Raw genomic sequence first — 57,671 nt, 5'->3', positions numbered from 1 at the left:
TTAGGGTATAGCCATACCTGTATACCTTATGAAAATCGGATACCCCTGCATCAACCAGACGCTTGACTGTTCCTCCTCCCGGACTTTTCGGTTAGCCTCTTACTCCGAGGAGCGCCTGATACAAACAGTAGAGCAGAACCTGAGCTGCTTGCGCCGCATACTGGAGTTTAACGTGGAGAATGGTTTGCACTTCTTCCGACTCACGTCCGATCTGGTGCCTTTCGCATCGCATCCTATCAACACCTATAACTGGCAGGAGCATTTTAAACTGACCCTGCGCCGTCTCGGCGATTACATCAAGCGCCACGATCTGCGCATTTCCATGCACCCCGACCAGTTTGTGGTACTCAACTCCCCAAACCCCCAAACAGTGCAGAACAGTATTGCCGAACTGGTTTACCAAGGCAGCATCCTCGACCTAATGGGGCTTGACGCCACAGCCAAACTGCAGATACACGGTGGTGGTGCCTATGGCGATAAGGAATCCGCGCTCAATCGCTTTGCTGAGGTATACCACACCATGCTACCCGAGGAAGTAAAAGCCCGCCTTTGTGTTGAGAATGACGACCGCACCTACAGTCTCACCGACTGCCTGGTGCTGCACGAGCTCACGGGAATGCCCATCATTTTCGACAACCTGCACCATGAGTGTGTGAACAACGGGGAGCCTATGCGGGAGGCGGTGATGCTGGCGGCCCAAACTTGGCAACCTGCACGCGATGGCATCCTGATGGTGGACTACAGCGCCCAGTCTCCGGGGGAACGGAAAGGCAAGCATGTGCAAAGCATCGGAGAACAGGCTTTTCACGATTTCCTTGTAGAAACCGAAGGCATCGACATGGATATTATGCTGGAAATAAAGGACAAGGAAGCCAGTGCGCACAAGGCAGTGGCTGTGGCAAAGGAACTTGGCAGAATATAGCCCAATTTAGAGCCAGCCTTGCACCAGTTGAAATGCAAAGGCCAGCAACTCCCATAGGGCCCAAAGCAGCAGAATGCCTATTACGATGATTCCAACAATGACGCCCATAATAATTTTTTTGCCACTTCCCTGGTATTTACCCTCCTCATAGTGCGCCCTCAGCATGCGTACATTGCGTTCGTTCGCTTTAAAGGCAAAGTCAAAGATATTGCCGAGGATGGGAATACTCCCGAACAGGGCATCCAGTGCTACGTTGAGTAGCATCAGGGTCACCATTTTGCCACTCGCCCCATGGCGGGCCATGGTCAGAATCAGCATAGCGGACACACTAAATGAAGCCAGGTCACCCACCACCGGGAATAGCCCAAGAATAGGATCGAGCCCGAACCGCCAGTTAGTACCCGGCATGCGGAACTGGTTATCCATTAAGTGGGTCATCCGGTCTACCCATTTCAGGCTTTCGGTGCGGGGTGTGCGGGTATAGTGCGTATTTGCCGTTTCCATAGCTGCCTATACGCAGCTTGTAGACAAAAGTAGGAGTTTGGCCTTTCCTCAGTTTCTTATCGTGGAGCTACCAGTCAGCAGTTCGCCTCTTTGCCACCTTGTTGTTTCTGGGTGTATAAGACGACTTTGACTTCCACTTTTTATGTACCCTGTCCGGTTTTCCTTTTACATACCGCATGCTACTGTAATCGTCTACCACAATGGCGTGACTGCTGCGACTGAAAGAGGAGCATGAAGAAAGGGACGAAAGGGTGATAACCAGGATGATCAGTAGCGTAAATCTTAACAAAGTCATAAGGTTCTGATTATTTGGTGAGTATCGAGTATCTAATATAATATATATACCTATATACACCAAAAATTGTTCAGTTAATCCCTCGATTTATACCAACAAACAAAGGCCATCATGCACAGGACTATTTACCTGTGGATGATGGCCTTAGATTTTATAATTTCAAATGCCCCACTGTGCTGGCGCTCCTTGCACTACCTACATACTAGAAAGGGAGACAGCATAAAGCACCTTCTTCTTGTAAGGGCTTTCAAATTATAGTTTGTTGTTCATCGCTTGGAAAGGGCATACGCAAATACATCCGACATAATAGTGTATGGGATAGTTCATAAACATACCCAATTTGTAATTATAATAACTTGGTATTTATACCTAATCAGGTTTTCTATATACAAATCGTGCTATTCCATCGACTAAGTTTTGGTCACGTATCACCACTAACAAATAAGGCAAGCCCGAAACGGAACTTGCCTATACCTGCTGTTATACTTTGCCAAAGAAGGAAGCCGCTTATTTCTTGCCGCCCTTTCCTTTGCCGTGCTTGCCATTATTGCCGTTGCCTTGGTTACCTTTTCCTTTGCCTCCGTTGTGGTGATTACCATGTCCTGGTTTGCCTTTCGGTGCTGCCTGCCTAACCGTAGTATTGTTGTTATTTACAATAATAACGGTGTTGCCGCCTTTACCCTGCTTGTGCTTGGTATGGCCCGGGTTAGTGGTGCGCGGATGGTGCGGATTGTTCGTGTTCTTGGTCCAGCCTTTTTTGTAGCCCTTGTGATGGCCGGCTTTGCTGTCTTTGATGATGACCACCCCACCGGTGTTGCTGTTCTTCTTGCGAGAGGTGGTACAAGATGCCATAGTGGCGACAGACAGTACAATCAGGAGTAGGAGTCTAAGGCGTTGCATAGTGAGATTGTTTTATAATTATGAGAGTTAAAACCTGTTTGGCAGGCGCAAATGTATGTACTTACCTGCATACCTAATCATGCCGATGGGTATAAATAATGCAATTGTTTTAAAAACTAAACTATCCATCGTTTCCGTCCTATAAAATTATTTGGCTGCTTCGGCAACCAGGGCTCAACTAATCTGAAGGAGCCTGCGTAATTACGCTTATGCCAAACTGCTGGCATGCTAAACTTGAGAAGCCATGCTGAACAGACTATACGGGGTGCTGCTGCTGACCCTACTCGTACTTGCCCTTTTCTCATCATGCGACGACAACAAGGCACAGGCTGTAGCTATACCTGAAGCCACAACAACTGTAGCTGCAGAATCAACAATCTTGCCAAATACTATATAGTAAACACCTATACCTGGCTTTCACCCTTAAGATTACGGTTTTAACTGTGACTTAAAGGTTGCACCTATACCCATAAAACAGAGACAGGAGCCTCTTGCGGGGCTCCTGTCTCTGTTTAGTATAAAGCTGTTTTACTTTGTACGCACTTTATGACCGGCAATGGCAAAGTATAAGATGAACAGGTAGCAAGGCACCATGATCCAATAAGCCTGCTGCGAGTCTACGGCATCAGACAATGCGCCGTATATCAATGGCAGAATGGCACCACCCGCTATACCCATGATCAGAAACGAAGACCCGATCTTGGTGAAACGGCCAAGGTCAGCCAGGGCAAGCGGCCAGATGGCAGGCCACATAAGCGCATTGGCAAAACCCAACAAGGCGATAGAAAGCACCGAAATGTAGCCCTCCGTCATGATCGCTGAGATCGTAAACAGCACACCCAGCACAGCAGATATCTGCAGTGCCTTCTCCTGTCGTATATACTTCGGAATTGCTGCGATGCCGATCAGGTAACCTACGATCATGGCGATCAGGGTAACGGATGTGAAAAACTTAGCCTCTGTAAACGGTATACCTTGACCGTAAGCGGCATAGCTGATGATGGTGTCACCGGCCATTACTTCTACACCAACATACAGGAAAAGGGCAAAAGCTCCCATCAGCAGGTGTGGGAACTGCAGAATGCTTGTCTTATTGGTATTGGCGGCGGCTACTGTTTCGTCTTCCTGGTCGGTGTCTACCTCAGGTAATGACGAGAAATAAATGAGCACTGCCAGCACAATCAGTACGGCCACAATCACCAGGTATGGGGTAATTACTTTAGCAGCCAGGGCGTTCAATTCTGCAGCTTTTTCGGCTGCGTTCATCGTACCCAGGCTTTCTACGAGAGCATCGGCATTAGAAAGCACAATGGCACCCAGCACAATAGGAGCCAGCGAACCGGCCACTTTGTTGAAGATACCCATGATGCTGATGCGCTTGGCGGCACTTTCCAATGGCCCCAGTATGGTTACATAGGGGTTAGATGCCGTTTGAAGCACCGCCAAACCTGTGCCCTGCACAAAAAGTCCCAGCAGGAACAGTTCGTAAATTCGCGTCATCGCCGCCGGCACAAAAATAACGGCACCCACCGCCATGATCAGCAAGCCAACCGACATGCCCTTCTTAAAGCCCGTCTTCTTGAGCAGCCAGGCCGAAGGAATCGCCATTACCAGGTAGGAAATGTAAAAGGCAAAAGCTACCAGATAAGACTGGAAATCGTTAAGTTCACAGGCGATCTTGAGGTATGGGATCAACACGGAGTTTAGCCAGGTGACGAAGCCAAAGATAAAGAACAGGGCACCGATGATGATGATCGAGCGCATGTACCCATCAGAAGCATTCTCCTGCCCGGTCTTGCTGTTTGCGGAAGGGGCTACTTTAGTCATGTTAAGTTTAGGTATAGATAAGGTGCAAAACTGTTTCCGGTGCCTGAGCACAGGAATAAGAGTACAATATAAAATTTATCTTGCTGATATCAGGTGTTACAGCCTTTAAATTTAACTTCCAAATTACTCCACTACGATCTCATCCAGCATCAGCCAGGTTTTCTGTCCGGCTGACGGGTATTTTTCAGGGCTCACCCCCACACTTCGGATCTTTACTTTCACGAAGCGGGCACGGGTAAGCGGGATTGTGGCAGCAACTTCATGGGTCGTAATGCCTTCTGCACCTAGTGGGTTCGGGTCATCGATCGTATCCACAGTCACATATCGGATGCCATCCACCGACAAGGCATACTCTACCTGAACCGGCAGGAAAATACGATAGCCGATGTGCTGCATAAAGTTGGTGCTCATCCTTTTAATCGGCTGCTCTTTTCCCAGGTCAAGGATCGCCTCCACGTCTGTACCCAGAAAGCCAACCCAGTGGCCGTCATACTGATCCGTCGAGCCTTTCAGGCCGTCCACCAGTTTCGACTTGCCGGCGAAGTTCTGGTGAGCCGGGGTAGTTAATGTGATGCTTTTGTTAAAACCCTTGTGTGCTTCGAAGGTGCGGGTGCTTACTTTGCCAACCAGTTTGCCGTTCACGAAAGAGCCCGCTTTAATAGTCGAAGTTCTGTTGAGCGAAAACGGCCCCTTGTATACCTGCGACCTGGTGTTTGGATCCGATCCGTCCAGGGTATAGTGGATGGTCACATCTGCGGCATCCGTCTCAAAGGTAACGTTGGCCCGGTTGCTTGTCGTGTCTACCTGCAACTGCTGCTTCACATTGAAGGCACTGCGGGCGTAGTTGATGCCCATGGCGTCGTAGCGCTTGTACTGCTCCGTCATGCGGTTCTGGAAGCTTTTCCAGTCTTTTAGTTTGGCAGGCGTCCACAGCACTTCGCTCAAAGCTGCTATGCGCGGGAACACCATATACTCTAGGTGCTCTTCAGTGGAGACGTATTCGGTCCACATGTTGGCTTGCGCGCCCAGTATGTACTTTTTCTCTTCGGCTGACAGTTCGCTCGGCGTTGGATCGTAGGCGTATACCTTAGAAAGCGGGTTATACCCGTGTATGGTGGTCGGTTCGAGGTCGCGCTCGCCTTGGTAGTGGTCAAAGTACAGGGGCGAACCCGGTGACATCACCACGTAGTGCTTTTCTTTGGCGGCCGTTATACCTCCTTTGGTACCGCGCCACGACATTACGTAGGCATTTGGCGCCAGACCGCCTTCCAGAATCTCGTCCCATCCAATGATGATGCGGCCGTTTTTGTTGGCGAATTTCTCCATGCGCTGCACAAAATAGCTCTGCAATTCGTGCTCGTCTTTCAGGCCTTCATCAGCAATGCGCTTCTGGCATTTCGGACATACCTTCCAGCGGGTTTTTGGTGCTTCGTCGCCTCCTATGTGAATGACTTTGCTTGGGAATAGTTCCATTACTTCCGTAAGTACGTCTTCCAGGAAGGCAAACGTCTGCTCGTTGCCTGCGCAGAAAATATCAGGGAAAATACCCCACTTCGATTCTACTTTGTGGGGCCCCCCGTTACACGAAAGCTCCGGATAGGCCGCCAGTGCCGCCAGTGCATGGCCCGGCATTTCGATCTCAGGCACTACGTTGATAAAACGATCCTGCGCATACTTTACCACTTCCTTAATTTGTTCCTGGGTATAGTAACCGCCGTGACGGCGCTTGCGGTAAGTCTGCGGAAGGTCCCAGTAATGGCCGATCAGGGTGCTGTCGCGCCAGGCCCCAACTTCAGTCAGCTTCGGGTGTTTTTTGATCTCGATGCGCCAGCCCTGGTCGTCGGTCAGGTGCCAATGGAAGCTGTTCAGCTTGTGCATGGCCAGGTAGTCGATGTACTGCTTCACAAACTCCACCGGGAAGAAGTGGCGGGTTACATCCAGGTGCATGCCGCGCCAGGTATAGCGGGGTTTGTCCACAATCTGAAGCGCAGGTATAAGCGCCGATTCTGATGTCTTTTGGCCAGGCAGCAGCTGACGCACAGTCTGTATACCTAAAAAAGCGCCATGTGCTTCCTTGGCAGCCAGTGTTATGCGGCCTTGCGTCACGCTCAGGGAATAGCCCTCTGCCCCTAGTGTGTCATTGTCTGTCTTGAGTGTCAGGTAAATCAGGTTTGTCTCTTTTTTCTTCGGTTTCTTCCGGATCACCTCCGGTTTGTGGCCGATGGCCCCTTCCATGTGCTGGGCCAGAAACTCACCTACGCGCAGCAGATCGTCATTTTTAGGATCAACGTATACCTTGGTGGAGGGCTGCACCAGGAAGCCTCCTTTCTGGGTGGTCAACTTCACGGGCTGCGGTATCAGCGACAAAGACTCCGGCTTTACCTGCGCTTGTGAAAGCGTAGCTATACCTGCCGTGCAGAAAAGCGAGAGCAAAAGGGTAAGAATATTTTTTCTGAAAATCATGTCAGAAATGCGTGTTTTTAAGGGTGTTGGTAATGCTTAAGAGCGATGCTGTTTGGTTGATAAAAAAGGCTTCTACCTAAGGAGTCAAGCCTATACTGCTTTTTAACAAGATCCTTACAGGATGACAAAACAAATTGTAACGAGACCTGTGATTAAATCTGGGTCATTTTTACAAACCCGGACAAATAAAAAACAGCTAAAACAAAGCTAAGCAATTTGCTTCGTTTTAGCTGTCATTGTTAAACTAGAATCTCCATTTCACGAAAGCTTCCATGGCCTCGTAGTTAGCAAGGCCCAGGTCATCATAGTTCTTGGCGGTTTCGCGGTTGCGCTCTTCGGCACGTACCCAGAACTCGCGGGCATCGTCACCCGGAAACACCGGATAGTCTTTCTGTGACTGATGCTTGAAGATAGCGTTGCGCTTGCGCTCCACTTCCTGCGGCGACAGCGGCACGGCCATTTCGATCTCGTGGGTAGCGAATTCGTGCCAGGCACCGCGATACATCCACAGCCAACAGTCTTTGGCCCACTCTTCGGTTTCGCGCAGACGGCTTAGGGCGGCCAGCACAATATTGAAGCAAACGATGTGGGTGCCGTGCGGATCGGCAAAGTCGCCTGCGGCAAACACCTGGTGCGGCTTCACCTTCTGCAACAGTTCGATGGTCAACTCCACGTCAATATCGGTCACCGGCTTCTTCACCGTCTTGCCTGTTTCATAGAATGGCAATGCCATGAAGTGAATGTGATCATCATCCAGACCGGCATAACGGGCGCCGGCAATGGCCTCACTCTTGCGGATAAAGCCTTTCACATCGCGAATTTCCTGCGTATCGAGCTGGTTCGGCTGCTTGTTCTCCAGGAAACCGCGCATGTCTTCGTATATGTTTTCCAGGTGATCCGTATCCTGCCCAATGCTCTGGTTGAAGTCGATGGCAAACTCCATGTAGCGCAGCACATCATCGTCCCACACGGCTGTGTTGCCGGAAGTCTGGTACGCCACGTGCACATCGTGCCCCTGGTCCACCAGTCGGATAAAGGTACCCCCCATCGAGATCACGTCGTCATCGGGGTGCGGCGAGAAGATCACCACACGCTTGCGGGCAGGCTCGGCACGCTCCGGACGACGTCTGTCGTCGGCGTTGGGTTTGCCACCTGGCCAGCCGGTGATGGTGCTCTGCAATTTGTTGAAAATATCGATGTTGATCTCGTAAGCCGTACCTTTCTCGGTGATCAGTTGGGCCATGCCGTGGTTGTTGTAGTCCTCCTCGGTCAGTTTCAGGATCGGCTTCTTCACCGTCTCCGACAGCCAGATAACCGCTTTCTTGATCTGGGTATCATCCCATACGCAGTCCTTCACCAGCCATGGCGTATCGAAGCGGGTCAGTTCGGAAGCTGCATCCTGGTCCAGCACAAACTCCACGTTATCAGACAGCTGCAGGTAAGTAGCTGGCACATCGCCCGATATTTCGCCTTCCACCGCTTTCTTTATGATCGGCGCTTTCTTACCGCTCCAGGCCATCAGAATGATCTCGCGCGCTTTGAAAATGGTACCAATGCCCATGGTGATGGCTTTGCGCGGCACATTCTCCTTGCCACCAAAATCGCGGGAGGCATCGCGGCGGGTCAGGTCGTCGAGTGTCACCAGGCGCGTACCTGAGTTTGGCGCAGAACCTGGTTCGTTGAAACCGATGTGGCCCGTACGACCGATACCCAGCAGCTGCAGGTCCAGCCCGCCTACCGACTCAATTTTGCGCTCGTAATCCAGGCAGTAGTCGTGTATTCTCTCCAGCGGCAAAGTGCCGTCTGGTATGTGCACATTGTTTTTGTTGATGTCGATGTGGTCGAAGAGATTCTCGTTCATGAACGTGACGTAGCTCTGCACCGCAGTCGGCTGCATCGGGTAGTACTCGTCTAGGTTGAAGGTGATCACATTGCGGAAGCTCAGGCCCTCTTCGCGGTGCAGGCGCACCAGCTCGGAATATACCTTCACGGGAGTGGCACCAGTGGCCAGACCCAGCACAGCCTTTTCGTTGCGCCCCTGTTTGTATCGGATTAACTCCGCTATACGCTGCGCCACCTTCACGGAAGCGACATATTCATCGGAGTAAACGGTAACCGGAAGCTTTTCAAAACGGGTTTCTTCCAGAAGATTTAATCGTGCCATTTTCTTTGTGCTATAATGTGATGTTGTGTTTCGTTGTTCGCTTATTTCGTTGATTCGATGCGGTGCTCAAAAATGCGCTCCATCACCGTGGCCACCGGTCCCAGTATACCTGCCTGTGCCCCCAGTTTGGAAAGTGCTATTTCAGTGCGCTCGCGCAGCTGCGTCATGCAGTAGGTGTTGATAGATTGCTGGATCGGGGTAGTGATGTATTGCCGGGCTTCAGCCATTTTTCCTCCGATAATGATCAACTCCGGGTTAAACAGCTGTATCAGCATCGCAATGCCTTTGCCCAGGTTGCGGCCTGTTTCGGCCAGTATGTTGATCGCGTACTGATCCCCTTCGTGGGCAGCCTGTATGATGGCTTGCGGTTCTATTTTCTCCGGTTCCTGGTCCGACAGCGCTTTCAGCAAAGTATCCTGCCCGGCCTGCAGTCCTTCGCGGGCCATGCGTGCCAGCGCACTTCCGGATGCTACTGTCTCCAGACAGCCGCGCTTGCCGCAGTGGCACAGTACACCGTTGTCTATAAAAGGAATATGGCCAAACTCACCCGCAAATCCGGAGGTGCCCACACGCAGTTTGCCATCCTGGATGATTCCCAGGCCGATACCCCAATCCAATGTGAGCACCAGCACGTCGCGCTTGCCCTGCGCCGCGCCGAAGCGGTGCTCCGCCAGCGTAATGCTCTTCACGTCGTTCTGAATGTAGACCGGCTTACTGAACCTGAGCGCCAGTAAATCCTGCAGCGGTGTTTCGTCCTGACCAGTAAGCAGATAGGTATAGCTATCGCCTTCGCGGGAAGAAACAAGCCCCGGCATGCTCAAGCCGATGCCCATCAGTTTGTCGGCGTCTATACCCGTCGAAAGCACCAGACTGCTGGCATGTTGGTATAGCTCCTCGACAGCGCTAAGATCCTTAGAAAGCTTTAGTGGAAAGGTATGGATGCCGGTGATGTTGTTGTTCGTACCATCGAAAATGGCCATGCGGGTGCTGAACTTTTCCATTTCGATGCTCAGCACGAAAAGCGAGTTGTTGCGCAGACCGTACAGCTCCGGCTTACGACCACCTACCGATTCGCCTCTTCCCTGCTTCTCCACCAGCCCGTCTGCCATCAGTTCGTTGAGCAAAGCCATGGAGGTCGGCGAACTGATGCTGAAGCGGTTGCAGATATCGGCATTGGACCGGGCACCCTTCACGTACAGGTGCCGCACGATCTTGATTTTCTGAAGGTACTTCTTCCGCTCCACGTGGTTCAGTTTCTCCAGATACCCCTCTTCCATTGCCAGGAATGCGCCCATTCTTTAGTTTTAATGTACTAACATAAAGTACGAGAATTAAGGCCTGATAATCAAATAACTTTTATTAAATTTTTATAAAAGTTTAAGGTGATCCAATAAAAGTTTACCAAATAGCCAGTTGTGGAGATAATTTTTGATAGAACTTGTGTAGTTGCTACAGGAAGATAGGCTGTATACGTGTCCTCCAATAGCGCTTAATGAAAAACAGGCAGGTAAGTTTGGCTCCGCCTATATGAATTGTTTCAATAGGAAAAGCATAAACAAAAGAAGTATGGCTAATGCAGTACGGATGGCGCAAGCGTCCACGCTCGCACCATAAAAAGGAACTCACAAAGATTCCAGATTTCTCCCGCCGGTCGAAATGACAATAAAAAAGGCAGTAGCTCGCGCTACTGCCTCTAAATCATCTAACTTATCACTGCTATACCTTACTCATACAGTGGCTTTTCGCGCAAATCCACCAGCGTCGCCTCAGGCGACACGCGTTTGGCTCGCAGGAAGCGTGCCAGCTCGGAAGCATCATGATTTTCGGCGGATGGGTTCATGCTGTTGATGCGAACGCGGCCGGCAGAATGGATGAACTCCTGGTTACCGCCGATCCACATGCCTACGTGCACGACACGCTCTGGCTTGCCTTCTTTGGCAGGCACGCCGAAGAACAGCAGGTCACCCGGACGCAACTCATCCCAACCTTTGTCGGTGTTGACCAGTTCGCCGATATGAATTTGCTGCGAAGCATCACGCGGCAATACCAGCCCGTTCATAAAGAAAATGGTTTTGGTAAAGCCGCTGCAGTCCATACCCTTCACGGAAGTGCCGCCCCACAGGTATGGCATACCGAGCATTTTTTTGCTGGAAGCTACCAGATTCTCTTCAGTTGGTTTGCGGGTGGCTACCCACTCCTTGAAATCCATTGCTTCGGCAGCAGCAACAAAACCGGTGCGGCCGTCCGGGAAGCTAACTTCGTAGTGATCTTTTGTCTTGTTCTTCAGCACCATCACGTCGCCATACACCATGTCTGATACGGTAGTAGCATTTTTGTCTGCCTTAGCGTGGGCGAACCCATAAGTTTTGGTGTAAATCAATTTCTTTCCCTGCTGCCACTTGTTGAAGGCTGTTTGGTCCATCAAGGCCACACCGCCGTAGTCCACCCAAGCCAGGTAGTGGTCGGGCGTCTGCACCAGGTACCAACTGTCTTTCTTCTTCCATACCTTAAGCGGAGTGCCCATGGTGGCCTGCGTGGCTAGTTCGGCAGAGTGCTTTGGCTGCGAGCGCAGGTTGGCTACCGAGATCGTCACGATGGCCTGGTTCTTCCCCTCGAGGGCTGCTTCCGGCAGCACCTGTATGCTGTCTACGAACGTCACATTGGCCGCCTGCAAACGCTTCAACAAATCGGCTTTGGCCTCGGGCATGTTGGTCTCACCCCGCAGCACATTACCATTGGGCTCCACATCAAACAGCGCTACCCGCTTGTCTGGCGCAAACTGTTGCCGCACAGCATCAATGTGTGTTTTGGCCGGGGAAGCTGCAGCCTCCACCTTAGTTGCTGTAGCAGTTTCGGAGGTAGTGGTTTGTGTGCCGGTGCAGGAAGCAAGCACCAGCAAAAACAAAAGCACGAATGGGTTCTTCTTGATCATAGTATCGGTTTTAAATCGGCTGTCAGCCCGCGAGCCTGTTGCCAGCATTATTCACTAAACATTTATCTCTCTATAATAATTCGTTACTGAGGCGCCACCAGCTGCATGAGTATGCTGGAGATGTAGGCGCCATAGGTTCCCACCGCATAGCCTAGTATTGCCAGCAGCACTCCTACCGGAGCCAGCGCCGGGTGAAAGGCTGCCGCCACAATTGGCGCTGAGGCAGCTCCGCCCACGTTGGCCTGACTTCCCACTGCCAGGAAAAAGAATGGTGCCTTTACCAGTTTACCCACGATAAAGAGCAACAGCATGTGCATGGAGATCCAGATGATTCCTACCAGGAACAGGCCTGGCTGGCTCACAATGGCGGTCACGTCCATCTGCATACCGATGGTCGCCACCAGGATGTAGAGGAAAATACTGGCAATACGGGAAGCCCCCGCGCCTTCCAGGTTACGGACTTTGGTGGTAGAAAGGAGCATACCGAAGGTGGTGGCCAGCACCACCAGCCAAAAGAAACCGGAAGTAAGGCTGAAACGGGCCAGGTCTGGTGCATTAGCCTCGATCCAAGGGGCGATGATATCAGCGAAGAAGTGCGCCAGGGCCGTAAGACCAAACCCTACACCCGCAATCAGCATCAGATCTGGCATTGTCGGAATTCGCATGATGCTTTGACGATACTGCTCGATCTTGTTCTTCAGGTCATTCACAGCTGAGCTGTCGGCTTTAAAGAAAGCATCTATCTTCTCAGACCTGCCTGACCCGTACAACAGCACTGCCATCCAGATGTTGGCCACGATCACGTCCACCGCGATCACGGCAGAGAACAGGTTCGGGCTGGGTTGGAAGATCTCGTACATGGCCAATTGGTTGGCGCCGCCGCCAATCCAGCTACCCGCAATGGTAGTCAATCCGCGCCACACGGCATCAGGACCCTGCCCGCCCACAATATCGGGTGCGAAAGTGGAGACGATGAGTATAGCCAACGGACCACCGATAATGATGCCAACCGTACCCGTAATAAACATTAACCCCGCTTTGTGGCGCAGCTTCCAGATCTCTTTCAGGTCGAGGCTGATGGTGAACAGCACCAAACTCGCCGGCAACAGGTAACGTGAAGCCATCCCGTACAGGGCTGACGTTTCTCCTGAGATGATATTGAGCGAGTTTAGTATGCTTGGAATGAGGTAACAGAGCAAAAGCGACGGCACAACCGAGTAGAATTTCTTGAACACGGTACGCTCACTCGATGAGGTTTTGAAGATAATGGCAAGGATGACGATGAGAATGCCCAGCACGACGGCATCGTTGGTTATGAGGGGTGCTGTAGCGGCGGCGGTTTCTTCCATGAAAAGCAGGTTTCCCTGTTGAAAGGGTGTTTAGTTTAAATTTTTAGGCTTTTTATTGATGTAATCTGAATCTTTCCGGTGCTGTAATAGCGGTTATTGATATCCTTTTTGAGCTTGTCTCAGGTAAACTGATTTACCAACCCCGTTAATCGCTGAATATCCTCCTCCTGATGCGCACTACTCAGAATAATCCTTGTGATCGGGTCATCCGCAGGCGTTGGGTAGCGGAAGCTGGAAATGATCACGCCATGCTCCTGCAGGTACGCCGCCAACTGGTGTTCGCGCACCCCAAAGACCGGATACCTTTCAAAGTAACTGAATTGCTCCGGTCGCTCCAAATGCCCCAGGAAATAACTGATGTTAGCGAACAGCTTCTGTCGTGCTTCTTTGAACACGGACTCGCATCGCAAAAAGGCATACAGGTAGGCAGGTATAGCAGGGGACGCGCCACCGAAATAATGGCTGTGCCGCAACTTATCCACCAGGGCCTTATCGCCTAACACCACCCCGGCAGGTATACCCAGGGCTTTGCCCATAGAGCTCGCCACTACCAGCCGAACGTTTGATTGTAGACGGGCTTTTAGCTGCGCGAACACACCGGCTCCATCTTCACCTGTCACCCCAAAGCCATGCGAATCGTCTACGATCAGCGTGATTTGCTTATCAGTAGGCAGAGCACTCAACCAGCTGAAACCGTGATTGCGGGCCTTCAACGGGTCAAGGGAGTTGCAGACCAGGATGATGTGCTCTTCCTTCGCTGACTTGACCTGCTGCAGCATTGGAGCAACCCAGGCGTCGTAATCGCCGGTAACTTCGTCGGCGGTGCTGCGCCAGAGGGCTGGATGGGTGTTTGGAGCATAGATAAAATGCCCGTTCCCCTGCAGCGTCTGCACCAGCGCCTGCCCCGCCAGGTAACCCGAGGACATGGTAAAGGCCGCCTCAGCCCCGGTATACCTCGCCAGATACTCCTCGGCCTCCTCAAACACCCGCAGCTGCAAGTTGGAGTTACGAGAGCTGGAGTAGTTGGTGCCGTAGCGGGCCATTCCCTCCAGCACGCAATGCCTGAATGCTTCGTTGACAGGTATACCCAGGTAGGAGGTCCCGCTAAAGAACAGGAACTCCTCCCCGTCTATCACCAGGGTGCGGCCCGGCAACTGGTCCGTGTATACCTTGTTGGCCATTAGGCGGTCAGGGTAACGCCTGTACCGTTCACGTTTTCACTGTAGCTCACCTTGCCGTAGTCGATGGTTACGCCGGTTGCAATGTCTTTGCTCAGCAAAAGAGCGCCGTCCATGTCCACATAGTCTAGCATAGGCAGCAGCTGCGCGATGGCCGATATACCTACGCTGGACTCCGTCATGCAACCTACCATCACTTTCATACCCAGGCTCTTGGCTTCTGCGATCATACGACGGGCAGGTGTCAGGCCACCACATTTGGTGAGTTTGATGTTCACGCCATGAAACAGGCCGTGGCACTTGGCTACGTCACTTTCAGTAATGCAGCTCTCATCAGCGATCAGCGGCAGTTCGGAGCGCTCATATACAGCCTTCATGCCTTCCAGATCGTCGGCTTTCATCGGCTGTTCGATGAATTGCACCCCCAGTTCTTTCAATTGTTTCGAATTTTCGATCGTCTCCTCCATACCCCAGGCGCAGTTCGCGTCCACACGGAACACGGCGTCGGTGTGCTTGCGCAGCTCTTTGATAATGGCCACGTCTTCTTTCGTACCCAATTTGATTTTGTACAGCGGCCACGGCATTTCCTGCAGCTTTTTCACCATGTTTTCAATGGAGTCGATGCCGATGGTATAGTTGGTGAGCGGCATGTTCTTGGCTTCCAGGCCCCAGATTTTGTAGAGCGGCTGCCCTTTCATTTTGCCGAACAGGTCATTAGCAGCCAGGTCGAGTGCACAGAGAGCAAAGGGATGATCCGCCAAATGCGGCTGCATCTGCGCCCAGAATTCCTCCGGTGAGGTCAGCTCTGTCGACTCGATCTTCTCGCGAATGTTCTCCAGCGCTGCCGTCATGCTCTCGATGGTGAAGCCGTAGTACGGATTGCTGGTTGCCTCGCCATAGCCTTTGTGCTCACCGTGCTGCAGCTCCACGATCATGGTAGGCTGCACATCGCGGGAGTCGTAGGAGATGGTGAAGGTATGCCGCAGCGGCAGGTCAAAAGAGCGTATCGTTAGTTTCAACATGGTGTTGGTTTGTTTGTGTGGTCAGGTATAGATAGTTGTTAATTGCTGATTGTTGTTTTCTTCATCACCTACTCCCAACGGGGACTTTTCCACTGTGGCGATTATTAGGTTTAAGCCTTGTATAGGCTGTCTATTTCTGACAGGCCGTTATCCAATTATACACCCCCCTGCCCCTCTCAAGAGGGGAATTACACAGGCGATATTCCTCTCTTGAGAGGGGCAGGGGGGTGTTCATCAGTACTTCTCGTGCACCTCCGTCATAATGCGCTCCATGGCGCTTCTTATCTCAGACGAAGATGTTTTAAAGTTGTTGTTCATAAAGCTGTACATCAAGAGTTTCCCACTCTTCGTGATGATATACCCACTTTGGTTGTGTACGTGCGCCAGCGTACCCGACTTACCGAACACATAGGGTACATCCGCTTTGTAGATGTTCCGGAATGTGCCTGGCCTGCCTCCAACCGCCAGCATGGGCAGCAGCTTTTCTCTTGGGCGCTCGGCATGCATTTTCTGCAGCAGCGCGATAATGCTGCGCGGCGTGAACATGTTCATGGAAGAGAGGCCAGAGCCATCGATCCATACCGGCGCGTCCGGCAGGTCAGATAAGTAATTCTGCACGGCGTACTTGATGGCACGCTCCACCGACAGCGTATCAGAGAAAGTGCCGGAGCTCAGCATCATCAATTGCTCAGCCATCAGGTTGTCGCTCACCTGCAGCATGCGCTTGAACACGGAATCGGCAGGCAGACCGTAAAGAATCTGGCCACCGGCAGGTATAGGGCGCTTCACCAGCTTCACGGGGCGCTTCAGGGTGTCGGCCAGGAGTTGCACGGTGAGTTCCGGCGAGGTGATAAAAGGCACTTCCTGCGAGAAGGCGATGGCTGCTCGTTTCGGGTTGTATGCAATGTCGTTCGCGCGCCATGCTCTGCGGAAAGTGTCGCGGTGCGCGTTTTTGGTAGTGTCCGGTTTCACGTGCTTTTTGAAGAAAACCGGTGTGGTGGTATAGGCCGTGGTGCTGTCTTTCTTGAATTTTACGATGTTGCCATGGATCGGGAAAGGACTGCGCTCCGGCTGGTAATAGTAGTTGTAATCGTCCCAGCCCCAGTTGGTGGCGAATGGCGTGCTGGTCATGGGCGCCTCGATGTAGTAGAGTTTCTCTTTGCGGTTCTTCAGGAAATCGTAGGCGATGCTGTTCTGCAGGTCCATGTGCGTGAAGGTCGGGTCCCCGGTGCCCCAGAAGATCAGCGAGTCGCCTTTGGCCATGTACTTGAGCGCAGGTATAGAATCGCCCAGCATTTTGGAAGCCGCATAAAACGTGAACAGCTTGGTGTTGGAAGCCGGCACAAAGTACTTATCGGCATTATGCTCCACCACCGCCTTGCCCAGCTCCGGGTCATACAGCACAAAGCCCACAAAACTTTGCTGCAATGCCGCTACCTCCATTACCTGCCGCTGAATCTCCGCCGGTCCATAGGGCGCAGGCGCTTCCGCTACGGGTTTGGCAGCGCTACAGCCGAGCAGGAAAAACAAGCTGAGGCAGGGTATAAGTTTTAAGGTATAGCGGGTGAGCAGAGGTTTGGTCATATTAAAGGAGAGTCAGTTTAGTATCCCAATTTACAAATACTTCTGATACAGGTTATAAAGTATCAGCTTCTCGTCTTCAGTCAGCGGGCTGTTTACATCATTCTGGATGAAGTGGATCTTGAAAGCACGCACGGCAGCCTCCGGATTGCGCACATCATAACCGATGATGCGAAGGGCATCTAGTGGATTGAAGTGCTCGGGAAGCGTATACTTTGGCACTGTCTCCATCACCAGCAGTGGTGTTGGGTCGCCCTCAGCGCCTACAGGAACTTCGCGCAGCACTAGTTCTTTATCCAGCACATCCTCGTCGAACCATAGCCCAAAACCGTTATCTGCCAGCTTCTTCCATGGGAACAGCGGGCTCGGGTCTACTTTACGTGCCGGTGCGATGTCTGCGTGGCCAATGAAGTTCTCGGCAGGTATACCGTGCTCTTTTTTGAGCTTGCCCAATACGGCAATTAGGCTGGTAATCATCTCCTCCGGGAAGAGCTCTGAGCCATTGTTATCGAGTTCTATACCGATGGAGCTGGAATTAAGGTCTGTATTGCTGCCCCACCTGCTATTGCCGCCGTGCCAGGCGCGCATGTGGTCGTGTAACATCTGGTATACCTTACCGTCGCGCCCTATCACATAGTGTGAACTCACACTGGTTTTAGGCATGGTGAAGGTCTTCAGGGTCTGCTCTGTGGAGTTCTGCGCCGTGTGGTGAATAATGACAAAGTTGGGCTTACGGAGGTTAAAATTGGTAGTACCCACCCAATAATCGCCTTGCGGGTAGGTATACTCGCCGGTTGGGGCCGCAGGTATAGCGCGCAGCGATTTGGCGTAGGCTTTGGCTTGTTTTTTATAAGACTTGTTGGTAGCAGCATAAGGGTTAGTAGCGCAGCTTGCCAGCAGACCGCAACCTAGTAACAGCGTAAGTGCTTGAGTAAAAATACGTTTCATTCTTTGTTTACTTGTTAAGTAAATATATTAAATCAATTTGGCTATACCTGTCGCAGGGTTAGCCTTGGTGCAGATGTTGACTGTGCATAATGCCATTTTTTAACTAGCGTTGCTACTTTTCAGCTAAGGCAACCTGTGTTGTTGTATAGCTTCGCCTGTGCGGCGGGCACCTACTTTTTTCCTTGATGAAAAAAGTAGGCAAAAAAGTCAAGAAGATTTTAAACTCGCTGACCGCTCAGACACAAAATCGTCAAGAGTTCACCGGGTTAATGTGTCTTTTTCATAGCCGAGATACAAGTTAGTCTAGCTATACCTGCCAGTGGTGTGTGTCATGTGCCACAAAGCTTTTACCTTGAAATGGCAATTCCAGATTCCCCGCCTTGGATAAGGAGGGGTTAGGGGTGGTTGGACCCGGTATAGCAAATGAACTGCGGAACCTACAACACCTATAGCTTGGAACTGCCGCAAACCGAAAAGTCCCCCTTCGAAGGGTGCAGGGGGATGACAATCGATCCCAATCTCACTTTTTAAGGCACAGGTGCGCTCTAATCAACTACCAACCACCACGCTACTAGGTATACCCACCGCAACATCGTATATTTGATACTGATTACTTACTTACTCCACGCCACTAATATTGCTTTTATTTGCAGGAATTTAAAAAATTACCGCAAATAAAAATACTTATACCTGAAAACTGTTAAATTGCAGTGTATCTGATAGTAAATAAACCTATATCACCTTGAAACCATCCTATTACTTCTCGATGGCCTTTGTTTTGCTGCTGATTTTCGGCACAAACAACCTGCAAGGCCAGTCTAACAAAGCAAAACCAGGCAAGGCTACTGCCAAGAAAGCGACAGCTACCAGCTATATGCCGGGCCGCGACGCTGATTTCCTGCAGTACATCAACAGCCGCTGGGTCGACTCTGTGATGAAGACCCTGACGCCGGAAGAGCGCATTGCGCAGCTGATCTCGATCCCGGTCTACTCCAACAAAAACCAGGCGCACATCGACTCGATCAGCAACATCGTGAAGACCTATAAAGTGGGTGGGATGATTTTCTTCCAAGGTGGTCCGGTGCGTCAGGCTAAAATGACCAACCGCTACCAGCAGGAAAGCAAAGTGCCGCTGATGATCTCGATTGACGGTGAGTGGGGTCTGGCCATGCGCCTCGACAGCACGGTTCGTTTCCCGTACCAGATGGCCCTGGGCGGCATCGACAACGAGCGCCTCATCTACGAGATGGGTGCCGAGATTGCACGCCAATGCCAGCGCCTGGGGGTGCATGTGAACTTCGCTCCTACCGTGGACATCAACAACAACGCCAACAACCCGGTGATCGGCTTCCGCTCTTTCGGCGAAGACAAGTATAATGTGGCTAGTAAATCACTGGCTTACATGAAGGGCATGCAGGACAACCGCGTGCTGGCCAGCGCCAAGCATTTCCCGGGCCACGGCGACACCAACGTGGACTCCCACTACGGTCTGCCACTGATCAACTTCTCACGCATCCGCCTCGACTCCACTGAGCTGCACCCGTTCCGCGCCCTGATGGACAAAGGATTGGGCAGCGTGATGGTGGCACACATGAACATCCCGGTACTCGATAACACGCCAAACCTGGCCTCTACCCTTTCGAAGCCAATCGTAACAGATTTGCTCAAAAACGAGCTCAACTACAAAGGGCTTGTGTTTACCGATGCCCTCAACATGCAGGGCGTGGCCAAGTTTTACCCGCCTGGTGTTGTGGACGTAAAAGCACTGGTAGCCGGTAACGATGTGATGCTGAACACGATGGATGTGAAAACGACCATCGAAGAAGTAAAGAAAGCCATTGCCAACAAGGAGATCACACAGGCTGAGATCGACTTTCGTGTTCGTAAAGTATTGGCTGCCAAGCAATGGGTGGGCCTCGACAAGTGGGAGCCGATTGAGACGAAGAACCTGATCGCCGACCTCAACAATCCGCATGCGCAGTACCTGAACCGCCAGCTGACTGAGGCTTCGCTCACGCTGTTGCGCAACAAAAATCACATCCTGCCGATCCAGACGCTCGACACGTTGAAGGTAGCGGCTCTGGCGATTGGCACGAAAAAAGAAACCGCTTTCCAGCGCGACCTGGCCCGCTATACCCAGGTAGACACTTTCTTCCTGCAGCCAACCAATTCAATAGAAGAGCTGTTAGCCATGAAAGAGAAGCTAAAGGACTACAACCTGATCATTGCCGGCGTGCACGCGCTGCAGCTCAAGGCAGGAAGTAGTAATTTCGGTATCACTGCTGAGATGAACCTGTTTCTGAAAGAGCTTATCCGCAACAAGAAAACCATCGTGAGCGTGTTCGGCAACGTCTATAGCCTCGCCGAAATGGAGAGCCTCGACAAAGCTGACGCCGTGATAGCCGCCTACCAGGAGAATGCAGTTACACAGGACCTTGTTTCGCAAATGATTTTCGGAGGTATAGGCGCTACGGGCAAACTACCGGTAACGGTGAGTAACTCCTTTAAGATTGATGACGGTTTGCTGACCCGCGGCGGCTGGCGCATGGCCTACTCCATGCCGGAAGCAGTCGGCATCAAATCGCAGGACCTGGCAGGTATAGATTCACTCGTACACCAGGCGATACGTGAAGAAGCCGCTCCGGGTGCGCAGGTGCTTGTAGCCAAAGATGGCAAAGTGATCTATCACAAAGCCTTCGGTCACCATACCTACGACAAGGAACAGCCCGTGCGCGTAGACGACCTCTACGACCTGGCTTCTGTGACCAAAATCAGCACCTCCATGGCTGCGCTGATGCGCCTGAAAGGTGAAGGCCGCTTCGACGAAAACCAGACCCTGGGCACTTACCTCCCAATGGCAGCCGGCACGAACAAAGCTGACCTAAACTACCGCGACATCCTCACGCACCAGGCCCGTTTGAAATCCTGGATTCCATTCTGGAAAGAGACCGTGAAGAAGAACGGCAACTTCAAGTGGCGTACGTTTAAGGCGGATTCTTCGGCTCGTTTCCCGATCAAGGTAGCCGACAGTCTGTACATCCACCGCAAGTATGCCGACAAGATCTACAAGGAGATCATGGAGTCGCCACTGAACGAGAAGCCAGGCTACGTATACAGCGACCTGTCGTTCATCCTGGCCCCGAAAGTAGTGGAGAGCATCACAGGCGTAGGCTTTGAGACCTACCTGCAGCACTCCATCTACCAGCCTATCGGCGCGACGACTTTGACGTTCAATCCATACAAGCATTACCCGGCTTCCCGCGTGGTGCCAACCGAGTTTGAACCGCATTTCCGTAAGCAGCTCCTCCACAGCACGGTGCATGACGAGGGCGCTGCCATGCTGGGCGGTGTAAGCGGTCATGCTGGTCTGTTCGGCAACTCCAACGATGTGGCTAAGCTGATGCACCTATACCTGAACGATGGAATGTATGCCAACAAGCGCTATATCGCAGAGAACGTGGTGAAAGAATACAGCAAGTGCCAGTTCTGCGAGCAGGGCAACTACCGCGCCCTCGGCTTCGACCGTCCGGCCAAACCGGGTGCTCCGAACAGCAATGCAGCCCCAAGTGCTCCGGTAGAGAGTTTCGGTCACTCCGGCTTCACGGGCACTTATACCTGGATCGATCCGGTGAACAACCTGGTGTATGTATTCCTGAGCAACCGCGTGAACCCGACCCGCGAAAACAACAAGCTGAGCAAGCTCAACACCCGCACCGGCGTGTTGCAAGTGGTATACGACGCCATGGGCAAGAGCAAGGAAAAACAGCCTACAGAGGCATCTGCGAAATAAAGATGAAGGTATAGGCGCCTTGCTTTTGGCAGGGCGCCTATTTTTTTTAAACTCCCGAAACACGCTATACTTAAACCGCCTTATCCCCATGACTAAACTCTCCACAGCCCCTCCCCTGACAGGCGCTGGTTTACTCAGACCTCAAACGTATGAGCGTTACCTTTCTCTTGACGTGCTCCGCGGTCTCACCATCGCCCTGATGATCGTAGTAAACAATCCCGGAAGCTGGGGGAGCATTTATGCGCCTTTCAAGCATGCCGCCTGGCACGGCTTTACGGTCACAGACCTGGTTTTCCCCTCTTTCCTGTTCGTGGTCGGCAATGCCATGAGCTTCAGCATGCGCAAGTTCGAAACTCAGCCTGACAGCGTATTCCTGCGCAAAGTGTTCAAACGCACAGTCCTTATTTTCCTAATTGGCCTGTTCCTCAACCTCTTCCCTTTTGTAATGCGCAATCCGGAAGGGGCTATTGTGCTGAAGGATTTCACGGCTGTTCGCATTATGGGGGTGCTGCAGCGGATAGCACTATGCTATTTCATCGCCTCGCTAGCAGTGCATTATCTTAAGTTTAAAGGAGCCGCTATTTTCAGTGTGGTGGTGCTGTTGGGCTACTGGGCTATGATGTACTTCTTCGGCGATTCCGCTGATCCGTATAGCCTTGCCGGCAATGCCGCCCGCAAGTTCGACGACCTGATCATACCTGAAACCAACCTTTACAAAGGCTTCGGCATACCTTTCGACCCGGAAGGATTGCTGAGCACGCTGCCTTCCGCCGTGAATGTAATAGCCGGATACTTTGCTGGCCTGTTCATCCAGAAAAGCGGCAACAGCCTGAGCACCGTCTTTAAGCTTCTACTGGCAGGTGCTGCGCTAGTAGCAACCGCCTTAGTTTGGGATATCTACTTCCCGATCAACAAGCCGATCTGGACGAGCTCTTACGTGCTGCACTCCGTGGGTCTGAGCGTGATGCTGATCGCCGGTCTGATGCTCGTCATCGAAGTGCTGGGCTTTGTGAAGTGGTCTTATTTTTTCGAGGCATTCGGCAAGAATCCGCTATTCATTTTTGCCTTCGCCACACTGGTCATCAAGCTCCTCAACTTCATCCGCATAGACGACATGAGTCTGCAGAAGTGGCTCTATACCCACCTCTTCCTGAGTTGGTCAGAAGGGAAGACGGCCTCTCTCCTTTTCGCCCTGGCCTATATGCTGGTGATGTGGGTGATCGGCTTCTGGATGGATAAGAAAAAGATTTATGTGAAGGTATAAGTTGAAGATTTATACCTATGAAAGCCTGTTCCTTAGCTGGGGCAGGCTTTTTTGTTTACTATAGTTTGCCAGCTTTTTCGAGGGTCTCTATCCCTAGAGAGAAGAAAGGTCCGCACAGAGTAGTTATCCCTTGCCCCCTTCAAAGGCAGGGCCGTTTCATTTTGAGGAAGTATGCATCGCAACCACTGTCATTCTGTAAAGAAGCTTGTGAAAAGGGAGGTTAAGCTCTCGCGACTAGCCCACAAGATCCTTTCAGGATGACAAATGAAATGGCCCTGCTTTCAAAGGGGGGCTGTTCCATTCAGACGAATTCTCCCCTTGAGGGGAGCGAGAGGGGGTTTACATTTGTTGAAGAATTGCACGGAAGTTAACAGTTAGCATCTCTTTTCCGATATTGACACTCCTATAATTTCCTCAAGAGGTTAGTATTAATAATTAAACAGCCCAAACCTTTAAAAGGGAGACTTTCTACTGGAAGATCCTCTCTTGAGAGGACAGGAGTAGGTTAATGGTGTAAAACTCCTGTTTTGGAGGAAATATCTTCGAAAAAAGGGTGATACCGGTGACGCATCTCTATAAATCCTTTACCAAAAATCAGTGTATATAACATCCTACATATTTTCAGAAAAAAATCTATATTTGGTTTTCAAAGATTAAACACGACCAGGATGTTAAAGGAGGAACGGCAGGCTTTTATTATCAAGCAGATAAATCTGCACAATAAGGTGCTTTCATCGGATTTGAGCTTGAAGCTCAATGTATCGGAAGACACCGTTAGAAGAGACCTGAACGAGTTGGCCGAAAGTGGTCAGATCCTGAAGGTACACGGTGGCGCCTTGTCAAAATCTTTCCACTATCCTTTCAGTCAGTCGGAGGTCTACGCCAAAGAGTCAAAAAAAGAAATTGCCCGCAAGGTGATCGACTTGCTGCAGGATGGTATGAGTGTACTGGTAGGCGGTGGTACGACCATGATCGAGGTGGCCCGCATGATACCTGACACCCTGCGCTGCACCTTTTTCACCGTAAGTCCGCTGGTAGCGCTGGAACTGGCCGAGCGTCCCAATATCAACGTAATCTTGCTGGGCGGTCAACTCTCCAAGAACTCCCACATTATGATTGGCGCGCAGGTGGTCAACCAACTTTCCGAGATTAAGGTGGACCTGTGTATCCTCGGCACTAACTCCCTCTCTGTAGAAGACGGCCTCACCGACTCTGACTGGGAAGTGGTGCAGGTGAAGAAGGCCATGATCCGCTCTGCCAAGAAAACCGCCATTATGAGCATCGCCGAAAAACTCGGATCCGACCAGAACATGAAGGTATGCGACCTCAACTCAATCCATTACCTGATAACGGATTTGAAGCCGGAAGATGCAAGCTTGATGGAGTATGCCGCGGTGGTGGAAGCGGTTTAAGTGTATATAACCTTAATTTTAAGATCATGAAGACTATCCGATTGGCCATCTTGATGAGTAGCGTGCTGTTCTTCACCTCTTGTGAAGATGACTCTGCCAACCCAATTGAATTGACCGGTGACTGGCAGTCGAAAAGTATTTATGTGAAAGGAAAATTACAGGAAGATATTAGTAACTCGACCTGGTTACTTTTGAAAAGGGATAATGTATTTCAAAGGAATTATGTAATTGGCAAATGGTCTTTGAATGGGAAGAACCTTGCGCTTTCTCCAAATGCAGACATATCAGTTCAACCGATGAGCTACCAAGTTGTAGATTATTCAGGTGACTCCATGACCTTGCAGATTACCTTGACAGAACGTGAATACGGTTGGGATTTTGAAGACGCGGAGCCCGATGAATTGATTACCGTAACAGAAATGTACAGTAAGAAACAATAACTACTAATAGTATACCTCAGCAGCTTCTGCTCACAGCTAAGACCATAGAAAAATAAAAACACCAACGCCTGCTCCTAACTGAAGCGGGCGCTAGTGTTTTCTGGACTTGCTTCATAATTACAAACACTCATCCAGCAGATAGACAATCGACTCGTAGTTGCGGCCAACCGCTTCTGTCATTGCCATTTCGCAGGTTTTGGCTGAAGAGTAATACCCGTCATACTCCCGCTGTTTTACCTCGGCTGCCTCCGGTGCAGTGGCGGATGCGGTGAGCTCTGGCACTATGAAACCACGGTCGCCGGCCATGCCGCAGCAACCCGCGTGCATCGGTACAGTTACTTCCTCAGCCAGCTGTCTGGCTATACTTACAAAGCGCCCTTCCAGCCCCATTTTCTGCAAAGAGCAAACAGGGTGCAGCACTATGTTTGCTTTCTTGCGCTGAACAGTGGCTTGGGGAAGGATGAAGTCGGCGATGTAGTCGATGCTGTCGATGATCTTGATAGAGTCGAACTTCTGCTTGTTCTCGGCAGTGAGCACCGGACGGCAGTTCTGCAAGGTATGGGTGCAGGAGGTGATATCGAGCACCAGCGGCAAACGGCCTTTGTCCGTCCACTGCCATACTTTCTCTATCGTTTCATTGGCAGTGTAAGCGAATGCCTGGCTATACCCTTTGGAAGAAAATATCTGTCCGCAGCAGGCCTCTTGCACATTCTCTGGTATAGTAAATTTCAGCCCTACTTTATCCGACACACTTTTGAAGGTATCGATGATGTTTTTCTTGTCTGACTCTGCAGCGCCCATGGTACGGGAAATACACGTCGGGAAGTAAACAACAGCAGCCTCTGCTACAGGTGCTGTCGCGTTAGCCATAGATTTGGCTATACCTGGCGCCGGGGCCAGTTGCTTTGTCCAAAGCGGGAATGATGGGATCATGTCCTTCACTTCTTCTGTCAGCCTAGAGAGTGTGTTGGCACCCAGGAGTTTATTCACACCCGCTCCTGCCTGCAACCCAAACTTAACAACTGACGACACAGGTTTGAAATTCTTGGCCACCATCAGCGCCACCTGGTTTGCCAGCTCGCTGTGGTTCTCGCGGCGCAGGCGCTTCACCAGGTCACCGGTGTTGATGTCTACCGGACAGGCGGTGGCGCAGAGGCCATCTACGGCGCAGGTGTCCAGCCCGTCGTACTGGTATTGGTTCAGGAGCTCTTTATGCTCTTTCTTCTTGCCTTTACGTTGCAGGTTCAGCAGTTCGCGGCGCACCACAATGCGCTGGCGTGGCGTGAGCGTCAGGTTGCGGCTTGGGCATTTGTGCTCGCAGAAACCACACTCCATGCAGCGGTCCACTTCCTCCTCCACCTTCGGCAGTTCCTTCAGGTGTTGGATGTGGGCGTTTTGGTCGTGGTTGATGATCACGCCAGGGTTAAGCAGGTTCTCCGGATCTACTACCTGTTTCAACGCTTTCATGATGCGGTATATCTCCGGCCCCCATTCGGTCTCTACAAACGGCGCCATGTTGCGACCCGTGCCGTGCTCGGCTTTCAGGGCACCCTCGTATTTTTTCACCACCAGCTTCACCACTTCTTTCAAGAAACGGTCGTAGCGGGTCACTTCTTCCGGCGAGTCAAAGGCTTGCGTCACCACAAAATGGATGTTGCCGTCTTTGGCGTGCCCAAAAATGATGGCGTTGCTATACCCATGCTTTCGGAAGAGCTCCTGCAAATCTAGGATAGCGTCGCCAAGTTGAGCAACCGGTACGGCAATATCTTCAAGCAATACGGTACTGCCACTGGCACGCACGGCGCCCACGGCCGGGAACATACCTTTGCGCACCTTCCATAGCAGTCCCTGTTCGATAGGGTCGGTTGTGAAGACAGGTTGCTCCAGCAAGGCCAGTTCGGGTGCCAGCGCCATGAATTTCAGAATCTTCGCCTGTACCTCTTCGTGTGTGTCCGCTTGAAACTCGACCAACAGAGCCGCTGCTGTTTCTGGCAAGGTTTTAATCACAGCCGGTACACCTGCCATGTGCTCGATGGAGCGCAACGAAGCCCTGTCCATCAACTCCACGGCTTCAGCACCCGCCTCTGTCAGTGGCACGATGGCCTGGCAGGCAGCGTAAATGTCGGGGAAGTAAAGTAAAGCCGTCGATTTGGCCGGATAATCGGGTACGGTTTGAAGCACCGCCTCGGCAATGAAGCCCAGGGTACCTTCTGCCCCAATGAGCAAGTGTGCCATGATATCGAGTGGGTGCTCAAAATCGATGAAGGCGTTGACAGAGTAACCAACCGTGTTCTTGGTCTTATACTTGTGCCGGATCAGGTAGTGCAGTTCCGGATTGTTGCGAATCTGTTGCTTGATCTGCTGCAGCGTCAGGTATAGCTCCGGGCACTCCTCGCTGAAGCGCAGGTAGTCAATTTGCTTTTCGGTAGTATAGCACTGTCCATTTGGCAGCACGAAGCTGATGTACCGGGTGGTATGGTAGGAGTTCTTGCTCACGCCGCAGCACATGCCACTGGCGTTGTTAGAAAGGATACCGCCCATCATAGCCGAATTGATACTGGCCGGGTCCGGACCGATTTTGCGCTTGTACGGACGCAGGTGCGCGTTCACAATGGCACCGATCACGCCGGGCTGTACCCGTACCTGTGCCCCCTCCTGTTCTACCTGCACCCTGTTCCAGAACTGGCTCAAATCAACCAGTATGCCGTCTGTAATCGACTGCCCGGAAAGGCTGGTACCGGCCGTACGGAATGTAAGCGGTGCCTTATGCTGATGTGAAAAGGCGAAAAGCTGTTTGATCTCCTCTACTGACACCGGCTGCACCACGGCCTTCGGCCTCAAGTAGTAAAAGCCCGCGTCAGAAGCGTAGGACACGACATCGATCAGGCGTGCCCGTATGCGCGCTTTTGGCAAAATGCTCTCCAAAAGCAATGCTATATCCATAGGAGGTAAGTTCTTAGTAAGTTGTCTGTTTCACTTTGGGACCTCTTTCGGCCTCTTCCAGGGCATCCATCATCATACCGCCCCCTGGCTTGCTGGTCACCAACAACAGGATAAAGGTAATGGCGGCATTGACCACAATCAGCTCAAAACCCATAGCATAACCTGTCCAATCAACAGAGTTGCTGTCCAGCACATAAGTCAGGATCGGTGAAAGGATGCAGATGTAAGGCACCAGTTTGTCGGCCACGGCACGCTTGTTGGCCATACCGAATGCAAACAAGCCCAGCAGCGGACCATAGGTATAGCCGGCCGCTTTAAAGATGGCGTTCACCACAGAATCGTCGTTAATAAGCCTGAACACCAGGATCACCAGCAACATCACCACCGAAAACCCGACGTGCACTAAATGGCGGGTGCGGATTAGCTTGATATCGTCATGATTGGCCTTTTTGGTGAAGTTCAGGAAATCCACGCAGAAAGAAGTGGTAAGTGCTGTCAGCGCTGAGTCAGTCGTGGCAAAAGTAGCGGCGGTCAGGCCCAGCATAAAGATGATGGCCGGAATCATGGCCATGTGGTTCAGGGCAATTTCCGGGAACAGGTGGTCAGGAGTTGCCAAGGCCGTCACGTCAATGCCATTGGCTTCGGCATACATGTAGAGCAAAGCGCCTACACTCAGAAAGAAAATGTTGATCGACACGAAAACGCCCGTGAAGGTGAGCATGTTCTTCTGCGCCTCGCCGATGTTTTTGCAGCTCAGATTCTTCTGCATCAGGTCCTGGTCCAGGCCCGTCATGGCGATGGTCACGAAAATACCGCCGATGAAATGCTTCAGGAAGTGGCTCTTTGTTCCCAGAAAATCTTCCCAGAAGAACATCTTGGAGTAAGAGCTGTTCTTCACCGCCTCAAAGGTTTGCACCACGTTCAGGTCGAGGCTATTGGCGATGAAGATGATGGAGAAGATAACAGAACCAATGATGAACACGGTCTGCAGCGTATCAGTAATTACAATCGTCTTGAGACCGCCTTTGTGGGTATAGAGCCAGATCAGAATAAGGCAAATCGCTACCGTTGCCACGAATGGCACGTTCCATGCATCGAAGATGAAGCGCTGCAGCACGATGGCCACCAGGTATAGTCTGAAAGCCGAACCAATGGTGCGCGACACCAAAAAAATCATCGCCCCTGATTTGTAGCTCCAATAGCCGAATCGCTTCTCCAGATAGGTATAGATGGAGATCAGGTTCATGCGGTAGTAGAGTGGCAGGAGCACAAAGGCGATCAGGACAAAACCGACCGTGTTGCCGAGCACAAACTGGAAATAGCCGAAACTACTGTTGATCACCGCCCCCGGCACCGAGATGAAGGTCACGCCTGACAAGGCAGTACCGATCATACCAAAGGCCACGAAGTACCACTTCGAATTGCGGTTGGCGATAAAGAAACTGGAGTTATCTGAAGCGCCTTTCGAGGTAAAATAGGATATACCTATCAGCACCGCGAAATAGCCGATCAGGAAAGATAGAAGGATAATTGGCGACATAATACGTTAATTGTTCATTCGCGAAAGATGGCCGTCGGCACCTCTGCCTATACCAAGCGCTTCCGCACATGATTGTAAGTTACTAAGTTTTGCCGAAATGGCGGTAATGTTACAGGATCAGCTCTGTTAAAACCTTGCCCCAGCATGTTTGAATCTCCATATAGGGCCCTACCCCAAGGATTTTCAGGATTCAGGGATTTACAGGATTTTCGCAGATGCCTGATCCAACTATCCCTACCTGCAGGCATGGAGTTTGCAATTGCCAGTTAGTAGATTCCGCTCTGTAGTTTTTGACATCAAATACCAATCCTGGTGATACCCAACCCTGCCCCCTTCTCTAGAGAAGGATTGTTTCAATCTTTTTTTTGTCATCCTGAAAGGATCTTGGTTGAATTAGAGGGGCCCTCCCCCCGGAGGTTAAGTAGTTGCTATAACCCACCCCTGCCCCTCCCAAGAGGGGAATTTTGGCCATTACCAACTCACAGGTATAAGCCTTGTCGCTGCAGCGGTTCCATTGCTAAAACGGGTCCAACAACTTCTAACCCCTCTCCCGAAACAAGTTCAGGATCTTCGACTTATCCAAGGTGGGAAACCTTTAGCTGCCATTTGTTAGGTATAAGCGTAGTAAGTTACTTTACTCGCAAGTTCCGCTGACAGACATCGAAAGACTAACTTGCCCCCTGGACTATGCAACAGATCACCGTGCCAGGTGCACAAAACGACGCTCCACTGTTTGAGCGGTCAGCGAGTGGGGGTAGGGGCCCTCGATTTGGAGCATCTTGACTTTTTTGCCTTCTTTTTGTGTCAAGACAAAAAGAAGGTGCCCGCCGCACAGGCGAAGCTATAAGATAACTCTGCTTGCTATACCTGCAACAGCCGCCGCTATACTAGCAAAAACTTCTGCTCAAGCGGCCAGAGTCCGCTGTACATCTCACACTCGCAGGACGCGAGCGAGGGCAGTGCCTTCCAGAAGCTTTAAAGCAAGAAGGCAGAAGCCCTACTTCGACACAAACACACTCGCTACAGCCTTCCGCACACTTCCATGCTTCTCCAGCAGAGCAGATGCGGTTGCTTCATCAGCACCGGTCTCCGACATCACCATGCGCACGCCGCGGTGGTAAAGCTTGTGATTGGTCAGCTGCATATCCACCATCTTGTTGCCACGCACGCGGCCCAACTGGATCATAACGGTTGTGCTGAGCATGTTTAACACCAATTTCTGGGCAGTGCCGGCTTTCATGCGGGTGCTGCCGGTCACGAACTCAGGACCTGCTACCACCTCAACCGGGTACTGAGCCTCTGCAGCTACCGGGCTGCCGGTGTTGCACACGATACAGCCGGTTGCCAGACCATATTCGTTGGCCATACGCAGACCACCGATCACGTAAGGCGTGGTACCAGAGGCGGCTATACCTACGATCACGTCATGCTCGTCAAGACCATACTCCTTTAAGTCTTCCCAAGCCTGCTCCATATCGTCTTCGGCAAACTCAACGGCTTTGCGGATGGCTGTGTCACCACCGGCAATCAGACCTACCACCATATCAAATGGCACACCGAATGTTGGCGGGCACTCCGAAGCATCCACCACGCCCAAACGGCCGCTGGTGCCGGCGCCGATGTAGAACAAGCGGCCACCTTTTTTCATGCGATCCGCCACTACCTCAGCCAGTTTCTCTATTTGTGGAATTGCCTTTTCAACGGCAAGGGGTACGCTTTTGTCTTCCCGGTTGATGTTCTCCAGCACTTCCCTCACCGACATCTTTTCCAGGTCGCTATAGTTCGAGTCTTTCTCGGTTGTAATTTCCATTTTGTGTAAGTATAAATCCTTCTAAATCGATCGTTGTACCTGTGCGGCTATACCTTATTTGGCAGGCTCGTACTCCAGGCAGGCGATCTTCCCATCCATTGTGCTCACGACCACTCTGTTTTTGCCAAGTGGCATCACCGGGTTCATGAGACTGTTTGAACTCTTGTATTTCCAAAGCACTTCTCCATTCTGGCGGTCAAGCGCGCTGACCAGGCCGGAGTGCGAGGGCACCAGCACGACATTGTTGTGTTCGATAATAGCCGAAGGGGCCAGCTCGTAAGGCAGCTGCAACGCCGATTTCCAATCTACCTGTAGGGCATTGGCTGAAGTGGAAACGCCGTATACCTGTCCGTCCATCGTTTTCACATAGACCAGCTGCCCATCATCCGAAATACCCATTGACTCCCGCACGCGGCCTTCCTTCATCTGCTCCCGCCACACTACTTCACCTGTGTTCGCATTAAGTGAAGTCATAAAGCGGTCGGGGGCTACTATGAAAATACGGCCATTGGCGGCTACCGGGTAGCAGGCGGCCGGTGAGAACATGCGGTTGCTGGAGCCGTTGCTCCACTTCCAGGCCAGCTGACCAGTTTTCGCATCGAGCGCATAGAATTCGTTGCCCCAGCTGCCGAAGTATACCTTGCCCTGGTAAAGCAAGGGCTTTGTTACGACAAAATTGTTTACCTGATCGAAATCCCAACGCAATTTGCCTGTTTTCAGATCAAGCGCCCGGAAGTGGCCGTCAGAAGCCCCAATGTAGACCACTCCTTTCTCTATGAGGGGCGAGCCCAGTACCGGTCTGTTGGCAGTGAATTTCCAAACCAGCCTACCTGTGGCCGCAGAGAGGCAAAAGATGTTGTTATCAGAAGACCCCACTACTACATAGCCTTTGGCTACAGCCGGCGTGGAGTAGATTTTGCCGTTGGTACGGTAAGTCCACTTGCGCTTTCCGGTTTTGCTATCCAGGGCGTATACCTGACCTGTAGTGTTGGTCGCAATCACCAGGTTCTTATACACCGCTGTTCCAGCGCCCACGTCGCTATCGTCCTGGTACTCCCAAACCAGCTTTACGTCAGGGTATAGCCCGTTTACAGCGAAAGACGGTCGGTGGTGCCTGGTCGGGTCATTGGCGAAATCATGCTTCACCAGCGGCACTTCCAGCCATTGCGGCAATGTTTCTATACCAGGCTTGCGGGTCTCAAAACTGGCTTTCCCATCGGCAATAGTGACAATGTTGTAGCCGCCTACCGGATCTTTGGCGCGCAGGTTAGAGCGGCCCATCACGGCAGGTATACCATCGTAGCTAAACTTGCGGTTGCCATGGCCGTGGCCGTGCAGAATGAGTTGGGTGTTGCGGGCGCGCAGCCGGTCGGTAACGTCATACCAGTTGTTGAGTGATGAGTCCTGCGGGTAGTGGTTCAGGAAAACAATCGGCATCTCAGAATCCGGCATGTGGTTCAGCACAGAGTCAAGCCACACGATGTTCTCGCGCGGTATCTGCCCCGGCCCCATGCGCATGTTCGGCCCCGAGCCGGTACCGGCAAAGAGGTAGCCTTTGTGTGTAAAAGCGAACGTCTCCGCCCCGAAAACTACCCGAAAGCTGTTGCTGCCGCTCTCCGACCAGTTGGTGTCGTGGTTGCCGGGCACGATGTACCAGGGCTTCCTGATTGTATCGAAGATCTGCCTGGCCAGTTTGAGCTCTTCATCAGAACCAAACTCGGTAATGTCACCGGTAATGACCACAAATTCAAGGTTTGGATTGGCATTGATGTCGGCGATGGTGCGCTCGAGGTCTTCCTGTGCGGTGGGATTGCCGATGTGGGTATCGGATACAAAGGCGAACTGAAATGATTGTGCCTGGCAAAGGCTGGAAACCAGCAATAGAGCGATGAACGCTACATACCTTTGTATTGTCATTGATTCAAGGCATTGGTAAAACAAAAGGACCCGGTGAGGCTAAACTAAAAATGTATCCATCCTGCTCACGCGACTTTTGTTTGGAGAACTAGCGCAGAAAACCGCACAAAAGCGCATGAGCAAAACGAATACTGTCCCTTTATTTAAGTTAAAAATAGTGACCGTATTCGAGTAGTCCAAATTTTTAAGCATGTTTTTTTCATAAACCGGCAAGAACACGCAAAAACAAGGATTTTAAAATTTAATTGACAGCAGTTATACCTGCATAAACCCGCACAACGCGGCTGCACCTGGCAGTTAATTACCCTTAATCAGTTGCCTAAAGCGTGGCAGTTCGGAGTACAACCTGGAACCCGGACAGGTGGTTTGGGCAAAATCCTTGTGTGTTCCCAGGCTGTCAGCCGGTATACCAAAGCGCCTGGCCAGAGCAGGCACCAGTTTTTCTAGCGTCTTCATCTGCGCCTCGGTAATTGCCTCCTTTTCAAAGTTACCCTCTACCACCACCAGCAGATGACCCGCCGGATCGTAACTAGTGTTGGAGTCACCAGCGTAGTTTAGGTCCCGCGCCTCACCCACTGCTCCATTAACATCAACATACAGGTGATAAGGCACGTCGGCCCAAGCCGGTTTCATGCGGCCATCCGCCAGAGGGCTATCTTCCTGTGAGAACTTTTGCAGGTTGCGGAGCTTGTCAGTCAGGCTACGGTCAAACAGCTGCGGCACACCGGTATGGTGGATAGTCAGCCTCGTCAGTTTATGGGCCCGCATCGGCAGCACAGGGTCCTTAGCTCCCCACTCCTCCCGTGACAGAAACGTTATACCTTCCGGTATAAGCGATGTATCGGAAGTGGCCGCTGGTTTCTGGCAACTCATCAACCCGGCAAGGGCACACACCAATATCAGTATCTTTTTCATTCAGTCATTTCTTTAAAGTCGCAGGTATTGCGCAGCTCTATTGTTTTTGCTCCAAAAGATCATCCAGCCTCACAAACTGGTAGCCTTTCTGCTCCAGCAGGGTCATCATTTCATCCAGACGGTTGTAAAACTTGTCTTCCCGCCTGGGGTCCGTGCCGATGTGCAGAAACAGCATAAAACCATTCAACCCGTTTCTGTCCCTGGCCTCATACCCTATGATGGACTGCAGCACCGTTTCCGAACTCACATACCGGTTGCCCATTTCGGGGTAGGTATAGTCGGCGGCAGAGCGGGTGCCTGGCGTAAAGTTTACCAGCTGCAGCCCCTCCTCGGTTGTCCAATTGGCGATGCTGCGGTTGTACCATTCGTATGGCGGCAGAAAGTAAGGCGCGTCTGATTCCTTTATCCCAAAGGCTTCCATTTGCTGGTAATTCCGACGCAGGTCCTCCCTGAACTGCTCCTGCGTCACCAGCAGACTATCGCGTTTTGTCCAGTCACAGTACAGCAGGTGCTCGTCGGAGTGCGCTCCCAGGTAATGTCCGTCTTTTTTAAGCCCTCGGATCAAGCCCTTGAAAGCCGGATTCCGGTAAAAGCGGCCTGTGAGGAAGAAGGAGGCTTTGGCCTGGTGCTTCTTCAGCACTTTGCTGATGACCTCCCCTCCGTCTGCAAACTCATCGCCGGTAAAAATCAGTGCGATTTGCCGGGAAGTCGTATCGCCCCGGATGATCGCCCCATGGCGATCTATTGTTACTTTTTTACCGGCCTCCCCTCCTGTGAGCTATACTCTTTGGAGGCCAGCAGGTAGATCAGCGAAGCGGTACCGTCCATCGTCGGCTCATTGGTGCTGTAGTCTCCGAAGTCGTCGTGGTATACGGCCAGCTTAGACTGGAACTCGGCGTAGGCATCCTCGCTGTATAGCTTCAGATGCTGCAGGTTGTTGAAGATGCTGCCGTACACCGGCCCGTCCACCAACCCGCCGTCAATCGGGTACTTGTTCAGTCGGGTGAAAGCAGAGTGCGGATCAGTAGGCGTGTCGCCGTGGGCTGGCAGGCCGTATACCATGCTCGTTCCCCAAGGGTTTACGCCAAACAGCCAGTCGAAATTGGCCTGCTCCAGCTCTGCGTAAGTCTGGTCGCCGGATAGTTGGCGGTACAGAAAGCTCTGGATCGCAAATGAAGTGGTCAGGTTGTTGGAGCACCAGATGAATGGCACCCCCCGGTAAAAGGCGTTCTTTTTAGCTTTTGCATACACGCGCTCTATACCTTCTTTGTAAAAACCAACCAGCTCTTCCTTCGTCTTGTCATCAGACTTCTTGGCCAGCTCAAAGTGCCCAAAGTTGTGAAACGGGTACCACTGGTAGTGACGGGCCGTATCGGCACCCATCCATGGCGTCACCTTTTCCTGAAGACCGTAGTTGTAGGCTTGCTTAAAAAATTCCTGCTTGCCGGTCAGTTGGTAAAGCGCCGCCGCACCCAGTTGCATGTCGTCCACCCAGTTGTCTTCCTCATAAAAATAAGGAGCTCTGTTGGGGGCAGTCTGTGCAACGCCTGGCTTGGCAAGGCCCAGTTTGTAAGCCGAAAGTGCCTTGGTACTGAATAGGCTGGCCAGTTCTTTCTCCTGCCCGCTGTATACCTGTGCCGCCAGTCCGAAGGCACTGGTGAACTTACCGGCGATAGAAGCCACTCCGGTCGCTCTGTTCTGGTACTTACCAAGACCCTGCGGCTCCCCAGAGGCGAAGTACACGGGCCGTGGCCCGCCTTTGCCCATGCCATAGTCGACAGGGTCATTCGTTGGAAGGCGCATGCCCTGGTGGTCGCGGTCGTCAGCCAATTGGTTGAACAACCAATCTTCGCGTGGGTGCATTTTCAGGAGCCAGTCCAGCCCCCATTTCGCTTCGTCGAGTACGTCCGCCACGCCGTTGGTGCCTTCGAGTCCGTTGGCCTGGTGCTTGTCTGTGAAAACACCCGGGAAGTCGCGGTAGGCAGCCAGCAGGTGGTATGTGGCATTGGCCGAAGTAGTGGCATATTGCAGGTAATCGGAGGCATCGTGCCAGCCACCAGACACGTCGATGATGGTGCTGTCGGGCATCGGGCCGTACATGGTATAGCCGTCGTGCGTGTGGCAGGAGTCTTTCAGGTAGGGATTGAAGCCGCTGCGCTGCTGGCGCATGTAGCGCAATGCAAAGTCAGCGGTACCTTTGTACACGTCCGCATCGATTAGGAACTCCGGCGACTTTGCTTCTCCGGCCTGCAGGTAGTACCTACCCGGCTTGGTGAATTCCGTGAAGTTAAGGCGGAAAGATTCCTCGAAGGGACCGTAAGCGCCAAACGCCTCGCCAGCCTTGCCTTTGAAGACCACTTTGTTGGTGGTTGCGTCAACCAATTGGAAACGTTTCAGCTTCCCCTTCGACTTGCTCCCCCATACCGCTACCTTTATACCTGTCGGGGTATAGCCCAGTTGGTTGATGCGGATCCAGGCCGGACCATTGGCGGCTATACCTGACTCTTTCTCAAAATCAGGGATAGCCTTGTTGGAAAAAGCAATAGCATTGGCCGCGGCCACAAGGGCCGCTAGTACCAGTGCCACTACTGTCTTCTTTCTGTTCATGTCTTACAGTTTTTCCGGACGTTTCTGGTTATACAGTGCCTGCCTTTTTCTAACGCAGCTTCTTCAGGTATATATTAGAAGGAGCACTCTCATTCTTAAGCCGGTCGATGCTTGTTACCACATATTTGTAGGTCTTTCCGCGTTCGGCTGTCTCATCATAGAAGCCCAGCTCGTAATCGTTGAACTGAATATGGCGGATGTTGCGGGCGTGTTCCAGGTTAATCGGCTCGTTCTCGTCGAAGCGGTACACCACAAAACCATAAACATCCTCCTCCTGGTCCGGATAATCCCATCTGATAACGGCTTTGCGCAGGCGCGGGAAAACGAGCAGGAACTTGTCTTCGCGCAGCGCATCTGGCTGGGCAGGCTTGTCTATACCTAACCAGGGCATAACGGGTTGTAGGGCCGGGTAGCGGTACAGGTCGTGCTGCAGCGAGTCGCGGAAGCCAGCCAGGTTGTTGGTGAGCGATCGGGAACTGAAGTACACACTGCCCTGTACCCGCGGATTGTCGCGCAGGTAGCGTACCTGGTTTGGCAGCTGCTGTCTGTCGCGCCAGCCTTCGCGGTCTTCCATGGCACGGTAGGCGCCCTGGCCTACGTATACGTGCTTGCCATTGGCATTGGCCGCCCACCAGTCCAGCAGTTTCTCATAAGGAGCCGGGGTATAGCCGAAGGGAAAGTAAAGCTGCGGATTGATGTAGTCGATCCAGCCTTCCTGCACCCACTTGCGGGCATCGGCATACAGGGCGCTATACCCTGACAGGCCATTGCTCTCAGAGCCCATCGGGTCCTGGGCCTTGTTGCGCCAGATGCCGAAGGGGCTAATACCGAACTTTACGTGCTCCTTTTCTTTCTTTATTTCTACTGACAGGTCTTTGATCAGCTGATCCACGTTGTTGCGTCGCCAGTCTTCTACGTTCGCTATACCTTGCTTGTGCAGCATGTAGGTGATCGAGTCGGGCAAGGCGGCTTTGCCTGGGTATGGGTAGAAGTAGTCGTCGAAGTGAATGCCGTCGATGTCGTAGTTGCGCACCACGTCCATGATCACGTCCACGAGGTAGTGGCGCACTTCGGGCAGACCGGGGTTAAAATATTTCTTATCGCCGTAGGTAAAGAACCAGTCCGGCTGAATGCGGGAGATGTGCTCGGTGCTCACCAGAGAGTCCACCAAACTGGTCGAGGCACGATAAGGGTTGATCCAGGCGTGCAGCTCCATCCCGCGCTTGTGAGCCTCTTCAATGGCAAACTCCAGCGGATCGTAAAATGGCTCGGGCAGCGTGCCCTGCTTGCCAGTCAGGAACATGCTCCACTGCTCACGGCCTTTGGCGTAAAATGCGTCGGCCGAGGGGCGCACCTGCAGCATGATGGCGTTTATACCTGTTTTCTGATGGGCGTCGAAGATGTCTATCAGCTCCTGCATCTGCTGCTGGGAGTCTACGCCCTGCTTGGGCTTGGAGGGCCAGTCAATGTTCTGTACTGTCGCGATCCAGACACCTCTGAACTCCCGTTTGGGGGGTTGCTTTGATACCTGGGCAAAAAGGCTGATCGAGCTGAGCAGCAGGGTGGCTAAAAGTGTAAAGTTTCTAATCATTGTTCCGGTTGGGTAAGAGGTGGCTAAAAAAAAGCCCTCCGATAGGTTTAGTAAAGGAGGGGCTCTTTCATGGTATAAAACTATTCGTAAGCTAATCTATCACTATTTATGCTGCTATGCAAGACGGCCTTGTGCCAACCTGCATTTAATTAAAAGCAAGGCGGAAAATAACCCGAGGCCAGCGCAGCCCCGGGTTTACCACCTTATCTCTCTCTCCAGTAATCTATCTGGGCCGCTTTTGGCTTTTCAGCGTAAGTGCCACGAATCTGCGTAGTGTAAACACGTCCTAAAGACGCTACGGCAAATGACTGCTGAATATAAGAAGGTGAAGTAGCAGGATCGTACTCAGTACCAGAGGCAAACACCTTGTAGGTATAGGTTCCCGGCTTCAGCTCCACGTATGGGCCATGCTGTTTAAACTCAAGTCCTTTGCCTAACTCGTATACTTCAACTGGCTCAGCTGGCTTTGTCTCAGTTGCTGCCACGGCAGAACGCACTGCGTAAGCATCCACGGCAAATGGCATGTTGGCCATCGTGTTCATAAAGCGCCACCAGATTTTGGTGTAGTCGGCTGGCGGCAGGTTGTCCTCCACCATAAACACTTCATAACTTTCAGGAGTACCCGCCAGGTAAGCCGAGTAATGCTTGTTAGCAGCCATGCTCACAGAAGTGCTTGCCAGTACATCGGCCGTGCCGGCTCCTGCCACTGTATCGATCGCGCTCATGTTGAAGCTACCAGCAGGCACCAATGCGTAGGCGTTGCTTGGGTATACCGAGCCATAGAGGTTGCCCAGTACGATGTTACTTGTAGTAGGTGCTACACCTGTCACTTTCTTGCTGTCCAGGTAAAAGTTGGCGCGTGGGGCTCCTTCCACCTGGAAGAAGAACTTCACATACGCGCCACCGTCCTGCACGGGCTCTGTCACTTCAGGGATGGCGTTTTTTTCGCAGGCTCCCAATAGGATGCCTGCAGCCAAAAACAAGAATGCTCTTTTAAATATCTTCATCATCTCTTTTTCTGATTATTCGTGTTTGCTGAACCAAGTTTCATAAGTGTGGTAGTTCTCGTCGAAACCGCCGATAGAACGCAACGACTCCTGATTCCACATGTACTCTGAGTTGTATCTCGGACGTGCTCTGTAAGCAGGCACTCCCTGGTTAGTCACGTGCAGTAGCTCAGGTAGTACAAAGCCTGTGTATACTTCGCCATCCTGGTTGTAGTGGTACCTTCTCATGTCTGACCAGGTTTCCAGGAAGCCCCAGCCCCATGTCGCAATATATTTCTGCAGCATGATCTTAGAAAGCGTCAGGCCTTCGCTGGTTTTTGGCATCATTTCTTCGCTGGCGAGGTAAGCCGCCTTGCGCTGATCAAACATAGCCGGGTCCGGTGCATAGGCGCGTGAGAAGTCGATGTGTGCTGTAACACCTTTGGTGTAGGCATCCAGCGCTACGTCCTTCTTACCCGCGATCCAGGCAGCCTCTGCTTTAATAAACTGCAGCTGCGAGTAGGTCATGAGTGGGAAAGGAGCCGCGTTACCGAAAATGTAGATCTGACGGGTTTGAGCAGTAGACACACCCACAGCACCCCACAGGTTGTTCGGAATCTCTGCAGCAGGTATACCTGTGATGCCTTTTCCTGAACGAAGGCCTCTGTACTGGCCATCTGGCGAAGGCGCCAGCATAGCAGTCAGACGTGGGTCTTTAAGGTGCTGGCCTTCAAATACCGGATCAGTCGCCACCAGGTTCTCGTCACGCAGCGATGGGTTGGTACCATCCAGCAAGCCTACGATGTAGTCTGTCTGGCGGTTAGAAGCGATGTTGTTACGGATCGGTCCGAAGAAGTTTGTGTTAGCGCTCACTTCTCCCTGGAAGCGGATCATGGCGTTGTCAGCATTGCTGGCAAGCGACTGGTCCACATACGCGATCACTTTGTCCGGATCGTAAGAGCTCTTGTTAGTCAGGCGGTGTGCATTGATGGCCATTAGACCGTAGGCAAACTTCTTCCAGCGCTCACGGTTTCCTGCATAGATCAGGTCGCCTTTGCTCAAGCCAGAATTGGCGGCATCCAGCCCGTCTGTACGCTCCAGGCTTTTGATGCCTTCCTCCAGCAAACGTTGTACCTCTGGGTAAACAACCTGCTGCTCGTCGAAGTTGAAAACACGTCTGTCAGCATCAAAGGCCTCTGTCATGATCACCGGACCATGATAGTCGGTGAGGTTTTGCCAGCCGTAGGCACGCATGATGTGGCCTACGCCTACAAAATCGTACTTCTTGCTGCGCTCGCCACTCTCGATCATGTCCGAAAGGTTGTAGCCCATGCTCCAGTACACGGCTCTCCAGAGCTGTGCGTAGGAGTCAGACAGTGGGTTGGCGTGCAGGTCAATTGCATTGTCTGCTGCTGTAGAAGCCCAGTTCTGCACATACTGACCGGCAAAGCGGCCGTCCCACTGCACCGCTACCGCCATTTCAGACTGTATCTGCGGGAGGAACAGCTCCGGCTGCAACAAGGCATCCGGACCGTTCGGGTTTGTGTTTACGTCGAGGTAATCTTTACAACCAGACGCCGAAAACACGCTGGCCGCTATAAGAGAAGCAACTAATATCTTTCTCATTTTCATCTTAATTAAAATCCTGCTCTAATACCAAAGTTAATTCCTCTAGGCAACGGGAAGTTACCGTAATCGAGGCCGGAACCACCGGCACCACCTACTGCAGCAGAGTTACCGTTCGCAACCGGATCCAGACCAGAGTAGTTTGTGATCAGGAACAGGTCGGTACCTGTTACAAACACGTTCAGGTCTTCGATGAACTTAACACGCTCCATGATGCTGGATGGCATGCGGTAGTTCAGTGTCACGTCACGCATACGTACCCAGTTCACGTCCTTCTCGATGAAGCTCTGGTGTGGGTAGATAGACGACCAGTAAGTAGAGTTTCTGTACAGGTCGATCGGAATGTTGTTCTGCGTTGGAGTGGCAGTGTTTTCCAGACCGTCTTTCAACACACCTGTCACGATGCGCGGCTCTTCTCTGTTGAGCGTGCGCTTGCTCAAACCAGTTACTGTCAGGTAGTGCTCTGTGGCGTTGTACACGTCACCGCCTTTGCGGATGTCGAGCAGGAAGTTCAGTGACAGGTTTTTGTAAGTGAAGGTATTTGTCAGACCGATGTTGAAGTCCGGGTTACGGTCACCAACTATGGCCCACTCGCTCGTGTTCAGGATAGGCAGACCAGTTGATGGGTTGATCAGCACGTCACCGTTGTCGTTGCGCTGGTAGTCGTAGCCAGTGAAGGTAGTCAACGGACCATCCACACGTGAGCCTACACGCACGTTGCCATACAACCAGGTGTCAGAGTTGTAGAACTCCTGCACGTCGCCAGGAAGTTTCGTCAGCTTGCTGTTGTTCTTCGTGTAGTTCAACAACACATCCCATCTGAAATTGCTGTTCTCCACAGGCGTGCCGTTCAGTTGAAGCTCTATACCTGAGTTCTCCATCTCACCGGCGTTAAAGGTCATCAGTACGAAACCAGTGGCATAGCTCAGACGCAGGTTCTGCACGATCTGATCAACAGACTTCTTCTTGAAGTAAGTCGCATCGATGCCGAAACGGTCGTTGAAGAACTTCAACTCTGTACCGAACTCGTAAGAGGTTGTCATTTCCGGACGCAGGTTCAGGCTTGGGCCAGTGAAACCGTAACGGAAACCACCACCCGTTGTCATAGCCGTTTCGTAGAACGGACGGATGCTGTACGGACGGGCGTCTTTACCTACCTGGGCAATAGAGCCTCTCAACTTACCATAAGACAGCACGTTCTTGAAACCCTGGAATGGCTCCAGCTCGGTAAACACAAAGCTCAGACCGGCAGACGGATAGAAGAATGAGTTGTTCTGCACTGGCAGCGTAGAGCTCCAGTCGTTACGGCCTGTCAAAGTCAGGAAGAGGATGTCGTTGTAGCTGGCGTTGAAGCTACCCCAGGCACCTACCAGACGGCGCTGCGTCAGGTTGTTGTAAGCACGCTGTGTTGTAAGAGCCGTGTTGTTGATCGAGTACAGGTTCGGTGCCATGAATTGCTCACCGGTAGCGGCTGCACTGAACGTGTTCCAATCGTATACCGTGCTACCCAGTTTCAGGTCGGTACGCAGTTTGTCGTTGAACAGCGTTGGCGCTGTGAACTGGGCATAGTACTGGAACGTCAGGTTACGGTTTGTGATCACGGCCTGGTCGAAGATACCGCCGAAAGAGCGGCCTGCGTTAGATTCTGGGTGACGTACGATCGTGTTTTTCTCCGTGTAATAGTCTACACCTGCCTGACCTACGAGTTTCATCCAGTCTGTCACATCAGCTGTCAGGCTGGCATTCAGTCTATAACGGTCCGTCAGGGAGTTGAAGATGTTCTTGTTCACGTTGAAGAACGGGTTCTCAATAGCAGTTGAGTAAGAACCGAAATCTCTTCTGTTACCAGTTGGCGTCAGGTAATTACTGGCGTCGTCAGTAGATGGCCAGCGCAGCAGCTGCAGCAAAGGACCACCGGCCCCTCTGAAAGCCTGGTCATTGTCAGAACGGGTATAGTCGAACGTTACGTCTGTAGAAAGACGGTTGCTCAACTTCGCCGTGATAGCTGAAGAAAGCGTGATGCGCTCCAGACCTGTGTTCGGGATGAAACCCTGCGCATCAGTGAAAGAACCGGAGATGCGGTACTGTGCAGCTTCGTTACCGCCTGTGAAGGCCAGGTTGTGCTTCTGCGTGAAGGCGTCATCAAAGAAGTTCTTCACGTTGTCATAAAACTGTACTTCGGAAGAGTAAGGGGCACCAAAATAGGATAGGCTTTCGTCGCCTTCTGTGGTATAACCGTTGGCACCTCTGTCATACTTTTGCTGGATTTCAGGGTAGCGCACAATGCGGTCGATACGGAAGCTGTTGCTGTAGTTAATACGTGGCTTTCCTGCCTGACCACGCTTGGTGGTGATTACGATAGCACCAGAGGCAGCCTCTATACCATAAAGAGCGGCCGCTTCAGGACCTTTCAGTACAGTGATGGACTCAATATCCTCCGGGTTGATGTCGGCGGCACGGTTGGTAAAGTCCACGCCCCTGTTTTCGAATGAACGGGAGCCGGCACCGATAGAAGAAGCAAACACACCTGTAGATGTGGTATTGTTGCTGATTGGCAAACCGTCTACTACGAACAATGGCTGGTTGCTTCCGCTCAGGGAGCTGATACCACGGATCACGATAGAAGAAGAAGAACCTGGCAGACCGGAAGAAGCGTTCACTTCCACACCTGCCACACGTCCGGCCAGGCCGTTCACGAAGTTCTCGCGTTGTGTCTGGGCGATGGTGGAACCTTTAACTTCTGTTACGGCATAACCTAGGGCTTTCTTTTCCTGCTTTATACCGAGGGCGGTTACCACTACTTCGCTCAGGCTTTGCTCATTCGCCTGCAAGGCCACGTTGATTACTGTGTTTGTTCCAACCGGCTTCTCAACGGACTTCATGCCAATAAAACTGAACACCAACACATCGGAAGGTGCTACCGAAATAGAAAACTTGCCATCCGTGTCGGTATTCGTACCACGCGGCTGGCCTTTAACGGCTACCGTAACACCAGGTAGCGGGGTATTGTCGGAGGCGGCAGTTACCGTGCCGGTTACAGTCGTGCTCTGTGCATTGGCTGTAAAGTGAAACAGAAGGAAACATATCCCCCATAGGTAACATTGTAATTTTTTCATCATAACTGCGTGGCTATTGGTTAAGATTATTGTGGGTAGATTGATTATAGGTTATTAGGTAAAACATAGAATTGATTCTCTTTCAGGCGCTGGCTTTGCATCACAGTAAAGCAACTTCATATAATACAATCAAGCTAGCAACATTCACACCTCTCTATTTAGGTATATATTAAATTCACATTAAAACTAGTAAAAAAGGATTATAGCGCACAGGTTATTGCAATCATTTTAGCTAAAAAAGAAAAAAGCAGCAACAATAACTTATACGCAAAACCGCATAATCATGCATATAAAATTAAACTTATTTTATATAATTTTAAATAATTATTTTAATTAATTGCTTTATCCGACTCAAAACCGCTTCTATTACTTTTAAAGCAGCACTTACGTTAAGCTCCACTGTTATGCCATTAACCCAAACCCGCATAATTCAGCAAAATCAATTTTGGCAAATAAGCAGACACCGGAAGGTATACATAGTGTTACTGAGGCACTTTCCGGTATCAAGTTATGCCATAACATATTCTGCATGTTTCGGTTCGGCTGCCTGATCTCCAGCAGCACGTCCCAAAATTCTACAATCCGGCTCCCGTTTGCATCAAGGGTACAGCAGGTAATTCTGACGCATTTGCTTGTACTGGCTCAGCCCGGGCTCCCAGCTCTGGCGAATCTCTTCTTCCGAAACGCCGGTAATGATCTGCTCCCTAAACTTTTTGGTACCGGCCAGTCTGTCGATGTTTCCGATCTGGTTGCTTTGCGATTGATCAAAGAAACGCGCCTTGTCCGGGTAAGCCTGATATAGCTCGATCATCCAACCCAGGTTGATTCTGCCGGTCTCCCGAAAGGTGTTGGTGTCGTAATTGCGCAGGTCCAGCCCGTAGCATACCTGGTCCTGGTGCAATGGCGTTTCGGCCATGCCCTTGATGCCGACAGGGGTATAGCTAAAGTCGTACTTATCTTTCATAGCAGGATGCCCGAGTACCGTGAAAGGAAATAGCGTACCACGGCCGTGGTTAAAGATCGTGCCCTCAAAAAGGCAGGTGGACGGGTATAGCAAAATAGACTGCTGCGTGTTCAGGTTAGGGGAAGGCGCCACAGGCAAGGTATAAGGCATGTCGTGGTCGTAGTTTTTCACCTTCACGATGTTGAGTTTGCATTGCACGCCATTTGCCAGCCACTTTTCGCCGTTTATCATCTGGGCAAACTCGCCCACCGTCAGGCCGTGCGCGATAGGTATAGGATGGATGCCGATCCCTGATTTATTTTCAGGCTCCAGGATTGGACCGTCGACCAAAAAGCCATTCGGATTAGGCCTGTCCAGCACCATTAGTTCCACCCCGTTTTCGGCGCACGCCTCCATCACACGATGCAGCGTAATGGTATAGGTATAGAAGCGGGTGCCCACGTCCTGTATATCAAAAATCATCAGGTCTACATCGGCCAGGTCTTCTTTGGTTGGTTTGTTGCGCTTGCCATACAGCGACACCACCGGTATACCTGTCTTAGGGTCCACGCTGTCTTCTACCTTTATACCGGCGCTGGCATCGCCCCTGAAGCCGTGCTCCGGCCCAAACACTTTCACAATATTTACCCCGAGGGCATGCAAACTGTCCACACTCAGCTTATCACCAATAATGGAGGTTGGATTCACCACCATCCCGACACGTTTGCCTTTCAGGTAAGGGAGGTAGGCTTCGGTTTGGTCAGCACCCGTTATGATGGAAGCCTGTGCGGTTTCAGGCTTTGATGCGGTGCTCTGTGCAGCCGGCGCGGTCTCTTGCTGCTGCGGTGCTTTGCAGGATGCCGCTGTGAGCAACAGCGCTAGCGCACTGTTCACCAGCACTTTCACTTTGAAGGGAGTATACATAGTAGCTTGATTACGCTGGCAGCCTTGCCTGTTTTAAGGCCTGGCTAGGAAAGTGGCAAGCGGCTTTATGCAAACTCTACTGCCATTCCTGCTTTTTCCTTCACTAATTAACTCATTTTTATTTCAATTTGCCAAATTTTATGCTGATTATTTTATTAAATCCGCAAAAACATGCACTAAATCCGATTCTTCATTAGTAATTTGATAATCCACAAAATGAAAGGGCAGGTATAGCCTCCGCCATACCTGCCCCTTATAAAGCGCCTGGTGCGTGATAATTTACCAGAAGATGATGTAGATGGCAGCCAGCGTCAGAACAATGGCGAAGGAGGCCACATTGAAGATCATATCTGTCCGGAACAACGACCTCTCATACTGAATTGGATTGGCTGGCATGATGCCACGTGACTTATTCTCATAAAGTGAGTACACAATCATAAGCGTAGACAGTAGCAGAAACACCAGTCCCATCTGGTCGAGGAACGGCATGGTCGGGAACACCTGGTCGATGATGATGCTGAATGGCACAGAAGCAATGGCTGTAGCCAGAGCGGCATTGGACGTAGCACGCTTCCAGAACAGTCCGAACACAAACAGCACCACTATACCTGGGCTCACGTAGCCGGTGTATTTCTGAATGAACTGGAAGATCTGCTCCTCCCCTCCCAGCAGCGGCTCTGCCACCAGCACTGCAATGATGATGGCCGTTAAGCTGACCAGTCGTCCCACTATTACCAGTTGCTTTTCGTTTGCCTCAGGCTTCAGGTGCGCCTTGTAAATGTCCATGGTAAAAATGGTGGCGGTGGAGTTCATCATCGAGCTAAGCGAAGACAGGGCCGCCGCCATAAGCGCAGCAAAGGCCAATCCCTTCAGGCCGGTCGGCACCAGGGTGTTCAGAAGCCAGGGGTAGGCTTCGTCGTAACGGCTGATTTCAGCGTTGAGCGCAAAGGCCGCTATACCGGGTATCACCACCACCAGCGGAATGAGCAGCTTCAGGAAGGCGGCAAACACCAGACCCCACTGCACCTCTTTCAGGCTTTTGGCCGCCAGGGCACGCTGCACAATGTACTGGTTAAAGCCCCAGTAGCTGATATTGGCAATCCACATACCACCAAAAAGCACGGTCATACCCGGAAGGTCTTTGTAGAAGGGATTTTCTTCTGAAAGAATCATGTCAAACTTCTCTGGCACCCCTTCCAGCAGCATGCCCATACCTTTAATTGGGCCTTGGCCACCGCTCACGGCATCGAGTGCCAGAAAAGTCGTTACCAAGCCACCCATTATCAGAAAGACAACCTGGATCACATCGGTCCAGGCAACTGCCTTGAGGCCTCCATAAATGGAGTATGACACTGCCACCACTGCCAATCCAACAATCGCCCACATCGTGCTCACATCAAACACCACGCTCAAGGCCAGCGCCGACAGGTATAACACAGTGGTCAGGTTCACGAATATGTAAAGCATGATCCAGAAGATAGCCAGACTGGTGCGGATACGGTCGTCGTAGCGCAGCTTCAGGAACTGCGGCATCGTGAAGATCCCCTCCTTAATATAGATCGGGAGAAAGAATTTGGCGACAATGATCAGCGTGGCCGCCGCCATGAACTCGTAGCTGGCTATACCTAAGCCAATGGCAAAGCCAGAGCCTGACATACCGATGAACTGCTCGGCTGAGATGTTCGAAGCGATAAGCGAAGCCCCGATCGCCCACCAGGGCAGGGACTTACTGGCCAGAAAGTAGTCGGTTGAGTTTTTGATATGGCCCTTCTTTTCGCGGGACACCCAAATGCCGACCGCTATAATGAGCACACAGTAGCCAATAAAAATGGCGAAATCCAGGGTGGAAAAATTCATTGCATGGTTGTTTAGAATAGCTAATATAGAATATTAGATTTAATAAATGATACGGGCAGAAGCAGTTATTTTCGCCCGGCTCCCGCTATTGGGCTTTCATGAGGTCGTCACAAGATCCCGTAGCAGCCTGGCAGCGGCTTCAGGCGTGATGTCGCGCTGCGGATTTCCCATCATCTCGTAGCCTACCATAAACTTTTTGACAGTGGCCGAGCGCAGCAACGGCGGATAGAAGTGCATGTGGAAATGCCAGCCTGGGTATGCCTGCCCATCAGTGGGACTTTGGTGAATGCCCGAGGAGTAAGGGAATGACACGCCAAACACCCGATCGTAGGTAGCTGTGAGTGATTGGATGATCTGACTGAAGCCATCTTTTTCCTCCTCGCTCATTTGCCCGATGTGCTGAAAATGGCGCTTGCTGATGATGATGGTTTCGAAAGGCCAAACCGCCCAAAAAGGCACCAGCGCCACAAAGTGCTCGTTCTCCACTACCACCCGCTCACGGCGTTCAAGCTCCAGTTGCAGATAATCGGCCAACAGACTGCGGCCGTGCTGCTCGAAGTACTGCTCTTGCTGGGTGGTTTCTTTGGCAGGCTCTACCGGCACGGTGCTCTGGGCCCAGATCTGCCCGTGCGGGTGCGGATTGCTGCAACCCATGATGCTACCCTTGTTTTCGAAAATCTGCACATAGTTGATAAAGTCCAGGCTCCCCAGCTCAGCATACTCCTTTTGCCAGAGATCCACCACTTTGCGGATTTCGGCTGCTTCCATCTCGGCCAACGTGAGGTCGTGGCGCGGCGAGAAACAGATAACCCGGCAGATGCCGCGTTCGCTCTCCGCCCGGATCAGGCCGCCCACTACATAAGCCCCTTCAGGCACACCGTCCTGCAAGGCACCAAAATCGTTGTCGAACACATAAGTAGAGGTATAGGCAGGATTCTGCTCGCCGTTGGCGCGGGTATTGGTGGGGCACAGGTAGCAGGTCGGGTCGTATTCGGGGCGGGTATCGCAAGCCTGTTCTTCCTGCTGCCCCTGCCACGGGCGCTTGGAACGGTGCGGCGACACCAGCACCCACTCACCAGTTAGCGGATTATACCTGCGATGCGGGTGTTCTGCCAGATCAAAAGTAGCCATGGTGTTTTGGTTTAATGTTAAAGTAGAGGCCGTAAATTATAGGTCACCTGTTTCTGCCAGACTGCTGCCGTCCACCAGCTCGGCTATGTAAGTTTTGAGCTGAATGCCGAACTGCAATTTGTAGGCCTCTTCCATCTTTTCGGTAAAGGCATCCAGTGCTTCCAGTTTTACCAGGTTAATGGTGCAGCCGCCAAAGCCCCCTCCCATCATGCGGGCACCCAGCACTTCTTCGAGGTCATGAGTTTGATCTACCAGAAAGTCCAGCTCAGGACAGCTCACTTCGTAGTCATGCTGCAGACCGCGGTGCGAGGCATACATTTTCTCGCCAAAGCTATGCAAGTCGCCCTGCTCCAGTGCCAGGCAGGCTTCTTCCACCCGCTTGTTTTCGTGCACTACATAGGTGCAGCGGCGATATACCACCGGGTTAAACTCTTCCTGGTGTTGCTCCAGCATGGCCACGGTTACGTCGCGCAGACTATTCACCTGTGGGTAGTGTCGTTGCAGCAAAGCCACGCCTGCTTCACACTCCTGCCGTCGGGTGTTGTACTCAGAAGAGGCCAGGCTGTGCTTCACCTGCGTGTCGCAGAGCACGATGCGGTAATCGGCCATGTCGAGCGGGTAATAGTCGAACTCCAGGGAGCGGCAGTCGAGCTTTACGGCGTGCTGCTGACGGCCGTACATGCTGGCGAATTGGTCCATGATGCCGCAACGAACACCTGCATAGGTATGCTCGGCCATTTGGGCCATCTTCACCAGGTCAAACTTAGGGATGCCGTAGTCGAAGATGTGATTCAGGGCAAACGCCAGCCCGCACTCTACTGCTGCCGAAGACGAAAGTCCCGCCCCAATCGGGATATTACCTCCATACACGAGATCAAAGCCTTTTACTTCGTAGCCCGCCTGCTGCAATTGGGCAATCACGCCGAGCAGGTAATTGGCCCAACTCAGCTCAGTCCGCTGCACTTGGCGCAGGTCAAACTCGGCCTCCTGCTGCAGGTCGTAGGCATATACCCGGAAGGTATGGCCCTGATTAGGCGCCACAGCAAAGTATATTTCCTTGTTAATGGCAGCCGGCAGCACAAAGCCCTCGTTGTAGTCGGTGTGCTCGCCGATCAGGTTTACCCGACCAGGGGAGCGGACAATGATTGGATCTTGTTGAAAGCGTTCTTTAAATTGTGCGATGATGTCTTGTACCATGTTTAACTGTGGTTAAGTTCCGGTGACCGTAGTAGGCTTTAGCTTGGTGAAGCTATGGTCATGAACTGCAATGTTCTTTTAGTCTTTGAATCTCCAAAATCGGTCAGTGCCAAACTCGCTGGTAATAACCAAAGAGTCTTTGTCAGCTTTGATTACTATACCTGACCAGTATGGGCCCTCTGCATCAAAATATATAATCGTGTCATTCTTAAAAGTATATCTCACATACTCAAAGGAATCAACATACAATACAGAGTCCTCTTCAATACTCAAGGTCGCGTTCTCAGTCTCTCCCGAGGTCCATATACCCATAATATCCTGCTTGGTAAATGAGAATCGTACATGGGCCTGCTGCGACTCTATTGATGCGACAGACTGGTTTTGCTGTTCTTGCCTCGCAGATTCCATCGTCTTTTCTTTCGCATTGCAGCCTATTAGAAACAACACGAAAAGAATGAGATATATTTTATCCATGTACTCGTTCTTAGCTATCCATTACTACCTTCCCAATTCAACTTCCAAGGTATAGCTTCCCGCTTCCAATCCCTGGCTCTGCGCCTGCACTTTTATACTGCCTGCTTGCTTGCCAGCTTTCACTAAGATAGCCGCTATACCTGCTTCGGCTGATACGGTGGAGTCTCCTACTATTTGGGCATCTCCTTCCAGGGTAAAACTCACCTGGTTCGTCGCGTCAGGGACCACCGCACCTTTGGCATCGGTGATGCTGGCGTAGACGAACACCACATCATTGACGCCTGCCTGCAAGGGCTTGCCGCTGTAATCGGCGTGGAGTTGCAGTTTAGCGGCCTTGCCGGCTGTTTGCTGGGTGTGCTCCGCTGCTTTTTTGCCTCCAATGTAGCCAATTGCAGTGAGTTTTCCAGCTTCGTACTTCGGCACATTAAATGTAAACGACGGATGTGGCAGGTGTGTGGAGTTCGCATTCTGGTCAGGTTGCTGACGGGCGATGGTTTTGCCGTTTAGTTGCAACTCCACTTCGTCGCAGTTGCTGAATACGCGCACGGTTTTCAGAGAGGGATCGTTCCAGTAATTGGCAATGAAGACCATGGGCTTATGGAAGACAGCATCCTTAGTCAGGTCAGGGCCGGCTTGGCTCTGGTAGAAATAATAGGCAAACTTAGGCAATCGCACTATGTCCATGATGCCGGAGGATTCGATGTCGTCGGCATAGCCGCGCTTGTAGTCGAACATCAGCCAGTTGGCATCGCCTGCGGCCGGCCCCTGCAGGTTGCTGTTGTGGGCTTCCTGGTAGTTGAGCGCCTGTTGCAACAGTCGTTTCTGGCCCATACCCCGCAGCTGCCGCGAGGTGCGCTCTTCTTCTTTCAGGTTTTTAAACTCTTTCTGGTTGAAACCGGCGTTCTGGGCATAATACTCCCAGTCGCCATACTCGGCAATGAAAATCGGTTTGTCTTTGGCATATTTATTCCAGTAGTCGGGGGCTTTGCCGTGCTGGCGAGCTGGTATAAACACATCGTATACCTCGTCGAGCCAGCCACAGGTATAGACCTCTCCAACAGGCAGCTCTTCGTGCACCGCATCGTGCGCCCGTTGCATAAACTCCCGCGTCATTTCCGACTCGTTGAGCGAAGCTTCCCAGAGTACGACCGAGGGGTGGTTGCGGTCGCGGCGCACCATGTCGCGTACATCCTGAATGGCGTTGTCTTGGAACTCCTTATCCCCGAAAAACTGCCAGCCAGGTATAGCATCCATCACCAGCAGCCCCAACTCGTCGCAAGCCCGCATAAAACTCGGCGAGTGCGGGTAGTGCGACAAGCGCACGAAGTTGAAACCGGCTTCTTTTATCTTATAGGCATCACGATAGTTGGCGTTGTCAGACAGGGCATAACCTAAATAGGGGTATTCCTGGTGACGGTTGGTGCCCCGCAGGTATAGCTTTTCTCCGTTGAGGTAAAAGCCATCTTTGGCGAAGCGGAAAGTACGGGCGCCAGTTTTTAGCTGCGTTTGTTCCAGTACTTTTCCATCCTGCAGTAGCTCCACAGTTAAGGTATAGAGGTAGGGATTGTCCGGCGACCAGAGCTGTGGATTTTTGATGCTGATCTGCTGCCGAAAGGTGCCGAACCCTCCCGCCGTTACCGCTGCGGCGTCAGCCATCGCTTCGCCGACCATATTACCATCTATATCGGAAAGCAGCAGCCTAACCTGCACACTTCGATTATCCTCGTGGTCATTTTTCACTTCGGTCTGCACATGCAGGGTAGCCTGGCTGGCACTCACGTTTTCGTAATGCAGCAGCACACCGCCGCCCGCCACCCGGTTAGCCGCCACGGCATCAGATATGTGCAGTTTGTCTTTCGTGACCAGGTATACATTGCGGTAGAGGCCGCTGTAGTAATTAAAATCGAGGTCGGCCAGTGGCTTGCCCGGCGGAAATTTCGCATTGTCTTCGTTGTTGACACGCACCAGCAGGATGTTCTCTTCCCCAAACCGCACATGCGAGCTTATATCAACATAAAAAGGCAGGTAACCACCCAGGTGACGCTGCAAATGCTTGCCATTCAGGTATATATCGGCTACCTGCATGGCCCCCTCAAAATGCAGCGCAATATGCCGGCCTTTGTCGCTGTCGGGCAGGCGGAAGATCTTGCGGTAAAGTGCCGTGCCCTGCCATTGCTGCTCCGTTTTGTGGATGGGCTCGATGCGGGCAGTATGCGGTAGTGACACATCCTCCCAGCTAGTCTCCCCTGAGGCAAACTCCGGAAGCCGTGCCATAAAATTGCTGGTATCCAGATCCCGCACAAACTTCCAGTCGTCATTAAACAATTGGCTGCTTTTTATTTCAGAAGCTGCCGCGCCCGTTGCAGGCTTACTTGATTGAGTGGCACATCCTGCTGCCAGCCAGGCGAAGACCAGCGGCAGAAGGTATGGCAATATTTTGAACTTGAGCATAGGAGAGTTTATTTGTCGCCAAATTCGCCAATGTGGAGCCCCACATCAGTTTTACCGGCCTGACTACAAACGAAAAAAAGCATCCTGCGTTCGGTACAACCGAAAGGTAAGCGCTCCCAAAGATATAAACTTTATGAAATACTGCTGCTTTATTACTCAGTAAGCACCTTGCACCTAAACACCAGATATAATGCAATTTTGCATCGCATTTATCCTCACTTTTTCCTACCAAAAGGCTACTTGAAATTTTAGACGAAGGCCAGCTTTGATAAAAGCAGAAGACTTTGCTAACTTAGAGGCTTCTATAAAGAGCATGTTCGAACTTAGTCTTTCATTTAGCACTCACTTTGCTGCGGATGCCACCATTCGCTACCTCAGGACGCACCGTGCTGCGTGGCAGTTTTAGTACTATTCTCAAGCTCCGCTCCTGGCCTACGCTAAGACAATTAAAAGCTCAAGCATTCTCTACGATCCCATTGCACAATTCACCTTATATGAAAAAGAGTCTACTTCTTTTTTCTTTTCTGCTGCTCCTTATTAGCCAGGCTATTGCCCAGGACGTACCTCCTGTCAAGACTTCTAAGTCTTCTGCCATCAAGCTGCAGTTCCCGACCGAGCCCGGCTGGAACGTGCTCAAAGAGGGGCAACAGCTCGAGTTCGAGGTGCAAGCCAGTGGCGGCACCGGTACAGCTTTCAGGTATAGCATCAAGCAAGGCAAAGTCGATGGCATGGTCTTCGATTCGCTTGGTTATTTCTCCTGGACGCCCAGCTACGACTTTGTGGACCGCCTGAGCGGCGGACGCGTGTTGCAGGTGATCTTTGAGGCCCGAAACGAGAAAGACGAGAGCGCCAGCCAGGTGGTGGACTTTAAGGTGGAGCACGTGAACCGTCCGCCAGTGGTAGGCGAGTTGAAACCCCTTTATGTGCGCTACAATACCCAAAATACCTATACTATTGAGTCGGCGGCCGTGCAGGACGAAGATGAGGACCCGATCGTGTTTGTGGCCATTGCCGACGGCATGCCCGAGGGAGCCAAACTGTCGGCGCAGGGAGAGTTTACCTGGAAGCCATCGCTCACGCAGTTTAACCGCCTGCGCAACAAGCCCATTCTGGTGGAGTTTTACGTGGAGGACCAGCCTGCCAAGGCACGCACGAAGGGCGCTTTTAAGGTGGAGGTAACACAGCAGGACCTGCCCCCTACCCTGCAGATGATCCCATCGCAGAAGCGCTTTGTTTACAAAGAGGACGCCACGCTGAACATCAAGTTCCAGATCTACGACCCGAATGGCGAAGCTGACATCGCCTCTTTCAGTTTTATCTCTACCAACACGACTGTGCCCGCTTCTGCCCTAGTCAAAAACACGCCGTCGCAGTACGAATTCATTTGGCGCCCAGGCTACGATTTTGTGCGCGACCCGCTCGATTCCGTGGCTTTTGAGATGACCTTTTTTGTGCTGGACAAATCCAACAAGCGAGACGAGCGCACCGTGTCGATCACCATACTCAACGCCATAAACGAGGGCGAAAAGGACCAGAAACTTTACAATGAATACCGCGCTTCGTTGGTACGGGCCTGGGACCTGATGGAGCAGCTCAAGGAAACGGAGAAAGATCTGAAAAAAAAATACAACCGCGCCCGCAAAGGTAAAAAAGGGCGCTCTCTGGCCAACGCCTCAATGGGTGCTGTGACGGGAATAGCCCCTGTTGTGATAGATGAGCCTGCCACCAGCAAAAAGATCACGACCATAGGTGGCACCACCGTCATGACCATCGGCACCCTGGAGGCAACCGAGGTCATCGGTCGTTCCACCAAAGATTTGGTAGAGCGACTGAATTACATCATTGAGAAACGAAACGAACTGCAAACCAAAGGCGATGTTTTCGCCCGTAAGTATGCCCTTAAGTCGTCGCGCCGTAAGCCGGAATTTCTGAAAGATGTGGATGATTTTGTAGCGGTGATGAACCTCAAAGGCCTGGTTGCGCTGGAGCTTGATGCCAGCTGGAAGAACAAGAGCAAAGCGAGTGACGAGAACATCTCCAAGACGTTTAAGGATTTCGGCTACGAAAGTCAGAATTAGTACACTTTATAAACGAGAGAGCCGGAAGCTGACACTTCCGGCTCTCTCGTTTTCAGCTAAACAATTAAACTATTCTTTAGACCCCAGAATCTTTTTGGCTAGCTCCAGTTCTTCGTCCATTATAGTGTGCGGGCGGCCTGGGTATACCTTGCGGGTTACTTTTGCGCCCATGCTTTCCAGCTGCTTCACGGTTTCGTCCACCCTGCTTACCGGCACATGCGGGTCCGGGTCGCCGGTCGTGATGAGCACTGGGGTACCTTCAAAGTCACCTTTGTAGTTGCCCGTGTTCAGTTCCTGCCCGATCAGGCCGCCTGTGAAGATCAGCAGCCCGCCAAAGCGTTGTGCGTGCCGGCTCGCGTACTCTGATGTGAGACAGGCTCCCTGCGAGAAGCCGAGCAAATAAATGTCTCTACTGGCTATACCTTGCGCTAGTATACCCTGCACGGTTTCGTGGATCAACTCCAGGGCTGAGTCCAAAGCGGGCTGGTTCTGGTCCGTTGGGGCCATGAAACTGTAAGGATACCAGGTATTGTTCGTGGCCTGCGGTGCGAACAGCGTGAAATCATCGGCTCCCAGTTCCTGTGCCAGTGGCAGTATGCTGGTTGCCGTGGCTCCTCTGCCATGGATCAGAACCAGTGCCTTTCCGGTTTCTGCCAGGGGTTTGCCCTGCGTACGGACTTGCTTTTCGTGTGTGTACATGCTATACCTTTCGTTCAGTTAATAATAATATTAGACCAGACTCGGCAGTACCGCCTCTATTTTAGCTCTGTGCGGCTCGTATTGTGGTGGCAGCAAGAGCTTTTTGCCCAACTCCTCCACTGACTCGTCTGTCGCAAAGCCCGGGTTGTCAGTTGCAATCTCAAACAGCACGCCGCCTGGTTCACGGAAGTAAAGCGAGTAGAAGTAATTGCGGTCTATCTTCTCTGTGATGTTGAATCCTTTGCTTGCTATTTTCTCACGGAAGCGCATCAGCACTTCCTCATCTTTTACCCGGAAGGCAATATGATGGTTGGTACCTGCACCGCCTTCACCGCGCCCGATGTTCGGGTTTTCCACAATGTCGATGATGTTGGCGCCTTCCACCGCATCGGTGCTATACCTGTAGCTGCTGCCTGTCTGGTCCTGCAAGGTATAGCCAAAGATGTCGGTCAGAATTGCTGCGGTCTTTTCAGCCTTTTGCAATGTCAGCGTTACATTATGAAAGCCTTTGGTTGCCACCTCTACCTTCACCTCGTCCGTTTCCCAGGGCCTGCGGTTGTCTGCATTCTTCGGAATTACCAGTTCCAGCAACAGTCCGTCCGGATCCTGGAAGGGCAGGTACTGCTCTCCGAATTTCTCAGCAGGGCGACCGTAGCTTACCCCGTGCTCTTCGAAGCGTTTCATCCAAAAATCGAAGCTGCCTTCGGGCACAGCGTAGCCGATGTGCGTAGCCATACCTGCACCGGCCTTGCCTCTGCGCGCACCCTGATAAGGGAAAAAGGTCAGGATGGTACCCGGACTGCCTGCTTCATCGCCATAATAGAGATGGTAGGTGCCGGGGTCATCAAAATTGACTGTTTTTTTGAGCAGACGCAACCCCAGCACTTTGGTATAAAAGTCCAGGTTGTTTTTTGCTGAATTGGCAATGGCTGTGATATGGTGGAGCCCTAAGATTCTGTCTTCCATGGTATTACAATTTAGCCGGTTATAAGGTGTACGTAAAACCGGAGGTATTTATGTTTTGGAGCACGCTAAAGCCTAGCATCAGTGAGTGCCTGCGAAGCTGTGAGAAAACTGGAAACTTGATTGCTAACCAGATTTCTCACCAGCATTCTCAAACAAGCCTTAGGCCTGCTTTACCAACTGCACTTCAGCCTGCAGCTTGATCTCGTCGCTCACAACCACGCTACCCGCTTCGGTTACTGCGTTCCAGGTCAGGCCGAATTCTTTACGACTGATCTTACCGGTTACTGTAAAGCCCGCTTTGTGCTGACCGTACGGGTCTACCACTGTGCCGCCAAACTCCACGTTCACTGTCACAGGCTTGGTTATGTTACGGATAGTCAGGTCGCCATGCAGTTTATAGTCATTGCCGCCCACGTTCTCGTAGCGTGTGCCTACAAAACGCACCTCGCTGTGGTTCTCCGCATCAAAAAAGTCGGCTGACTTCAGGTGTGTGTCGCGCTGCTCGTTGTTGGTGCTGATCGAGTTCACATCGGCTGTGAACACAATGTTGCTGGCCCCGTTGAAGTTCTCATCTTCGCTCTCCGCCTCTACCGTGAACTTCTGGAAATAACCTGTCACAGTCGTGATCATCAAGTGCTTTACTTTAAACTGTACTTCGCTGTGCATGGGGTCTACTGACCATCTTACGTTTGCCATAATCTTAATCTTATTGTTTTAGTTTAAATGATTCTCTGTTACAAATCTACGACAAATGTATAGACTTTAAATGTATATACATCAATTATTTCAAAAAGGTTTCTTTTTTGAAATTTTTAGAGGCTGTTTTGATTTTATTTAGTTAGTTTGTTAAGCATGATGTGAATCATGGCCACTTTTATCATTGTCTCAGACGATTTGGTGGAGTACTCA

Annotated in this window: 40 protein-coding genes; 7 read left to right on the top strand and 33 right to left on the bottom strand. The window is 51.7% G+C overall.

Annotated elements, in window-relative coordinates; all coding sequences use genetic code 11:
- Window positions 1-28: 28 nt before the first annotated feature.
- On the top strand, window positions 29-922 hold the full coding sequence (gene uvsE / locus C8E01_RS18040; RefSeq protein ID WP_116544862.1) for a UV DNA damage repair endonuclease UvsE: 894 nt from the start codon (window positions 29-31) through the stop codon (window positions 920-922).
- 6 nt (window positions 923-928) lie between these two features.
- On the opposite strand, the gene C8E01_RS18035 is transcribed toward uvsE, so the two are convergent.
- The 3 genes from C8E01_RS18035 to C8E01_RS18025 form a co-directional block, all read right to left on the bottom strand.
- Entirely contained in the window at window positions 929-1,426 is a 498-nt protein-coding gene (locus C8E01_RS18035) for a DUF4112 domain-containing protein (protein ID WP_116544861.1), read from the bottom strand.
- Between the two features lie 67 nt (window positions 1,427-1,493).
- Entirely contained in the window at window positions 1,494-1,721 is a 228-nt protein-coding gene (locus tag C8E01_RS18030) for a hypothetical protein (protein ID WP_116544915.1), read from the bottom strand.
- A gap of 507 nt (window positions 1,722-2,228) precedes the next feature.
- Window positions 2,229-2,621: a hypothetical protein gene (locus C8E01_RS18025; RefSeq protein ID WP_116544860.1), complete on the bottom strand. Its 393-nt coding sequence runs from the start codon at window positions 2,619-2,621 to the stop codon at window positions 2,229-2,231.
- 244 nt (window positions 2,622-2,865) lie between these two features.
- On the opposite strand from C8E01_RS18025, the gene C8E01_RS21725 reads away from it, so the two are divergent.
- Complete coding sequence (locus tag C8E01_RS21725) at window positions 2,866-3,018, top strand: hypothetical protein (RefSeq protein WP_165820683.1); 153 nt, start codon at window positions 2,866-2,868, stop codon at window positions 3,016-3,018.
- Between the two features lie 131 nt (window positions 3,019-3,149).
- Here the strand turns inward: C8E01_RS21725 and C8E01_RS18020 are convergent, their stop codons facing one another.
- The 10 genes from C8E01_RS18020 to C8E01_RS17975 form a co-directional block, all read right to left on the bottom strand.
- Window positions 3,150-4,448 (bottom strand): sugar MFS transporter, encoded by a 1,299-nt coding sequence (locus C8E01_RS18020; RefSeq protein WP_116544859.1) that lies wholly within the window; start codon window positions 4,446-4,448, stop codon window positions 3,150-3,152.
- Window positions 4,449-4,571: 123 nt separating this feature from the next.
- Entirely contained in the window at window positions 4,572-6,911 is a 2,340-nt protein-coding gene (locus C8E01_RS18015; protein ID WP_116544858.1) for a beta-N-acetylhexosaminidase, read from the bottom strand.
- 244 nt (window positions 6,912-7,155) lie between these two features.
- Complete coding sequence (gene nagB, locus C8E01_RS18010; RefSeq protein WP_116544857.1) at window positions 7,156-9,129, bottom strand: glucosamine-6-phosphate deaminase; 1,974 nt, start codon at window positions 9,127-9,129, stop codon at window positions 7,156-7,158.
- Window positions 9,117-10,370: an ROK family transcriptional regulator gene (locus tag C8E01_RS18005; RefSeq protein WP_116544856.1), complete on the bottom strand. Its 1,254-nt coding sequence runs from the start codon at window positions 10,368-10,370 to the stop codon at window positions 9,117-9,119. Before C8E01_RS18005 ends, nagB begins: the two co-directional genes overlap by 13 nt.
- A 428-nt stretch (window positions 10,371-10,798) precedes the next feature.
- Window positions 10,799-12,007, bottom strand: a complete 1,209-nt coding sequence (locus C8E01_RS18000; RefSeq protein WP_116544914.1) for a C40 family peptidase — start codon at window positions 12,005-12,007, stop codon at window positions 10,799-10,801.
- Between the two features lie 83 nt (window positions 12,008-12,090).
- Complete coding sequence (locus C8E01_RS17995) at window positions 12,091-13,356, bottom strand: DUF819 family protein (RefSeq protein WP_116544855.1); 1,266 nt, start codon at window positions 13,354-13,356, stop codon at window positions 12,091-12,093.
- 119 nt (window positions 13,357-13,475) lie between these two features.
- Window positions 13,476-14,537, bottom strand: coding sequence for an aminotransferase class I/II-fold pyridoxal phosphate-dependent enzyme (locus C8E01_RS17990; RefSeq protein WP_116544854.1), 1,062 nt, complete (start codon window positions 14,535-14,537; stop codon window positions 13,476-13,478).
- A complete protein-coding gene (locus tag C8E01_RS17985) occupies window positions 14,537-15,556 on the bottom strand; it encodes a dipeptide epimerase (RefSeq protein ID WP_207774913.1) in 1,020 nt (339 codons plus the stop codon). Before C8E01_RS17985 ends, C8E01_RS17990 begins: the two co-directional genes overlap by 1 nt.
- A gap of 234 nt (window positions 15,557-15,790) precedes the next feature.
- Entirely contained in the window at window positions 15,791-17,140 is a 1,350-nt protein-coding gene (locus tag C8E01_RS17980) for a D-alanyl-D-alanine carboxypeptidase/D-alanyl-D-alanine-endopeptidase (protein ID WP_116544853.1), read from the bottom strand.
- 30 nt (window positions 17,141-17,170) lie between these two features.
- Complete coding sequence (locus tag C8E01_RS17975; RefSeq protein WP_116544852.1) at window positions 17,171-18,085, bottom strand: N-acetylmuramoyl-L-alanine amidase; 915 nt, start codon at window positions 18,083-18,085, stop codon at window positions 17,171-17,173.
- 742 nt (window positions 18,086-18,827) lie between these two features.
- On the opposite strand from C8E01_RS17975, the gene C8E01_RS17970 reads away from it, so the two are divergent.
- The 4 genes from C8E01_RS17970 (at window position 18,828) to C8E01_RS17955 (ending at window position 24,991) form a co-directional block, all read left to right on the top strand.
- Window positions 18,828-21,875 carry a glycoside hydrolase family 3 N-terminal domain-containing protein gene (locus C8E01_RS17970; protein ID WP_116544851.1) on the top strand — a complete coding sequence of 1,016 codons (3,048 nt, stop codon included), beginning with the start codon at window positions 18,828-18,830 and terminating at the stop codon, window positions 21,873-21,875.
- 88 nt (window positions 21,876-21,963) lie between these two features.
- The gene (locus tag C8E01_RS22225; RefSeq protein WP_243409676.1) at window positions 21,964-23,139 is read left to right on the top strand and encodes an acyltransferase family protein; all 1,176 of its coding nucleotides are present in this window, start codon (window positions 21,964-21,966) and stop codon (window positions 23,137-23,139) included.
- 668 nt (window positions 23,140-23,807) lie between these two features.
- A complete protein-coding gene (locus tag C8E01_RS17960) occupies window positions 23,808-24,551 on the top strand; it encodes a DeoR/GlpR family DNA-binding transcription regulator (RefSeq protein ID WP_116544850.1) in 744 nt (247 codons plus the stop codon).
- A 26-nt stretch (window positions 24,552-24,577) separates the two neighbouring features.
- The gene (locus tag C8E01_RS17955; RefSeq protein ID WP_116544849.1) at window positions 24,578-24,991 is read left to right on the top strand and encodes a hypothetical protein; all 414 of its coding nucleotides are present in this window, start codon (window positions 24,578-24,580) and stop codon (window positions 24,989-24,991) included.
- Between the two features lie 117 nt (window positions 24,992-25,108).
- Here the strand turns inward: C8E01_RS17955 and C8E01_RS17950 are convergent, their stop codons facing one another.
- The 17 genes from C8E01_RS17950 to C8E01_RS17870 all read right to left on the bottom strand — a co-directional run bounded on the left by C8E01_RS17950 (window position 25,109) and on the right by C8E01_RS17870 (window position 53,019).
- Window positions 25,109-27,934 carry an FAD-binding and (Fe-S)-binding domain-containing protein gene (locus C8E01_RS17950; protein ID WP_116544848.1) on the bottom strand — a complete coding sequence of 942 codons (2,826 nt, stop codon included), beginning with the start codon at window positions 27,932-27,934 and terminating at the stop codon, window positions 25,109-25,111.
- A gap of 13 nt (window positions 27,935-27,947) precedes the next feature.
- Window positions 27,948-29,474, bottom strand: coding sequence for a sodium:solute symporter (locus C8E01_RS17945; protein WP_116544847.1), 1,527 nt, complete (start codon window positions 29,472-29,474; stop codon window positions 27,948-27,950).
- 997 nt (window positions 29,475-30,471) lie between these two features.
- The gene (gene murQ / locus C8E01_RS17940) at window positions 30,472-31,284 is read right to left on the bottom strand and encodes an N-acetylmuramic acid 6-phosphate etherase (RefSeq protein WP_116544846.1); all 813 of its coding nucleotides are present in this window, start codon (window positions 31,282-31,284) and stop codon (window positions 30,472-30,474) included.
- Window positions 31,285-31,338: 54 nt separating this feature from the next.
- Window positions 31,339-33,201 carry an outer membrane protein assembly factor BamB family protein gene (locus C8E01_RS17935; protein WP_116544845.1) on the bottom strand — a complete coding sequence of 621 codons (1,863 nt, stop codon included), beginning with the start codon at window positions 33,199-33,201 and terminating at the stop codon, window positions 31,339-31,341.
- 297 nt (window positions 33,202-33,498) lie between these two features.
- Complete coding sequence (locus tag C8E01_RS17930; protein WP_116544844.1) at window positions 33,499-34,116, bottom strand: peptidoglycan recognition protein family protein; 618 nt, start codon at window positions 34,114-34,116, stop codon at window positions 33,499-33,501.
- Window positions 34,117-34,153: 37 nt separating this feature from the next.
- Complete coding sequence (locus C8E01_RS21980; protein ID WP_116544843.1) at window positions 34,154-34,861, bottom strand: polysaccharide deacetylase family protein; 708 nt, start codon at window positions 34,859-34,861, stop codon at window positions 34,154-34,156.
- A 2-nt stretch (window positions 34,862-34,863) separates the two neighbouring features.
- Window positions 34,864-36,723 (bottom strand): glycoside hydrolase family 9 protein, encoded by a 1,860-nt coding sequence (locus tag C8E01_RS17920; protein ID WP_116544842.1) that lies wholly within the window; start codon window positions 36,721-36,723, stop codon window positions 34,864-34,866.
- A 49-nt stretch (window positions 36,724-36,772) separates the two neighbouring features.
- Complete coding sequence (locus C8E01_RS17915) at window positions 36,773-38,314, bottom strand: glycoside hydrolase family 10 protein (protein ID WP_116544841.1); 1,542 nt, start codon at window positions 38,312-38,314, stop codon at window positions 36,773-36,775.
- A gap of 203 nt (window positions 38,315-38,517) precedes the next feature.
- Window positions 38,518-39,324, bottom strand: a complete 807-nt coding sequence (locus C8E01_RS17910; RefSeq protein WP_116544840.1) for a DUF4397 domain-containing protein — start codon at window positions 39,322-39,324, stop codon at window positions 38,518-38,520.
- Between the two features lie 12 nt (window positions 39,325-39,336).
- The gene (locus tag C8E01_RS17905) at window positions 39,337-40,926 is read right to left on the bottom strand and encodes a SusD/RagB family nutrient-binding outer membrane lipoprotein (protein WP_116544911.1); all 1,590 of its coding nucleotides are present in this window, start codon (window positions 40,924-40,926) and stop codon (window positions 39,337-39,339) included.
- A gap of 11 nt (window positions 40,927-40,937) precedes the next feature.
- On the bottom strand, window positions 40,938-44,045 hold the full coding sequence (locus tag C8E01_RS17900; protein ID WP_116544839.1) for a SusC/RagA family TonB-linked outer membrane protein: 3,108 nt from the start codon (window positions 44,043-44,045) through the stop codon (window positions 40,938-40,940).
- A 595-nt stretch (window positions 44,046-44,640) separates the two neighbouring features.
- Window positions 44,641-45,909, bottom strand: coding sequence for an exo-beta-N-acetylmuramidase NamZ family protein (locus C8E01_RS17895; RefSeq protein ID WP_116544838.1), 1,269 nt, complete (start codon window positions 45,907-45,909; stop codon window positions 44,641-44,643).
- Window positions 45,910-46,188: 279 nt separating this feature from the next.
- A complete protein-coding gene (locus C8E01_RS17890; protein WP_116544837.1) occupies window positions 46,189-47,766 on the bottom strand; it encodes a sodium/sugar symporter in 1,578 nt (525 codons plus the stop codon).
- Window positions 47,767-47,862: 96 nt separating this feature from the next.
- Entirely contained in the window at window positions 47,863-48,897 is a 1,035-nt protein-coding gene (locus C8E01_RS17885; protein ID WP_116544836.1) for a UDP-glucose--hexose-1-phosphate uridylyltransferase, read from the bottom strand.
- A 36-nt stretch (window positions 48,898-48,933) separates the two neighbouring features.
- Complete coding sequence (locus tag C8E01_RS17880) at window positions 48,934-50,094, bottom strand: galactokinase (RefSeq protein WP_116544835.1); 1,161 nt, start codon at window positions 50,092-50,094, stop codon at window positions 48,934-48,936.
- 78 nt (window positions 50,095-50,172) lie between these two features.
- Window positions 50,173-50,568, bottom strand: a complete 396-nt coding sequence (locus C8E01_RS17875) for a hypothetical protein (RefSeq protein WP_116544834.1) — start codon at window positions 50,566-50,568, stop codon at window positions 50,173-50,175.
- 24 nt (window positions 50,569-50,592) lie between these two features.
- Entirely contained in the window at window positions 50,593-53,019 is a 2,427-nt protein-coding gene (locus C8E01_RS17870) for a glycoside hydrolase family 2 protein (protein ID WP_116544833.1), read from the bottom strand.
- Window positions 53,020-53,513: 494 nt separating this feature from the next.
- Between C8E01_RS17870 and C8E01_RS17865 the strand changes: the two genes are divergently transcribed.
- Window positions 53,514-55,097: a hypothetical protein gene (locus C8E01_RS17865; RefSeq protein WP_116544832.1), complete on the top strand. Its 1,584-nt coding sequence runs from the start codon at window positions 53,514-53,516 to the stop codon at window positions 55,095-55,097.
- A 69-nt stretch (window positions 55,098-55,166) separates the two neighbouring features.
- Here the strand turns inward: C8E01_RS17865 and C8E01_RS17860 are convergent, their stop codons facing one another.
- The 3 genes from C8E01_RS17860 to C8E01_RS17850 form a co-directional block, all read right to left on the bottom strand.
- Window positions 55,167-55,796, bottom strand: a complete 630-nt coding sequence (locus tag C8E01_RS17860; RefSeq protein ID WP_116544831.1) for an alpha/beta hydrolase — start codon at window positions 55,794-55,796, stop codon at window positions 55,167-55,169.
- Between the two features lie 30 nt (window positions 55,797-55,826).
- Complete coding sequence (locus C8E01_RS17855; RefSeq protein WP_116544830.1) at window positions 55,827-56,762, bottom strand: ring-cleaving dioxygenase; 936 nt, start codon at window positions 56,760-56,762, stop codon at window positions 55,827-55,829.
- Window positions 56,763-56,921: 159 nt separating this feature from the next.
- A complete protein-coding gene (locus C8E01_RS17850; RefSeq protein WP_116544829.1) occupies window positions 56,922-57,458 on the bottom strand; it encodes a YceI family protein in 537 nt (178 codons plus the stop codon).
- Between the last annotated feature and the right edge of the window lie 213 nt (window positions 57,459-57,671).

This window comes from Pontibacter virosus, assembly GCF_003096355.1.
GTDB lineage: Bacteria > Bacteroidota > Bacteroidia > Cytophagales > Hymenobacteraceae > Pontibacter > Pontibacter virosus.
The sequence above is the reverse complement of the archived record's forward strand: the minus strand, read 5'-3'. Positions and strand labels throughout refer to the sequence as shown.

Coding starts and splice junctions, on each gene's coding strand:
- uvsE (WP_116544862.1), top strand. CDS start 29: ATGAAAATCGGATACCCCTGCATCAACCAGACGCTTGACTGTTCCTCC.
- C8E01_RS18035 (WP_116544861.1), bottom strand. CDS start 1,426: ATGGAAACGGCAAATACGCACTATACCCGCACACCCCGCACCGAAAGC.
- C8E01_RS18030 (WP_116544915.1), bottom strand. CDS start 1,721: ATGACTTTGTTAAGATTTACGCTACTGATCATCCTGGTTATCACCCTT.
- C8E01_RS18025 (WP_116544860.1), bottom strand. CDS start 2,621: ATGCAACGCCTTAGACTCCTACTCCTGATTGTACTGTCTGTCGCCACT.
- C8E01_RS21725 (WP_165820683.1), top strand. CDS start 2,866: ATGCTGAACAGACTATACGGGGTGCTGCTGCTGACCCTACTCGTACTT.
- C8E01_RS18020 (WP_116544859.1), bottom strand. CDS start 4,448: ATGACTAAAGTAGCCCCTTCCGCAAACAGCAAGACCGGGCAGGAGAAT.
- C8E01_RS18015 (WP_116544858.1), bottom strand. CDS start 6,911: ATGATTTTCAGAAAAAATATTCTTACCCTTTTGCTCTCGCTTTTCTGC.
- C8E01_RS18005 (WP_116544856.1), bottom strand. CDS start 10,370: ATGGGCGCATTCCTGGCAATGGAAGAGGGGTATCTGGAGAAACTGAAC.
- C8E01_RS18000 (WP_116544914.1), bottom strand. CDS start 12,007: ATGATCAAGAAGAACCCATTCGTGCTTTTGTTTTTGCTGGTGCTTGCT.
- C8E01_RS17995 (WP_116544855.1), bottom strand. CDS start 13,356: ATGGAAGAAACCGCCGCCGCTACAGCACCCCTCATAACCAACGATGCC.
- C8E01_RS17990 (WP_116544854.1), bottom strand. CDS start 14,537: ATGGCCAACAAGGTATACACGGACCAGTTGCCGGGCCGCACCCTGGTG.
- C8E01_RS17985 (WP_207774913.1), bottom strand. CDS start 15,556: ATGTTGAAACTAACGATACGCTCTTTTGACCTGCCGCTGCGGCATACC.
- C8E01_RS17980 (WP_116544853.1), bottom strand. CDS start 17,140: ATGACCAAACCTCTGCTCACCCGCTATACCTTAAAACTTATACCCTGC.
- C8E01_RS17975 (WP_116544852.1), bottom strand. CDS start 18,085: ATGAAACGTATTTTTACTCAAGCACTTACGCTGTTACTAGGTTGCGGT.
- C8E01_RS22225 (WP_243409676.1), top strand. CDS start 21,964: ATGACTAAACTCTCCACAGCCCCTCCCCTGACAGGCGCTGGTTTACTC.
- C8E01_RS17960 (WP_116544850.1), top strand. CDS start 23,808: ATGTTAAAGGAGGAACGGCAGGCTTTTATTATCAAGCAGATAAATCTG.
- C8E01_RS17955 (WP_116544849.1), top strand. CDS start 24,578: ATGAAGACTATCCGATTGGCCATCTTGATGAGTAGCGTGCTGTTCTTC.
- C8E01_RS17950 (WP_116544848.1), bottom strand. CDS start 27,934: ATGGATATAGCATTGCTTTTGGAGAGCATTTTGCCAAAAGCGCGCATA.
- C8E01_RS17945 (WP_116544847.1), bottom strand. CDS start 29,474: ATGTCGCCAATTATCCTTCTATCTTTCCTGATCGGCTATTTCGCGGTG.
- murQ (WP_116544846.1), bottom strand. CDS start 31,284: ATGGAAATTACAACCGAGAAAGACTCGAACTATAGCGACCTGGAAAAG.
- C8E01_RS17935 (WP_116544845.1), bottom strand. CDS start 33,201: ATGACAATACAAAGGTATGTAGCGTTCATCGCTCTATTGCTGGTTTCC.
- C8E01_RS17930 (WP_116544844.1), bottom strand. CDS start 34,116: ATGAAAAAGATACTGATATTGGTGTGTGCCCTTGCCGGGTTGATGAGT.
- C8E01_RS17920 (WP_116544842.1), bottom strand. CDS start 36,723: ATGAACAGAAAGAAGACAGTAGTGGCACTGGTACTAGCGGCCCTTGTG.
- C8E01_RS17915 (WP_116544841.1), bottom strand. CDS start 38,314: ATGATTAGAAACTTTACACTTTTAGCCACCCTGCTGCTCAGCTCGATC.
- C8E01_RS17910 (WP_116544840.1), bottom strand. CDS start 39,324: ATGATGAAGATATTTAAAAGAGCATTCTTGTTTTTGGCTGCAGGCATC.
- C8E01_RS17905 (WP_116544911.1), bottom strand. CDS start 40,926: ATGAGAAAGATATTAGTTGCTTCTCTTATAGCGGCCAGCGTGTTTTCG.
- C8E01_RS17900 (WP_116544839.1), bottom strand. CDS start 44,045: ATGATGAAAAAATTACAATGTTACCTATGGGGGATATGTTTCCTTCTG.
- C8E01_RS17895 (WP_116544838.1), bottom strand. CDS start 45,909: ATGTATACTCCCTTCAAAGTGAAAGTGCTGGTGAACAGTGCGCTAGCG.
- C8E01_RS17890 (WP_116544837.1), bottom strand. CDS start 47,766: ATGAATTTTTCCACCCTGGATTTCGCCATTTTTATTGGCTACTGTGTG.
- C8E01_RS17885 (WP_116544836.1), bottom strand. CDS start 48,897: ATGGCTACTTTTGATCTGGCAGAACACCCGCATCGCAGGTATAATCCG.
- C8E01_RS17880 (WP_116544835.1), bottom strand. CDS start 50,094: ATGGTACAAGACATCATCGCACAATTTAAAGAACGCTTTCAACAAGAT.
- C8E01_RS17875 (WP_116544834.1), bottom strand. CDS start 50,568: ATGGATAAAATATATCTCATTCTTTTCGTGTTGTTTCTAATAGGCTGC.
- C8E01_RS17870 (WP_116544833.1), bottom strand. CDS start 53,019: ATGCTCAAGTTCAAAATATTGCCATACCTTCTGCCGCTGGTCTTCGCC.
- C8E01_RS17865 (WP_116544832.1), top strand. CDS start 53,514: ATGAAAAAGAGTCTACTTCTTTTTTCTTTTCTGCTGCTCCTTATTAGC.
- C8E01_RS17860 (WP_116544831.1), bottom strand. CDS start 55,796: ATGTACACACACGAAAAGCAAGTCCGTACGCAGGGCAAACCCCTGGCA.
- C8E01_RS17855 (WP_116544830.1), bottom strand. CDS start 56,762: ATGGAAGACAGAATCTTAGGGCTCCACCATATCACAGCCATTGCCAAT.
- C8E01_RS17850 (WP_116544829.1), bottom strand. CDS start 57,458: ATGGCAAACGTAAGATGGTCAGTAGACCCCATGCACAGCGAAGTACAG.